This is a genomic window from Paraburkholderia sp. XV (genome assembly GCF_020177535.1).
Classification (GTDB): domain Bacteria; phylum Pseudomonadota; class Gammaproteobacteria; order Burkholderiales; family Burkholderiaceae; genus Paraburkholderia; species Paraburkholderia caribensis.
Map to the genome: position 1 here is coordinate 1 of NZ_JAGUUD010000073.1, position 45,490 is coordinate 45,490.

Genomic DNA, 45,490 nt, shown 5'->3' on the forward strand with positions numbered 1-45,490 from the left:
AACCGGAGGGCGACCTCGCCGACGCCGATGTCGCGCGGGTGCTGGAGATGCTGCGCACTGTGTGATCCACCGTGCAGCAGTTGGAATCCAGCGAAGGTAGCGCCTCTCACTTCACTCGCGTTCGGGCGGGCCTCAAAAGCTCGGCCCGACGCGAGATTTCTCTGCGGCGGTTCGCCGACCAGCTGCCGGAACATCGCAATTCACGCGTTCGCGCTGCAATAGCGCGGTTCGCGCATCAATGCCCGATGCGACTGGCCGATATTTCCCGAATGTCCTAAAGCGTTCCCCGATATTGCCGTTAAAGCTGTTCAGTCAACTCTTCGCCGGCGCGTGCTGGCATCGATCAGCATGCGCAACATTACGGTACGGGCCAGCCTGCTTGCATTGCTTGTGGTATTTGCGTCGATGATTCTGCTGGGCGGCGTGGTCGGCATCGGCGCGCTGAAGATCACCAACGGCAACGCGCAGAATCTGCGCGACATGGCGCGTCAAACCATTCTCGTCAACGATGCGTACAAGGACACCACGCGCACGCGTTCGGCGATGGTGCGCGCCTACTCCGCGCTGAAGGAGCGCAACGACACGGCCACGCGCGACTCGGCACTGCAAAGCGCGCAACGCTCGCTCGACCTGTCGGTGCGCGAGACGCAGGCTTTCGAGAAGTCGGATGCGTTCGACGGCATGGACGCTGCGCTCAAACAGCAACTGCTCGATTCGGCAACGCAACTCGCCGCGACACTCAACCGCGCCGCCGACGCATTGCGCAACGGCGACACGGCGACCTACGCGGCGCTCAACGATCGCGACATCACCGCGTCGGGCGCTGCCTATTCGGCGAACGTCGAGAAATTCCAGAAGCTCGCGAACCAGCTTTCCGAAGATGCGCTCGCGAGCGGCAACGAGCGCTATCAATGGATCGTCGGCACGGTGATGTTCGGCATCGCGATCGCAGTGGCGTTGATCGTGCTTGCCTACATCGCGTTGCAACGCACGGTCACCACGCCGCTCAAGCAGGCGGCCAACGTGCTCGATCGCATCGCCTCCAACGATCTCACGGTGCGCGTGCCGGAGGCGAGCAAGAGCGAGATCGGTCAGCTGTTCGCCGCAATGCACCGCATGCAGTCGGGTCTCACGCGCACGGTTTCCGGCGTGCGCGAAAGCTGCGAGGCTATTCATACGGCGGCGCGCGAGATCGCAGCGGGCAATCTCGATCTGTCGAGCCGCACTGAAGAGCAGTCGGCCTCCCTCGAAGAAACGGCGGCGAGCATGGAGCAACTGACGTCGACTGTGAAGCAGAACGCCGAGCACGCGCGCGAAGCCAACAGGCTTGCCACGAGTGCAGCCGATCTCGCGCAGCAGGGCGGCGACGTGGTCGAGCGCGCGGTGCACACGATGGCCGAGATCAGTTCCAGTTCGAGCAAGATTGCGGACATCATCGGCATGATCGACAGCATTGCGTTTCAGACGAATATCCTCGCGCTGAATGCGGCCGTCGAGTCGGCGCGCGCGGGCGAGCAGGGGCGCGGGTTCGCCGTCGTCGCTGGCGAAGTGCGCACGCTCGCGCAGCGCAGCGCGGGCGCCGCACGCGAGATCAAGGCGCTGATCGGCACGTCCATCGACCACGTGCAGAACGGCAACGGACTCGTCGCGCAGGCGGGCGCGACGATGACCGAGATCGTGCGGTCGGTTCGCAACGTCGCGGGCATCATGGGCGAAATCACGACGGCGACGGCCGAGCAGAGCGACGGCATCGAGCAGGTCGGCCACGCAGTGAGCCAGATGGACCAGGTCACGCAGCAGAATGCGGCGCTCGTCGAACAGGCGGCCGCCGCGGCGAGCGCGCTCGAAAGCCAGGCGCAGACCATGCGCGAAGCCGTTTCGGCATTCCGGCTTGCCAAGGCGTTTTGATCGCCCGCGGGTCCGCACTTTTCAGGTTCCGTAACAGAGGCTTTTACGGCGCGCCGTCTTTTCCGCTTGCGCACGCTTTCCGGACTGCACGTGAGTTCAACAACACGTGACAGTCCAGGGAGTTCTCATGCAGTATCTGTTTGCAACGCGCGTCAAGCCGCAACGTTGCTTATGTCAGCGATCTGGGCGGCACGATTCGCCGCGTTTCGCTCGACGGTTCGGACACATGCGTCGCCGCCATGCACTGCCGAACGTTCTTCCAGTGTCGGATTCAAGCAGCCACCGATGCTCGAAAGAAACGCCTTGGAACGTGCCGCAATAGCAAACGTCCAGCTATGAAGGGGCTGCATCGGAAGGGCCCGCGTGTGTAGCGGCACGCGATCCGGGTCAAGCGATAAGCGTTGCGGGGCAACAATCGAGCGCACTCGTTCTGCCGTGGAAAAGGCTGCTGTTTGCAACCGTTTTACGGTTGGGGCAGCACTACTGCCTATTCCTGCGAGCAGGCACGCAGCATCGGCGGCGAGTTGTTCATCGCCGACACAAGTGTTGTGCCGTCGCGGGTATTTACGTCATGTACCCGCGTTCAGATAATCCGCTCACCTGCTGCGAATCACGAATCACGAATCACGAATCACGAATGTCGATTCGCAGCGAAACGGTGACGATATGAGCTTTGCCGAATGGCTTGAGGTATGGGCTTTCGAACGGGCAGCGATAAGCGGTATGCCCGGGATATCAATCGCAGCGGCGCTCATCGCTCCACCTACTCGTGCACATTGCCAACAGGAGCTTCCATGCAAAACGATATCCTTCCTCAAGTCCCGTCGCGTCGCCGCTTTATCGGCGTGGCGGCTGCCGCGGTCGCCGCAGGTTCGTTGAGCCGATTCGCCTTTGCGCAGACGAATCAGGCAGTCGTTGACATCACGCCGTCGGCTGGCGGCGACAAGACGGCCATCCGCAAGCTTCGTGTGCACGTGCCGGAATCGCAACTGACAGATCTGCGCCGACGCATCAAGGCGACCAGATGGCCCGAGCGCGAGACCGTCACGGATGCGTCACAAGGCGTGCAACTCGCGACGATGCAAAAGCTCGCCACCTACTGGTCGACTAACTACGACTGGCGCAAGGTCGAAGCGAGACTGAATGCGCTGCCGCAATACGTGACTGAAATCGACGGACTCGACATTCACTTCATCCACGTACGATCGAAACAGAAAGACGCGTTGCCGATGATCATCACGCATGGATGGCCGGGCTCGATCATCGAGCAAATGAAAGTCATCGATCCTCTGACCAATCCGACGGCGCACGGTGGTAACGCATCGGATGCATTCGATGTCGTGATCCCGTCGCTTCCCGGCTACGGCTTCTCAGGCAAGCCGACAGCAACGGGTTGGGACCCGGCGCGGATCGCACGCGCATGGGTGACCTTGATGCAGCGTCTCGGCTACACGCGATACGTCGCGCAAGGCGGGGATTGGGGCAATGCCGTCACCGAGCAGATGGCGCTTCTGACGCCGCCGGGACTCATCGGCATTCATACCAACATGCCCGCCACGGTCCCCGACGACATTGCGAATGCACTCAAGTATGGCAACCCGCCGCCCGCCGGCCTGTCGCCCGATGAACAGCACGCGTTCGATCAGCTCGATTACTTCTACAAGCACGGTCTGGGGTACGCGCAAGAGATGGCGAACCGGCCGCAAACGCTGTATGGCATCGAAGATTCGCCTATCGGTCTTGCCGCGTGGATGCTCGATCACGACGCGGCGAGTCAGGCGATGATTGCCCGCGTGTTCGACGGACAAACTGAAGGGTTGTCGCGCGACGACGTGCTCGACAACGTCACGCTGTATTGGGTGACCAATACGGGCATCTCGTCGGCGCGGCTCTATTGGGAGAACAAGCTCAATTTCTTTGCGCCGAAGCACGTGAGCATTCCCGTCGCGGTCAGCGTGTTCCCGGATGAAATCTACTCGGCGCCAAAGAGCTGGACCGAGAAGGCGTATCCCAAGCTGATTCACTACAACCGTTTGCCCAAAGGCGGCCACTTTGCAGCCTGGGAGCAACCGCAAGCATTCACGGACGAGGTGCGCCTGAGTTTCCGCTCGCTGCGCTGAGATGGGATGAGATGAGGGCACGGACGACGCGGCGCGCACGTCGTCCGTGTCGCGTCGGTTGATTAGCGGTCGACGCGTTGCTAATGCCGTCACGCGTCGGCGTTGGCATCGAACGAACGTCCGTGTTGTAACCGCTATCTGCAGTGCGGCATAAAGCCGCATTAAGTCGTTCGTTGGTTTGCCGTAAACAAGTTGTAACCAACAACGAGGCACGACTGCAATGAAACTGCGCGACCTGAATGTCTCGACACGCCTGCTTGCCGGATTCGGCCTGTTGACGGCCTTGCTGCTCGCTGTGGCGATGATCGGTTTCTATGGCCTGTGGGCGCTGAACGGCAAACTGGACGAGATTGCCCGCGTCAACGGTACGCAGGCACGTCTCGCCAACGAGCTTCGCACGTCGATTCAGGACCGCGCAATCGCGATGCGCAACGTCGTGCTCTATACGACCGCTGCGGACAGGCGAGCCGAAGCCGAGCGGATTGCGAAGCAGAGCGCGCTTTACGCGGACGCGTATCAGAAGCTCGACCGCATGTTTGCGGAAGAAGCCGGAACCGACGCGCGCGAGCGTTCGCTGATGGCCGCGCTCAAGCAGGAAGAGTCCGCTGCTGTGCCGCCGATGAGCAAGGTGGTCGAGCTCAGTCTCGCGAACGACACGATCGCCGCGACCCAGTTGCTGCTCGCACGTGCCCGGCCGACGCAACGCACATGGCTTGCGCACGCGGCGGAGCTCGCGGATTTCGAAGACCAGTCGAATCTCGTCGCGCAGCAGGACGCAATCGCGACCTACTCGCGGATTCGCGTGCTGATCGCGGCGATCGTGGCGGCATCGATTGCGCTCGCGCTGCTCACGGCGACGCTGATTACCCGCAGCATCCTGCGGCAACTGGGCGGCGAGCCGCGCAGCGCGCAGGATATCGCCGCGCAGATCGCGCAGGGCAATCTCGCCGTCAAGGTCGATCTCGCGAACGCCGATGCCGACAGCCTGATGGGATCGCTGGACACGATGCGCGCGCGGCTCACGTCGATCGTCGCCGACATCAAACAATCGGCCGAGTCGATCTCGGTCGCGGCGGGCGAAATCGCGCAGGGCAACACCGATCTGTCGCAGCGCACGGAAGAGCAGGCGGCTTCGCTGGAAGAAACGGCCGCGAGCATGGAAGAGCTTACGTCGACAGTCCGGCAGAACACCGAAAACGCTCGCCAGGGCAGCACGCTGGCGAGCAACGCATCGCAGACCGCGACGACGGGCGGCGATGTGGTACGCAAGGTCGTCGCGACGATGGACGACATCTCATCGAGTTCTTCGCGCGTGTCCGAGATCATTTCGGTGATTGAAGGCATTGCGTTCCAGACCAACATTCTCGCGCTCAACGCGGCCGTCGAAGCGGCGCGCGCCGGAGAAGAGGGCCGCGGCTTCGCTGTGGTCGCGGGCGAGGTTCGCACGCTCGCGCAACGCAGCGCTGCCGCCGCGAAAGAGATCAAGGCGTTGATCGAAACATCCGCTGCCCATGTGTCGACGGGCTCGACGCTCGTGCACGACGCGGGCGAGACGATGAACGACGTGGTCCGCTCGGTGAAGCGCGTGACCGACATCATGAGCGAAATCGCGGCGGCGTCGACAGAACAGTCGACGGGCATCGAACAGGTCAATACGGCCGTCGCGCAGATGGATCAGGTGACGCAGCAGAATGCCGCGCTCGTCGAACAGGCGACAGCAGCCGCGCAGGCGATGGCCGATCAGGCCGCAAGCCTCAAGGCTGCGGTGGCGATGTTCAGGCTCGATGGCGGGCAGCAGGGGATTCATGCGGCGGCTGCGCTCGCGACGCCGATTCGCACTCGCGCGGTGGCCGCGAAGAAGGGCGTCGCACAACGCGAGCCGGCCGTTCAAACGCGGGCGGAAGTTGAGTGGGAGACGTTTTGAATCGACGTGTCGTAAACTCCTGGGACGTATTCAAGGAGCGACTGCCATGACCCCGCAACAACGTTACCTCGCTGAAGCAATCGAACTCGCCTACGGCAATATCGAGAGCGGCGGCCGGCCGTTTGGCGCAGTGATCGTCAAGGATGGAAAGGTCGTCGCAACAGGCGTGAACGACATACTGCGCACGAACGATCCGACCTCGCACGCGGAATTGAACGCGATCCGCGCGGCGAGCCAGAAACTCGGCTCGCCGGATCTCGCGGGATGCACGGTGTATGCGAGCGGTCATCCGTGTCCGATGTGTCTTGCCGCGATGCGGATGGCGGGCATCGGTGAAGTGTTTTATGCGTACTCCAACGAAGACGCCGCGCCTTATGGGCTATCGACAGCGGCTGTGTACGCCGACCTCGCGAAGCCGTTTGCCGAGCAAACCATCAAGATCCGTTATGAACCGGTTCGGCTGGAATCGCATGGTGATCTATACGCTGACTGGAAGCAGCGGCAGGGCGCGTAGGCACAACCCTGTCTTGCCTTCTTGAAACGTGCCTGTAGCGCTCTCCGCTACAGGCATCGAAAAATTGCGACTCTGCCGCCAAATAATTGCGTTTGTCGTACTCGTGTTTCGCCGATAACCTGCCCTTGTCCCCAACGACAGCGTTATTCGAGGAAAGCGAGTCATGAAATTGCTGAGGAACACGTGGTACGCCGCGGCGTGGAGCCGCGATGTCGGCGTCGATTTTTCCACCCGCGAGTTGCTAGGCGAGCCGATGCTGCTCTACCGCAAGCACGATGGCGCACCCGTCGCGATGATCGACCGCTGCCCGCATCGCTTTGCACCACTGTCGATGGGCAAGCGTGTCGGCGACGGCGTCGAATGCGGGTATCACGGACTGCAGTTCGACTGTAGCGGCGACTGCTCGAAGAATCCGCACGGCGACGGCCGCATTCCTCCCGGCGCGCGCGTGCGCAGCTTTCCGGCAGAAGACCGGTATGGGCTCGTGTGGATATGGGCGGGCGAACCATCGCGCGCCGACGCGAGCCTGATCCCCGATTTTTCGCATCTGGTGTCGCCGCGACTGAAAACCGTCGGTGAGGAGATGACCCAAACAGCGCATTACGAACTGGTCGTCGATAATCTGATGGACCTTTCGCATGTGAACTACCTGCACGCGCCGTATCAGCAGGTCGACGATTTTCTTCAGGCGAAACACGATGTCGTGCAGGACGGCAGTGCGCTGGAAAGCCGGCGCATGGTGGCCGCGACGCGCGCGCCGCAATCGTTCCGCCCGTTTCTCGACGATCCCGACGCGCCCGTGGATTACTGGCTGAACATACGCTGGCATGCGCCGGGCTGCTGTCTGCTGGAGACGGGCGTGGTGCCCGCTGGCAGGCCGCGCGAGCAAGGCCTCGTGCGGATCGGCACGCACATCGTCACACCCATCGGTGCAGCGGCGACGCAGTATCTGTATGCGAGTTCGCGCAACTATCGTCTCGACGATCCTGACGCGGACGACGAAACGGCACGCTGGCAGCAAATGGGCTTTCACGAACAGGACAAGCCGATGATCGAAGGCGTGCAGACGCGCATGGGCGAGCGCGAGCTGTTGTCGATGCGTCCCGTCCTGCTCGCCACCGACGCGGCCGCGATCCGCGCGCGGCGTCTGCTCGCGGCGATGATCGACGCCGAGGCGCGAACCGATCAGCCTGTGCCCCTGGCGATAGCGTAAGCGACGCAAGAAACCAGAAAAGAAGGCGGGACGCACCGCGCCCGCTTCAAGGAGACAGACATGCAATCGACCGCAACGCCGCGCGCGGCTGCCGCGCTGATCGACAGCCGGCCGCTCTCGGCCTATCAGCGACTGATTCTCGTGCTATGCGGATCAGTCATCTTCCTCGATGGTCTCGACACCCAGTCCATCAGCGTCGCCACCAAAGCCATGGCCCATGCGCTCGACGTGCCGCTCGCGAGTTTCGGCGTGGTGTTCTCGGTGCTGCAACTGGGCGGCCTGATCGGCACCTTCGTGTTCGGCTATCTCGCCGACCGTGTCGGCCGCCGGCCGCTCGTGATCGCTGCCGCGTTGCTGATCGGCGCGCTCACGCTTGGAACGGCGTCCGTGGAGAACTACACGCAACTGCTGATCGTGCGCTTTCTCGGCGGCATCGGCCTCGGCGGCATCTTTCCCTGTGTTCTCGCGCTCGGTGCCGAATATGTGCATAGCCGCTCCAGAGGGCTCGCGGTCGCGGTGCTGTTCGCCAACTACTCGCTCGGCGCAGCGGTCGGCGCGGTCGTCAACGGCTATGTGCTCGCGCACTTCGGGTGGCGTGCGGTATATGTGGTGGGCGGCGCGCTGTCGATCGCAGCGGCGCTCGCCATCGTCGCGTGGCTGCCGGAGTCGCCGCATTTCCTGATCTCGCGCGGCAAGACGCAGAAGTTGCGCGCCGTGTTCTCGCGGCTCTTTCCTGGCGAGACCATCGACGTCGACCAGCTACGGTTGAACGCGGCGGCGGGCGCTGCGCAAGTGACGCGCAAGGGCGTGCCCGTGCGAGAGATATTCAGCGAAGGCCGCGCGGGCATCACGTTGTTGCTGCTCGGCATCCTGATGCTGAGTTACGCGACCATCAAGGTCATGACCGTATGGCTCACGCCGCTGCTGCAGACGGCGGGCATCTCGGTGGTGCAAACATCGTATGTGCTCGCGAGCCTCGACATCGGTTCGATGCTCGGACTCGGGTTGGCCGGATACCTGGTGAGCCGCTTCGGGCCGACACGTTCGCTGTTGCCTGCGCTGCTCGTGCTCGCCGTGACGACGGTTGTCGTTGCATTCGAGGTCACGCGCTTCGCGGCGCTGCTGCCAGGCGGCTTCGTGATCGGCTTCACGGGCGGTATCGGACAATCCGCGCCGCTCGCGCTGTTCGCGCTCATCTTTCCGACGCGTGTGCGCTCCACGGCGCTTGGACTCGGCGGTGCGGCGGGACAGATCGGCAAGATCGGCTCGCCGATGCTGGTGGGTGCCGTCCTCGCGAACGGCTGGAAGCCGGACACGATTCTCTTTGCGGTCGCGCTGCTGCCTGCCATCGGCGTGTTGCTGATGCTGCTCGTGAGACTGTCGCGCCGCTATGCGGTGGCAAGCGTGAGCCAGAGTGCCTGACGACATCAATCCGAATCCCCCATGAAAACAGGTATCAGAAGGATCGAAGAGGTCGCGCAAGGCATCCGCATGTTCGAACTCGCACCGCTCGACGGCACGCGGCTTCCGGAATACACACCGGGCGCGCACATTGACGTGCATCTGCCGACAGGCCTCGTTCGCCAGTACTCGCTATGCGGAGGTCCACAGCAACGCGACGCCTACGTGATAGCGGTGCAACACAACGCTGCATCGCGCGGCGGTTCGCGCGCGATGCACGCATTGCAGGTGGGCGACACGCTGAGTATCGACGGGCCGCGCAATCATTTTCCGCTCGCGAACGACGCGCGGTATTCGGTGCTGCTCGCGGGCGGCATTGGCATTACGCCGCTGCTGAGCATGGCCGAGCGGCTCGCGCAGACGCAGGCCTCGTTCGAGCTGCACTATTGCGTACGCAATCGCGAGCGGGCGGCCTTTCTCGACCGGCTCGACGCGCCGCATCTGAATGGCCGTTGCACGCTCTACACCGACGACGCACCCGCCGATGCGCGAATCGACGTTGCGCGTATCGTGCGCGATCCGTTGCCTGGTTCGCATCTGTACGTGTGCGGTCCTTCCGGCTTCATGGACCACGCATTCGATACAGCGAAGCAGGCCGGCTGGACGGACCGGCATTTGCATCGCGAGTATTTCAGCGCGCCCGCGATCGACACGCGTGACAACGCGCCCACGGCGCGCGCGTTCAGCGTACGGCTGGCACGCAGCGGCAAGTTGGTAAGCGTAAGCGAACGGGAAACGGTGGTGCAGGCGCTCGCCGCGCACGGCGTGTGCATCGAGACATCGTGCGAGCAGGGTGTCTGCGGCACGTGTCTGACGCGCGTGCTGGCGGGCGATCCCGAACATCGCGACCTGTATCTGACCGACGACGAGCGCGCCCGCAATGATCAGTTCCTGCCGTGTTGCTCGCGCTCGCATACAGACGAGCTGGTTCTCGATCTTTGATCGCGGCAATCCCGGATTGCGACGCGCCGCGCGGCTGGGTACGATGGGTTACGTCCCTCGACGGAGCCTTTCCCCTTGAGCACACAAGCGCTGCCATCGATCAATCATCTGCGCAGCTTCCAGGTGATCGGCCACCATCTGAACCTCGTGCATGCGGCCCGCGAACTGCATCTGAGCCCATCGGCGCTCAGCTATCAGCTTGGCGTGCTCGAAGAGCGGCTCGGCACGCGGCTTTTCACGCGCACCGGGCGCGGGCTCGCGTTTACGGAAGCGGGGCGCCTGCTGCACGGCGAAGTCGATCAATGTCTGCAACGGTTATGGTCGGCGTGGCAGCGCGTAGCAGCGAACGAACGCCCGGCGCCGCTCGTCGTCAACTCGCTGCCGACCTTCGCGATGCACTGGCTCCTGCCCCGGCTCACAGCCGTGCAGGAACAGTTCGCCAATGTGGAGATTCGCGTGTCGATTGCGCAGGTGGACCTGGAGCGCGAGGCGCTCGACTGCGCGATCGCCTATGGCGACGGTCACTGGCCAGGCGTGCATTGCGACTTCCTGCGCGAGGAGTCGCTGATCGTCGTGTGTTCGCCTGACACGCTGTCGGCGAACGGACCGCTGTCGAGCGTCGCCGATCTTGCGCGCTTCACGCTGCTCTCGGCGAAAACGCGGCCCGACGATTGGACCGTCTGGGCCGATGCTGCGCAACAGCCATTGCCGCCAGGCGGACGCCAGTTGTTACTCGCATCGCGCAACATGGTGATCCAGGCCGCCTGCGAAAACCTCGGCGTCGCCGTGGTGGACCCGGCGATGGTGCGGACCGAACTGTCGTCGGGCCGCCTCGTGCAGGCGCTGCCGCAGACCGCGAAGGGCCAGGGGGCGTATTACCTCGTTTATCCGGCGGGCGAGGAGTCGCTGGCGCGCGTGGCGGCATTTCGCGCATGGCTGCTCGCCGAAATGGCGCGCGACACGGCTGCGGGTTTATCCGTCTGAGCCGGCGCGTGGTCGACGCTAAAGGCGCTACAGGCGCTACAGGCGCTACATTCGCAAGGCCGCGATGTACTTCGCCCGTGGCCGCAGCAGAAAAGCCTGCGCGCGCTGCTCCAGCACATGCGCCACCCAGCCCGCCGTACGGCTGATGATCCATAAGGCCGTGGCCGTGCCATCTGGCAGGCCGAGCGCCCGTGCAAGGACGACGAGGGCAATCGCCACGCCGGGATGCATCGACAGTTTGTCTCTGGCGAGCGCGAGGAATTCGAGTGTCGGGATCGTCTCCGGCGTTGCGTGCTGCAGCGCGCGCACCTGTTCGAGGATCAGATTGGCGCGCACGTCGCCTTCCGGATACAGCGGGTGGTTGAAGCCGAACAGACTCGCGCCGACCTCGCGAACCATCTGCAGGCGCGGCGCCGTGTCCGGATTGGCGACGTCGCGTAACAGCAGGGTTTCGACTTTCTCCGTCGCCGTGCCCGTCGAAAAACCGACGTGCGAACCGATCGCCGCCGCGACGCAGTTGTAGAGGTCCGCATTCGTCGACGCCGCGACACGCGCGGCAAAGGTGGCGGGCGCCAGTTCGTTGTCGGCGAGCACGGTGAGCGCGCCGTTGACGGCAAACACGGCATCGGGTGTGCACGTGCCGCCCGCTGCGCGCAGCAGATAGGCCGCGAGACTCTCGCCGCGCTCGCGCATCACGAACGCGCGCGTTTTACTCAGGAATCCGAGACATCCCGCCATCGTCTGCATGATGAGGCGTGCGGCCTGCACCGCGCTGCCGTCGGAAATCTCCGCCGCGCCGCGCCCCTGCATGCCGAGCGCCAGCGGCACCATGCCGAGCAGGTTGGCGATATCGCTGCCGTCCAGGTTGCCCGCGTACGCATCGAATAGCGGCAGCACGGCTTGCGGCGTGTCGAGCGCCCCCCAGGCGGTGACGCCGTCCTGCCAGATGCCTGTCATCAGCAGCTGCGAAACCGATTCGAACGAAGAGCCAGTCTTCGCCATCTCGACGGCGGACCGGTTGCGGTACAGCGGACCTTGCGGCGTGATGTGCGTGATCGCGGAAGCGAGCACGGGCTCGCCCCAGCGCATCGTCGATTCAGCCGATGCCGCCTTCGGCATGCGTCCACGCTTGCGGCTGCCCACCCGTTCGACGTCGGCGCGTACGTACAGGCTGCGCCGGCCGTCGTCGTGCGGCGCGGTGCCGATCAGGCCGCGGCTTACGTACGAGTAGAGCGTGGCCGGCTTGATGTTGAGCCGGGCCAATACCTCCTCGCGCGTCATCAGATCTCGGGTCGTCATGAAATCAATGTAATCAATATAAATCAACCAAATTCAGCGTAATGCTCGGGCATTCTGCAGTCTAGCAGAAAGGCTGTAGTTAATGACTTTCAGGTGTTTTGCATCGCAGCAGTGAGCGTTTCCAACGTTTATATTGATTTGAAAGATCAATCTTGATCGACAGAGCGTCGGCGAGTAATTTTCAGTCCTCGATTCCATTTTTGCACCGCGCCGCGAACCGTTTCGGGCGGGTGCCTTGAGGAGACTTTCCGATGCATGACCTGAGACGCGAATTCGGGCCGGCGCAAGCAAGCTTCGTCGATCAGACGGGCCAGCGTCCCCGCGATAATCATTACTGGGCGCCCGTGATCGTGAGCCGCGAACAGATCGACGCGGAAGTGGAGCGCCTTGCCGCGCTGCCGAAGCCCGCGGACGGCCGCCGCCAGTCGTTGATCGTCCATCCGTCGGCGCGCGCCGGCTCGCCGGGACTTGCGCCCGGCATTCAGGTGTCGCTGCAGGTTCTGTTGCCGGGCGAATCGACGGAGCCGATGCGCCACAACGCCACCGAGGTGAACTTCTGCATCCGGGGCGGCGGCTCGACGCGCGTCGCGGGCCGCACCATCGCGTTCCGTCAGTACGACGTGTGGAATCACCCCGCCTTCGTCGCCTTCGCACATACGAACGACACCGACGACATCCAGGTGCGGCTGGTCTACTCGAACACGCCGCTGCTGCAGCACATGGAAGTGTATGTGCCCGAGTTCGGCGTCGAACTCGAAGTGCCGACGCAGACGCTCACCGCGCATGCGAGCGACGACCCGAAGCGCCGCAGTCCGTTCGGCACGTTTCCCATCGGCGAAGACGGCGGGCTGCTGATGCCGTACGAAACGCTGATCAACCCGCAGGTGGTCGAATCGCGCCCGCTGCATTTTTCGTGGCAACAGGTGAAGGCGGAACTCGACAAGCTCGAGGCGCTGGGCAGCGACTACGTCGGCCGCCGCCTGTACATGATGTACAACCCGGTGACGGGCCGCACCAATGGCATCACGCCGAACTTCTTCGCGACGATGACAATTCGTCCGCCGAAGATCGTCGACCGTCCGCATCGCCACGTATCGGCAGCCATCAACTACTACTTTTCGGGCTCGGGCTACAGCATGGTGGCGGGCAACCGCTACGAGTGGAAGGCCGGCGACCTGATGCTGTCGGCGCCCGGCTGGGCCGTGCACAACCACGCGTCCTACGACGACTACGTGTACGAGCTGACCATCCAGGATCAGCCGCTCAACATCTACATGCAGTCGCTGCTGTGGCAGGAGAGCATGAAGGAGGCGCCTGCGCTGCTCGGCACGCAGACGGGGTTTTCGACCAATCGCACGAACGCTGCCAAGGCTGCGTAATCCGCTTCATCGACAAGGAATCCGAATCATGCGCGACATCTCCTGGCTGAAAGGCTCGATCACGCCGATCGTTACGCCCTTCCGCAACCAGACCGTCGATTACGAAACGTATGCGCGGCTCGTCGACTGGCAGATCGTCAACGGCGGCCACGGCGTGCTCGTGAACGGCACGACGGCCGAGCCGAGCCTGCTCACCGTGGCCGAACGCAACCGCCTCGTTGACGTGGCCGTCGAGGCAGCGGCGGGCCGCGTTCCCGTGCTGGCCGCGACGGGCTCGCAATCGCACGCGGAGACGGTCGAACTGACGCAGCACGCCGACAAGGCGGGCGCCGATGCGATGCTGGTCGTCACGCCTTACTACATCCGTCCGCCGCAGCGCGGGTTGGTCGAGTACTACGCGGATATCGCCGCGCGCACGGAACGGCCGCTGCTGATCTATCACATCCCGGGGCGTGCGGCAGTCAGCATGGACCTTGCCACCGTCAAGGCGATCCGCGAGCGCGCGCCGAACCTCGTGGGCATGAAGCACGCGGTCAACGACATGGCATTCGTCACGCACATGCTCGATGCGTTCGGGCCCGAGTGGCGCGTGTTCGTCGGTCTCGAAGAGTTGAGCTATCCGATGCTCGCCGTCGGCGCCTGCGGGCTGATGAATGCGGTCGGCAATCTGGCGCCGCGCAAGGTCGCCGATCTGGTCGAGGCCGTCGAACGCGGCGACTACGCGGCGGCGCGGGCCTTGCATTTCGCGTTGTTCGAGTTGAATCAGTCGGTGTTCTACGACACGAATCCGATCCCCATCAAATACATGATGAAGCGCATGGGCCTGATTCCCGCGAACGAGCATCGCTTGCCGATGATGCCTGCTACGCGCGAACTGGAAGCGCGGCTCGATGGCGTGCTCGATCGCGCTGGCCTGCTCTGAGCGCCCGCGACGATCCGAACGACAACGAACACGGAGACCCCGATGAGCGACAGGATTCCACGGCTCGAAATGGCCGACATGCGGAGCGATCTGGCCGCCTATCTGACACCGCGCGTCGAGCGCTTGCGTTATCTCGGCGAGCTGTTCAAGTGCGCGGGCCATGCGCCCGACGTGCTTCTGCAATTCATGCATTTCACCGACGCGCTAAAGCAGGCATTGCCCGACCGGCTCACGGAACTCGGCGCGCTGACGGTGGCGAGTTACATGGAGAACCGTTACGAGCGCCACCAGCATGAACGTCTGAGCGTGAAGCTGGGTTTTGCGCGCACCTGGATCGCGCAGGTCAACCGGCTCGATCCTTCTGCCGCAACGGAACTGAGCGATGTCGAAAAAGCGGCGCAAGCCTATGCGCTGAAGGCATTGCATTCGCGCGGCCTCGAAGCGCAGGCAGAGTTCGACGCATTTGCGCGCCTCGTGACGCCTGCGCAAGCCATGGCCTTTGTGATGCTGATCGGCCGCTACGTCACGCATGCGATCGCCGTCAACACGCTGCGGCTCGAACCACCCGTGGCGTCGATTTTCGAGGATGAGCAATGAACGCGGCCAACACACCCGTGTGGATTTCCGAGCAGCAGATCGTCTCGCTGATGAATCTCTCGGGTGCCATCGAAGCGCTCGAAGCAGGCCTCGCGCAACAGGCGAGCGGCGCGGCGCGCAACATGGGCAAGACACATGTCGCGTGGGGGCACAGCAATCTGCACGCGATCGGCGCGGCGTTTCAGGAGGCGGGCATCGTCGGGACCAAGACGTGGGCGCATACGGAAGGCGGCGCATGTCCGCTGCTGATTCTCTTCGATAGCGAGAACGGCCAGTTGAAGGCGATTCTCGAAGCATTCGCGCTCGGCCAGATGCGCACGGGCGGCATTTCCGGCGTGGCGACGAAGTGGCTCGCGCGGCCCGATGCGGACGTGCTCGCGCTGATCGGCACGGGCAAGCAGGCGCTCGCGCAACTCGCTGCCGTCGCTGCCGTGCGCCGCCTGAAACTGGTGCGCGTGTACAGCCCGACGCCCGACAAGCGGCGTGCCTTCGTCGAGCGGGCGCGCGAGAAGTTCGATATCGAGATCGTCGAGGCGCCGTCGGTGGAGGCTGCCGTCGCCGATGCGCCGATCGTCACGACTGTGACGCGCGCCACGGAAGCGTTTCTGCCTGCATCGGCGCTTGCGCATGGAACGCACGTGAACGCGGTAGGCGCAATCACGGAAGAGCGTATCGAACTCGCCGACGATGTGTTCGCCCGCTGTACGCGTGCCGTGGTCGACGATCTCGGCGCGGCGAAACGCCTGTCGACCGAGTTCGTGCGTGCGTACGGCGCGCGCGATGCCTGGAGCGAGGTGACGCCGCTATGCGACGTGATCGCCGAGGGACGCGCGCGCACGGCATCCGATGACATCACGGTCTTTAAGGCGATGGGCATGGGCGTATCGGATCTCGCGCTCGGCTTGCGGCTGTATGCGCTCGCGAGCGAGGCAGGGCTCGGCACGCCGTTGCCGCAGCCGCGCCGCGAGCCGCCGCGCCTGAACTGACACGCAACGCGTCGAAGCCGTATCGCCCGTGGCGTCACGGGCGGGTTTGTCCGCGCGGCATCGCGCCTGCCGCCATGCCGCGCGGACAAGCCGGATCAACACCAACACACGAATACAAAAATCTCGGAGACACTCTAGTGAAGAGACGCCACACTCTCGCCGCGTTCGGCCTGACATGCGCCGCCACCTCTTGCGCGTATGCGCAGGGCTCGGTGACGCTCTATGGCATCACCGATGTCGGCGTGGAAGTCGCCAATCACGTGCCCGGCCCCAATGGCACGTCCGGCACGGCAGTACGCATGGAGTCCGGCAGCCTTGCCGGTTCGCGCTGGGGCTTGCGCGGCACGGAGGACCTCGGCGGCGGCCTGAAGGCCATATTCGTGCTGGAGAACGGCTACTCGATCAACAACGGAACGCTCGGGCAGGGCGGCCGTCTGTTCGGCCGCAAGGCGTATGTCGGGCTGAGCACGCCGTATGGCGACGTGACGCTCGGCCGGCAATACAACCTGCTGTATGACCTGATGTACGTGTACGACGCACTTCAGTTCAATCCGAGTTATTCGGCCCAAGGCTACGATGCAACGCTCGTGGGTCGCGCTGACAATGCGGTCCGGTATACGGCGCGGTTCTCGGGCGTGACGTTTGCGGCACTGTATAGCACCGGGTTCGACTCGACGATCCCCAACGGCGCGCAGGTGCCCGGTCATTCGAAGGTCGGGCGCGAATACAGTTTCGCGCTGCAGTACGCAAACGGCTCCGCCAACGTCGGCGTTGCCTATGATCAGATGCAAGGCACGTCGATCGCCACGCAGGATGTCACGCAGATGCGCGTAGTGGGCGGTGCGACTTATACGTTCGGACCGGTGCGGGCGTATGTCGGCACGCGCTGGCTCAACATCCGTAACAGCGCGACGCTGGAAGGCTCGCTGTTGTACTGGCTGGGCGCCTCGTGGCAAGCCAGCTCGCCGCTGATCTTTTCGCTCGGCGGGTATCAGGAGCGCATTCATGGCACGGGACAAAAGGCCACCAGCGGCGTGCTGCTGGCGGACTACTTTCTATCCAAGCGCACGGATCTCTACGCCGAAGTATCGTACGTCACCAACTCGAACGGGCTGAACGTCGGGGTGCGCGCCACGGGCGACGTGACGGCGGGCGGAAACCAGACGGGTGCCATGGTCGGCATCAAACATACCTTCTGACAGTGGAGAACATCATGGCCCAACACAAAGTGTCGATGCCTGCGGGGCGCATCGACGTTCGCCAGGAACTGGAGGATGCGCCGCTTGGCGGCTTTCACATCCGGCTCGGCGTCCTGATCGCGATGATCCTGCTGTTCGACGGTTACGACCTGTACAACTCGGCGTATATCGTCCACTACGTGGCAGGTCCGTGGGGACTGTCGCCGACGCGCATCGGCATTATGCTGTCGAGCGGGCTGGCAGGGTTCGCCGCGGGCTCGGCCGTCAGCGGGCTGCTGGGCGACCGCTTCGGGCGCCGCAGCATTCTGCTGCTAGGCTGCTGGGGCTCCGGCGTGATGAGTCTGGCGATCGCGCTGTTCGCGCACAGCCTCGCGTCTTACATCGCGTTGCGCGTGACGATGGGACTGGCGCTCGGGCTGCTGATGCCGCTCGCGATCACCTACATCAACGAGATCGCGCCGAAGCGTTCGTCTAATGTTTTCACGAGCCTGTTCTTCTCGCTTGGCTGGGTGAGCGGCTCGTCGTCGGCAGGATTGATCGCGGCGTGGCTCACGCCGCATTACGGCTGGCAGAGTCTTTATTACGTAGGCGGCGTCGCGCTCGTGTTCGCGCTTGCGATTCAACTGTGGTTGCCCGAATCGCCGCGCTTTCTCGCCAGCCGCGGACGTTGGGAAGAGGTCAAGCCGTTGCTGCACCGCTTGCGTCCGGACCGCGCTGCAGCCTACGACGCGGGCCAGTTCGCCACGGGCGGCGCGATCTCGCACAGAAGTCCGCTCGGCCTGCTGCTGTCGCGCGATTACCGGCTGCGCACGCTGAGTTTCTGGGCCGCCGGCGCGTTGAGCCTGTTTTCGGCCTACGGCCTGTCGGGCTGGCTGCCAACCATCATGCTCAAGCGCGGCGAGAACCTGTCGTCGAGCTTCGCGTATGGCTCGTTGTTCGCGGGCATGGCCGTGGCGGGCGGCCTGATTTCGGGGTTTATCGCTGACCGCGTCGGCGATCGCCGACGCGTGATTTCGGCGTCGTACCTGCTCGGCGCAGCGATGGTCGCCTTGCTCGCCTGGGCGACCGACCGCACCACGACGCTGATTGCCGTCGCTGGCGCGGGTGCTTTCGTCGTCGGCTCGCAGATCGTGCTCAACAACCTGGTTGCAGCCACTTACCCGACTGAAATGCGCGGCACGGGCGTCGGCGTGTTCCTGGGGCTGTCGCGTATCGGCGCGATGTTCGGACCGGCCGTGGCGGGTGTTTTGCAGCAGTGGTCGGGCGGACCGGGCATCATGTTCGCAGCGATCGGCGCGGCGGTACTGACGACAGCGATGCTGGTGCTGACCGTTGGTCCATCGCAGCCGCATGTGGTCGTAACTAACGCACACTGAATTTCCGTTTCAAAGAGAACCATTATGTCGAGATTAACGCTCAGCCTCGCTGTCAGCGACTATGACCATGTGCGCGACCTGGTAAGCGGCCGCGTGCAGCCCGAAGGCATCGAACTGGTGCCGTCGGTGCTCAACGTCGAAGAGATCTTTTATCGCACGACGCATTTCCAGGAGTGGGACATTTCGGAAATGTCGTTTGGCAAGTATTCGTCGCTGCGCTCGCAGGGCGATGACCGGCTGGTCGGATTGCCCGTGTTTCCATCGCGCTCGTTCCGCCAGTCTTCGCTCTATGTGCGCCGCGATGGCCGCGTCCAGCGTCCCGAGGATTTGCGCGGCAAACGCATCGGCATTCCGGAGTGGGCGCAAACGGCCGCGATCTACTCGCGTGGCTGGATTGCGCATTCGCTCGGCATTCCGCTTTCCGAAATCGAGTGGGTGCAGGGCGGCGTGAATCAGGCGGGCCGCAAGGAGAAGGTGAACGTGCGCGTGCCCGAGGGCGTGTCGTATCGGTCGGAGCCCGGGCGCTCGCTGACGTCGCTGCTGCTCGACGGCGAGATCGACGCCGTGCTGAGCGCGCGTCCGCCCGAGCCGGGCCAGGAACGCGCGGATGAGATCGTGCGGCTCTTCTCGCGCTTTGCCGACACGGAACGCGAATACTACGAGGCCACGCGCATCTTTCCGATCATGCACCTGATCGTGTTGCGCCGTGAGACGTTTGAAAAGCATCGGTGGATCGCGGGCAATCTATTGAAGGCGTTTGAAGAGGCCAAGCGCAATAGCCTTTACCGGCTGAGCGATATCACGTGCTCGCACTTCCCGCTGCCATGGATGCCGACGCGTGTTGCCGAAGCGCAGGCGTTGTTCGGCGCGGACATCTGGCCGTACGGACTAGAGCCGAATCGCACGACGCTTGAGGCTTTCCTGAAGTTCGGCTATGAACAGGGCGTGTGCCATCGGCTGCTCAAGCCGGAAGAACTGTTTCCGGCCGAAACCCTCAGTGCGGTGCGCGTGTGAGCCGGAACCGCCGATGATCACGCTTCAGAAAACAGGCAGTTTCTTCGTCGGCGGACGGCGCGTGAACGTCAGGGGCGAAGCGCCGTATCGCGTCACGCTGTCGTCGACGTCGACGCGTGACTACGATCCGAACGGCACGTACTGGATCGAAGCGGCCTACGTGCAGTACTTTCTGCAAGCCTCGCCGCGATATGCGGTGCCGCTCGTGCTGATGCATGGCGGCGGGCTGACGGGCGCGATGTGGGAAGACACGCCGGACGGCAGGTCCGGCTGGCTGCAGCGGCTGCTCGAAGCGGGCGTGTCGGTGTATGTGGTGGACAACGTCGAACGCGGACGTGCCGGCTTCTGCGCGCTCGACGGTGTCTGGCCCGACCGTCCGTTATCGCGCAGCGACGAAGAGTCCGCAAAGATCTATCGCTTTGGTTACGCGGGCCACCGCTTTCCGCTCGACGCGATGCAAGGCCTGTCGGCGCAAACCGTGCCGCGCTGGCCGGGCACGCGTGCGCTGCAAAGGCAGGCGTTGATCGATGTGGTGCGGCGTATCGGGCCGTGTGCCTTGCTTGGTTTCAGCCAGGGCGGCGGTCTGGTTTTCGATGCAGCCGAAGCGGCGCGCGATCTCGTGCGCGCCTGCGTCGCACTCGAACCGCACGGCGCCCCTGCTTCGTTCGATGCCGGTTTGCCGGGCACGCCCGCACTCGTCGTGTTTGGCGACTTCATCGAAGAGGACCAAGCGTGGCGTGCGCATGCGGCTCGCGCGAGTGCGTCGATCGAGGCGTGGAATGCGGCGGGCGGAGAGGGCGTGCGTGTCGATCTGCCTGCCCTCGGCATGCGCGGCAACACGCACATGATGATGATGGATGAGAACAGCGACGACGTTTTGCGTGTCGTGCTCGACTGGCTGGATCGCTGCGAAACAGCACGCAGCGGCCTATGAGAAGAACGCGAACGGCAAAATCGCCGCGATATACACCACGATTCCGAACGTCGCGAAGCCCAGACTGATTGCCAGCAAAGCGCACACGCTGGCGGCGAGTGCCAGTCCGAAGCACCAGCGGTGCTGAACCTGAAGGCTCGCGAGCGTGCTTTCGTTGCGGGCTGGTTTCGCGCCAGTCTGCGTTACATCGTGGGATTCCCGAAATCTCAACCGCAGCATGCGGCACCTCGTTGCCTTAATCGGGCCTTCACGCCGCGAACCGAACGAGGTGCGCGCCTGGCAATGCGATCTGATGCGTCCATGCGGCCAGCGTGCGCGCGACAACGGGCGCCTTGCTGAGAATCGCGCTGTCGTACACCTTGCCCGCGAAACGCACCGCGTCGACGATGCGAAAGCCCTGCCCGCGATAGAAGGCAACGAGATGCGCAGCCGGATACGGCGTATCGAGCGCCAACTCCGCATAACCGCGCGTCGCGGCCCAATGCTCGGCAAACGCTAGCATGGATTTTCCGATGCCGCGGTTCTGCCACGAAGGATCGATGGCCAGCTGGCGAATCGACGCCACGTCTTGCCGGTGATAATGCTCGCAGAGCGAGTCGCTGTCGCTTGCATAAAGCGTCATGGTACCGATGATCTTTCCACCGCTGACCATCACGAAGCATTCGCCGCTTCGAGCACGTTTCATCGTGACGGCCACATCCTGATCCACACACGTGCAGTTCAACCCCATCATGCCGAGCCGCGCAAATGCGCGATGCAGCATTGTCGTGAGTTGCCCGTACGAGTCGCGCAATGGATCGAAGCGGCGCAGCACCACGCTGCCAGTGCTTCTCTCGCTATAAGCGAGGGGTGAATGATTTTCGATTGTCGCGCGTCGTTTCGACATGGTGTCTCTCTCCGGGCTTGCTGACTTGTGTGAAGTCTAGAATCGGCCATGAGGGGCCACAAGAAAAAATGTCGTAAAAATCGCGAGGTTCTCTTTTGCATCCGGCAGCGAGCCTGCACTCCAAGTGAAAAAGATGTACCGTCGCATATGACAACGTTATGGTCATTTACGCCATGCGCATTACCGTGCTCGCACTCGATGGACTGTTCGATACAGGGCTTGCCGTTACGCTCGACGCGCTCGGCTCCGCGAACAAGCTCGCTTCACGCATGACGGGCGGAACGCCGAAATTCAACGTGACCGTGGTAGGCGTGCGCAAGCGCGTGCGCTCGGGGCAAGGCTTCACGATTCCCGTGCAGCCGATCACACCAGACCTGAAACCGGACTGGGTCATCGTTCCCGCGCTCGGCAAGACCACGCCGGAAGAACTGCTTCCCGCGCTGGAACGGGCGGACGTTAAACAGGCCACTGCGCAATTGCTGGCGTGGCGTGCCGAGGGCGCCTTGATTGCCGCTTCGTGCATCGGCACGTTTTTGCTCGCCGAAGCGGGGCTGCTCGATCATCGGGAAGCGACGTCGACCTGGTCGCTCGCGCCGCTCTTCAGGCAACGCTATCCGAAGGTTTCGCTCGACGAATCGCGCATGCTCGTCGCGACCGATATCGGCGTGACGGCGGGCGCGGCAATGGGACACCTCGATCTCACGCTCTGGTTAATCCGTAAGGCGAGTCCAGAGCTGGCGACCCTCGTGTCGCGTTATCTGCTCGCCGATATCCGCTCATTGCAGGCGCCATACATCATTCCCAATCATCTGGCGATGGCGGACCCGTTGATGCAGCGTTTCGAACGATGGGCGCGGGATCATCTGAAAGAGGGCTTCTCGCTGCAAGACGCAGCGGGCGCACTGGCGACGAGCGCGCGCACGCTGCAGCGCCGCTGCCAGGAAGTGCTGGGGAAATCGCCGCTCGCGTACTTTCAGGACTTGCGCGTCGAACGCGCGCAATCGCTGCTTCATGGCAGCGGCCTCGATATCGAGGCGATCGCCGCTGAAGTGGGTTATGTCGACGGTGCGACGTTGAGAACGCTGCTGCGCCAGCGCTTGGGAAGGGGCGTGCGTGAATTGCGCGCGGACTTGCGGTAATAGCGACGTGTGCGGCGTTGTATAAAAATGCAAGAGGAAGGTCTTGAAGCTTCCTCTTGCATCGCACGCTACCTAGTCATAGAGCACCGCCGCGATCTTCGGATCATTTATGTTCGTCTTGTCGTACCAGTAAAAGCCAGTATCGACTTTCTTCGGCAGCTTCTCGCCCTTGAGCGCTTTCACGGCTGAATCGATCACGCATTTTCCGATGCCCACCGGGTTTTGTGTAATCGCACCCGCCATCAGGCCGGACATGATGTCTTCTTTCTGTTCCTTGCCTGAGTCGTACCCGATCAGCACCAGCTTCTTGCCCGATTCCTTCACGCCGATGGCCGCGCCTTCCGCTGAGCCTTCGTTGGCGCCGAAAATGCCCTTGATGTTCGGATTGGCCTGAATCATCGCCTTGGCTATCTCCGCCGACTTCAGGTGATCGCCGCCGCCGTATTGCACCGACACGATCTTGATGTTCGGATGCTTCGACTTCATTTCGTTCAGGAAGCCGTCGCGCCGGTCGATGCCCGTGCGGCTCGTCTGGTCGTGCACAATGACGCCGACTTCGCCCGAGTTGCCGATCATCCCGGCCATCTTGTCCGCGGCGAGCGCAGCGGCGGCGAGGTTATCCGTCGCGCAGGTCGTCAGCGGAATATCGCTGTCGACGCCCGAGTCGAATGCGATGACGGGAATCTTGCCGGACTGCGCGCGCTTGAGCAGCGGAATGGCAGCCTTGCTGTCGAGCGCGGCAATGCCGAGTGCCTGTGGTTTCTTCGCGAGCGCTGCCGACAACATGTCGATCTGTTTATCGACCATGGCCTCCGTTTCCGGGCCTTCGAACGTGATGCGCACGTTGTGTTCCTTCGCGGATTGCTCGGCGCCCGATTTCACGGCCTGCCAGAACTGATGCTGAAAGCCCTTGGAAATGAGCGGAATGTAGGGCTCGTCCGCATACGCCAGACTGCTTGCACCAACGAGTGCGCCGACACCGATCGCGATACCGAGTACTTTTCTTTTCAACATGGGGTTTCTCCTCCTAAGGTGGGCTATCGACCTCCAGCCGTTGAGAGAGCCTTTCGGTACTCTCCTTTCTTTGATTTCTATTGTCGTGTGCAGGCTCAGCGCTTTCGGCGTCGCAAGATGTCGGCATACACGGCGAGAATGATGATGAGACCTGTCACCACGATCTGCCATTCCTGCGCAACCGACATGATGCGCAAGCCGTTGGTCAGCACGCTCATGATGAATGCGCCGATGATGGTGCCGAGTATCGTGCCCGATCCGCCGCTCAACGACGTGCCGCCAATCACCACAGCCGCAATCGCTTCCAGTTCGTAGCCCTGGCCGAGGGCCGGTTGTGCCGAATTCAGACGCGACGCGATCAGCAATCCGGCGATGCCGCAAATCGCGCCGCCCAGGCCGTAGATTGCTATCTTCCATCTGTCGACGTTCACGCCCGACAGACGCACGGCTTCTTCATTGCTGCCGAGTGCGAACGTATAGCGGCCAAGTGCGGTGCGGTTGAGCGTGACCGAACTCACGATGGCGAGCACGAACAGAATGAGGACGGCATTCGGCACGGGCACGCTGGGCAGGAAATACGCGATCAGAGAATCCTGCGAGATCATGTAGAAGTTCTCCGTGTCGGTGAAATAGATCGGCTTATCGACCGACACGACGAGCGAAAGTCCTTTCAGCAGCAACATCATGCCCAGCGTGGCAATGAACGGCGGTATTTTCATTTTTGCCGTCAACGTGCCCGAAATCGTGCCGCACACTGCGCCCGTCGCGATGGCGGCGAGCACGCCCATCCACATCGGCAAATGCCAGTAGGTGAGAAACACGCCGCAAATGACAGCCGTGAATGTCATCAGCGTGCCGACGGACAGATCGATGCCGCCCGTGATAATGACGAAAGTACTCGCAATGGCCAGCACACCATTGACGGCCGTCGCCTGCAGAATGCCGAGGATGTTGTCCATCTGCATGAACGCGGGCGACGCGAAACTGAAAAAGATCAGCAGCAGTATCAGGCTTGTGAACGCGAGCAGCTTTTGCAAGGCGGTTGGCGAGAAGAGCCGGGCTCTGAAGCCCGATAGTCTTCTTTCGTTGGATAGTGCCGCGGTATCCGGTTGCGATGTCATCGATCTCGACCTCTAGAGGCTCAAGCGGTTTTCAAGGATTCGCGCTGCGTCGCGAGATGCATGATGCTTTCCTGCGTGGCCTCGCTGGCAGAAAGCTCGCCGGTGATACGGCCTTCGCACATCACGACGATGCGGTCGCTCATGCGCAGAATTTCCGGCAATTCAGACGAGATCATCACGATCGCCTTGCCTTGCGCCGCGAGCGAGCGCAACAGCTTGTAGATCTCGCTCTTTGCGCCGACATCGATGCCGCGCGTCGGTTCGTCGAAGAACAATACGTCGCAGTCGCGCTCCAGCCATTTCGCAATGACGATCTTCTGCTGGTTGCCGCCCGACAGCAGCCTGACAGGCTGTGTCGGGGAAGGCGTGCGGATCGCGAGCAGATTGATGAAATGCGAAGCGCGCTTGCGGATCTGCGCGCGGCGGAGAAACACACGCAGCGACAGGAACTTGCCGAGATCCGACATCACGATGTTCGATTCGACATCCATGCCCGTCGCGAGGCCGAAGCGTTTGCGGTCTTCCGAGAGATAGCCGATGCTGTGCGCGACGGCATTGCAGGGTCGCTTGATGAGCGCCTTCACGCCTTTTACGAAGATTTCGCCTGACTCGATCGGGTCGGCGCCGAATACCGCACGCGCGACTTCCGTGCGGCCGGCGCCCATCAGGCCTGCAAAGCCCAATATCTCGCCTTTGCGCAGCGTGAAGCTCACGTCCTTGACGAGTGGGCCGGCGTTCAGGTGCTTCACTTCGAGCGCGATGTCGCCCGTGCATTCCGTGCCTTGATACGGCGTGACGTCGGCGAGCGTGCGGCCCACCATCATGCCGATGATCGCGGGCACGGTCGTGTCCGCCGTCGCGACGGTGGCCACGTATTCGCCGTCGCGCATCACGGTGACCCGGTCGGAAATCTGCTTGAGCTCATCCATCTTGTGCGAGATGTAGATGATGCCGACACCGCGTTCCTTCAGCTGACGGATGATGCGGAAAAGCTCGGCAATCTCGGCGTCGTTGAGCGCCGAGGTCGGCTCGTCCATGATGAGCACGCGCGAGTCGAACGACAGCGCCTTCGCGATCTCGACCATTTGCTGGCTCGCGACCGTGAGCGAATCGACGACGGTACGCGGATCGAGATTCACATGCATGCGCGAGAGGATGTCGCGAGCTTGCGCGTTGAGTTTGTCTTCATCGAGAAACAGGCCGAGGCGTCCGCGCGGCTCGCGGCCGATGAACATGTTCTGCGCGACGGTCAGATGGTTCATCAGCTGAAGTTCCTGATGAATGATGCCAATGCCTGCCGCCTGCGCCTCGCGCGGGCTGGTGAAATCGACGGGCTTGCCGTCGTAGAGCATTTCTCCGGAATCGCGCGTGTACACGCCCGCAAGGATTTTCATCAGCGTGGACTTGCCTGCGCCGTTCTCGCCCATCAACGCATGCACTTCGCCTGCCATGAGTTCGAACTGCACTTCGTGCAGCGCCCTCACGCCCGGAAAGCTCTTGTTGAGCTTGCTGACGGAAATGATTGGAGTCATGGCGCGGCAGTCATGCAAAGAGAAGCCAGAGACATTGCCTTGTCCTCAAGGTGCGAAAAGATCGGGCCTTTCTTTCGCGGACCGGTGCAATTCGGCGACCACTTCGTCGAGATGATCGTGCATTGCTTTTGCAGCCGTATCGGCGTTTCCCACCCGGATAGCCGCGAATATGCGCTCGTGCTCGTCGAGCGTATGCACGAGCCGCTCCGGACTTGCCAACAGTTGTCTTGCGCGATCCAGTGCGTTGCGCGACACAGCGACGATTTCCTTCACACGCGGCAGATTCACCGCGTCGAGCATGATTTCGTGAAAAGCCAGATCGAGTACATGAAACGACAAACGCTCTCCGTTGCCGGCAACGTCGCGCTGCTGATCGAGATTGACGGCGAGCGCGTCGATGGTCGCACTGTCACGCATCAGCGCGACGGCGCGCACGGTTTCTACTTCCAGCGCGCTGCGTATGAACAGGTGCTGGCGTATGTCGTGAAGCGCGATGGGTTTGACGCGCGTGCCGCGCTGCGGCAGAACTTCGACGAGGCCCGCATGCTCGAGCCGCGCCAATGCAGCGGAAACCGGAAAGCGCGATACGCCCATGCGCTCGCACACAGCCAGCTTGTCGATCATCATTCCGGGTTCCAGCACCAATGTCACGATCGCTTCTCTCAGCGCCTGTTCCACCGCGTCGGTCAGGCTGCCGCGCTCGCCGCCTTTGACCTTTTGCAGTGCGACATACGGATTACTGGCGGCATTCGCTACATCTGACGAAGAGCTCACGGCACGCTTGATTTCCAGAAGACATGCTAGCATGCTAGGAAGTGGATTGAGCGTTGTCAACGCGTGCAAACGCCTGGTAGGACTTATCAGGGTGTACCCGGATCTCCCGTTTTTGACGAACGCACCAGGCGGTTCCTCTTCGCTAGCAGGTCAATGCCCGTAGCCATCCCTGGAGGGTGCTCAGATGACCACGATCACGAGGCTGTCCGTTCGCGACATTCGTTTTCCCACTTCCCGTTCTCTCGACGGCTCCGACGCAATGAATGCCGCGCCGGACTATTCCGCCACTTACGTCACGCTCGAAACCGATTCGCCGCAAAAGCTCACAGGGCACGGATTGACCTTTACGATCGGGCGCGGCAATGAAATCTGCGTGACAGCGGTGAATGCCTTGACGCCGCTTATCGTAGGCAAGAAGCTCGAAGATATCGTGGCGAATATGGGTGCATTCTGGCGCGCCTTTACTTCAGATAGTCAATTGCGCTGGATCGGTCCCGATAAGGGCGCGATTCATCTGGCCACGGCCGCTATCGTCAATGCCGTGTGGGACCTGTGGGCAAAGTCGGTTGGCAAGCCCGTCTGGAAGCTGCTCGTCGATATGAGCCCGGAAGAACTCGTGCGCTGTCTCGACTTTCGTTACGTCACGGATGCGATCACGCCGTACGAAGCGCTGGCGCTGCTGAATCGCCACGCCGGGACGAAAGGCGAACGCGAAAAGGAAATGCTCGCCCGAGGCTATCCGGCGTATACGACATCGGCGGGCTGGCTTGGTTACGACGACGACAAGATCCGCCGGCTCGCGCGCGAAGGTGTTGCGCAAGGGTGGACCCATTTCAAGCAGAAGGTAGGCGGGAATCTCGAAGAGGATGTGCGGCGCGCCCGCATTCTGCGTGAAGAGATCGGCGAGAACCTGAAGTTGATGATGGATGCGAATCAGGTGTGGGACGTCGATGAAGCCGTCGCGAACATGCGACGCCTCGCGGAATTCGATCCGTGGTGGATCGAAGAGCCGACAAGTCCCGACGATGTGCTCGGTCACGCTGCCATTCGTCAGCGGCTGGGATCGATCGGTGTGGCGACGGGTGAACACTGCCAGAACCGCGTGATGTTCAAGCAGTTGCTGCAGGCTCAGGCAATCGATTTCTGCCAGGTCGATAGCTGCCGTTTGGGCGGACTGAACGAAGTACTCGTCGTGCTACTGATGGCGGCAAAGTTCGGCGTGCCCGTATGTCCGCATGCGGGTGGCGTCGGATTGTGCGAGTACGTGCAGCACATTTCGCTATTCGACTATATCTGCGTGTCGGCGTCGCTGGAAAACCGCGTGCTCGAATATGTCGATCATCTGCACGAGCATTTCGTCGATCCCGTCGTCATTCGCAATGGCCACTATATGCCTCCGCAAAAGCCGGGATACAGCATCGAAATGAAGGCGCCGTCTCTCGACACCTATGTTTACCCTGATGGCGAGGCATGGCAGCCTTGAGCCCGCCGCGCAACTCCAACTGGATTTCCTATGACAACAGCGGACGTAAAGGCTTTCGTATTCGATGTTTTCGGCACGCTCGTCGATTGGCGGGGTGGCGTTGCGCGTGAAGCGGCTGCATTTCTGCAAAGGCATGGACGAAGCGGACAGGAAGCCGACGCATTCGCGGATGCGTGGCGCGCGCAATATCAACCCGCGATGCAACGGGTCCGCAGCGGCGAGCGTCCGTTCACGAAGCTCGATATATTGCACCGTGAGAATCTCGAAGCGGTGTTGCACGAGTTCGGTATCGAAGCCAAACAGATCCCTGCCGCGGAACTCGACGAATTCAATCTCGCGTGGCATCGGCTCGATCCATGGCCGGATACTGTCGAAGGACTTGCACGGCTCAAGTCGCAATACATCATCGCGCCACTGTCTAACGGCAATGTCAGGCTGATGATCGATATGGCGAAGCACGGCGGCCTGCCGTGGGACGCGATTCTCGGCGCGGAAGTCGCGCAAGCCTACAAGCCATCGCCCGAAGCGTATTTGCGCACGGCCGGGATTCTGGCGTTGGCGCCGGGAGAGGTGTGCATGGTCGCCGCGCACAATAGCGATCTGGCAGCGGCGCAGAAGTGCGGATTCAGAACGGCATTCATTCCACGTCCCCATGAACACGGCGCCTCGCAAACAACGAATCTAAAGCCGGAACACAATTGGGATTGGGTCGCTACCGACCTGGTGGATCTCGCGAAGCAACTTGGCGTATAAGTGAAAAGCGGCCCGATGGCGCGTCAAGCCATCGGGCCGCTATAAGAACCAGCGTTTACTTCAGCCGCGTCTTGATCTCATTGGCGAGTTGCTTCGTCGCGGCCTGTGTCGGTGCATCGGCAGCGAGTGCGTTGAGCAGACCGAAATCGTGGATCGTGCCGTTGTAGCGCGTCGTCGTGACTTCGTTGCCGGCTGCATCGAGCTTGCGCCCGTATGCCTCGCCTTCGTCGCGCAGCACGTCGAATTGCGCGACCTGGATCAACGCGGGCGGCAGACCCTTCAACTCTTCTTCAGACGCACGCAGCGGCGATGCGTAAATCTGCGCGCGCTGGGCAGGGTCCTTCGTGTACGCGTCCCAGAACCACTGCATCATTGCGCGGGTCAGGAAGTGCTTGTCGCGGTACGCGAGATACGAGCCGTCGTTGAAGTTGGCATCCGTGACGGGCCACATCAACCCCTGGAAGCGGATTTGCGGACCGTGCTTGTCCTTCGCCATCAGGCTGACGACGGCGGCCATATTGCCGCCCACGCTGTTGCCCACCACCGCGAGGCGGCTGCCGTCCACGCCGATGTCGCTGCCGTGTTCCGCGACCCACTTCGTCGCGGCGTACGCCTGATTGATCGCGACGGGATAACGAGCCTCGGGTGACGGCGTGTAATTCACGAATACGGCAACCGCGCCGGACTGCACGACGAGATCGCGCACGAGCCGTTCGTGGGTCGGGAAGTCACCGAGGATCCAGCCGCCGCCGTGGAAGAACATGAACACCGGCAGTGTGCCCGTCGCGCCTTGCGGACGGACGATCGTGATCGGCACGCTGATACCGTCCTCTTCGATGGTGCGGTTCGACACGTCGATGCCGGACAGGTCGACCTTAACGCCGTTTTGCGCATCGACCAGCACCTGACGCGCCTTCGCGGGCGGCAGCGTGTTCAGGGCGGGGCCCGTGCCGCTGTTGAGCTGTTTCAGGAATGTCGTCGTGACCCGGTCGGGCGTCGGTTGTGCGGCGGGCGTGGCAGCGGCGGCAATGACGGCGTTGGCGGCGAGGACGGCGGCGAGGACGAGTGGCTTCAGGGCTTTCATTTTTTACGCTCCAATGTTCTGTCTAACAGGCGAAGTCGATCAAACCAGCGTCAACGTGACGTCGATGTTGCCGCGCGTTGCGTTCGAGTACGGGCACACGATGTGAGCCTTGTCGATCAGTGCCTGAGCGGCGTCGCGCGGCATGCCGGGCAGCGAAATTTTCAGTTCGACTTCGATGCCGAAGCCGTTGGGAATCGCGCCGATGCCGACGCTGCCGTCAATCGATACATCTGCCGGAATCGCCGTCTTGTCGCGCGCCGCGACGAATTTCATCGCACCGAGGAAACAGGCGCTGTACCCGGCCGCGAACAGTTGTTCAGGATTCGCGCCTTCGCCGCCCGCGCCACCGAGTTCACGCGGCGTGACCAGCTTGAAATCGAGCTTGCCTTCGGGGACGACGGCGCGGCCGTCGCGGCCTCCCGTGGCGTGAGCGTGAGCGCGGTACAGAACTTTTTCGATCGACATGATGTAACTCCTGACTGGCAATAGTTGAGTGAACTGCATTTGTGCTATCTACTACTAGATAGACAACCGGGCAAATCTCTGTACTTCAACGACATCTCTTTACATCCGTTATTTATCTACTAGAAGATAGATAACCGGTTCCAACAAAAGGCGGTCAACAGCAACCGCCTCGAATACCACTACTTCGAAACCTTCCACGACGCCTCGACATCTTCCAGCCGTGCCTTCGTCCTGAACAGCCGGCTTGCCAGCACGCTGCCCTGATAAGCGGCGTACAGCGCCCGCGCGGCGTTTTCGGGCTTGCCGTTGACGTGCAAGGTGCGCTCCCTGGCGCCTTGCGCCAGCACCTTCGCGAGCCAGCTTTCGTTGGCCTTGAAGAATGCCTGCACGGCAGTGCGAACATCATCGGGCAACGCCTCGATATCCGCGGCGAGCATGCCGCACAGGCAGATCTGATCGCCTTCGCCAAGGGTTCTGCCGAACAGCTTCGTGTACTTGCCGAGCTTCTGATCCGCAGGAAGAGAGGACTCGATAGAGCCGAGCGCACTGAGTATCTCGTTGCTGTACTGGCTGACGGCTTCGAGCACCAGATCGTCTTTCGACGGGAAGTAATAATGGATGCTCGAAGTCTTCACCCCTACCAGCTCCGACAGGTCGCGATAACTAAACCCGTTGTAGCCGCGCAGCATCATCAGCGTGATGGCGTGCTCCAGAATCTGATCGCGAACTGTAGTGGTCGGTTCCATGGATCGAACTTTATCTACTACTAGATAGACAGTCAAGCACTTTTTTTGAGGGCTTCGAATTCATATGCCGCAACGGCGAAAAATCACGACCGCGTTTGCATGAAGTCGATGAACGCGCGCAGCTTGCGCGGCACGTGCACGCGGCTCGAATAGTAGAGATGAAAGCCCGGAAAGCTGGGCCACCACGGCTCGAGCAGCGGAATCAGGCGGCCGGTGCGGATATCGTCGGCGATGACGGCCTCCAGCGTGCAACCGATGCCCGCGCCGCTGCGAATCGCGGAGAGCAGCAAATCGCCGTCGTTGGTCACAAACGGTCCGGGCGTATCGACGCTGAACTCGCGCTCGTCCGCCTGATACACCCAGCGGAAAATGCCGTTTTGCAGGCGCACATTGAGGCAGCGATGCGCGGCGAGATCGCGTGGCTCCCGCGGCAAGGCTCTTCCGCTCAAATAGTGTGGCGCGGCCACGGTTGCGAGGCGCTGCGTGCCGCCGAGCGGCACGGCCACCACATCCTGCGACAGATTCTCCGAGAGCCGGATGCCGGCGTCGAAGCCGCCGCTCACGATATCGATCAGCGCATTGTCGCAATGCAGTTCCACCGTGATGTCCGGATAGGCTTCGAGAAACGGCGTGAGATGCGGCATCACGAGAATCTCGGCGGCCACGCGCGACACGTTCAGGCGCAACAGGCCAGCCGGTTTGTCGCGCATGTCGTGCACTTCGTTGACTGCGCCGCGCAGTGCCGCAAGCGCGGGCTGCGCGCTTTGCAGAAAGCGCTGGCCTAGCTCGGTCAGGCCGACTTTGCGCGTCGAGCGTTCGAGCAGGCGCACGCCGAGGCGCGCTTCGAGCGTGCGCAGCGTTTGCGAGAGGGCCGACGTCGAGACACCCAGTTCGTGCGCCGCCTTCGTGAAGCTGCGGTGATGCGCAACCCGTGCGAACGCCGCTATGCCCGGCAGCAGCTCGGGAAGATTCGCGGAAATGTGAAGCGCCTCTTCATGGTTCATCCTGTTTTGCCGCTTTATCGGGGGATGATCGGAGCCTAGCATACAGTTTGACTTCACAATCAAGGAGCAAGTATGAGTCGGCTGGCAGGCAAGGTGGCGATCGTCACGGGTTCGTCGAAGGGCATCGGAGCGGGCATTGCGGAGCGGCTCGCGGCAGACGGCGCGAAGATCGTGGTGAACTACACGCGGGACGCTTCGCACGCGGATGCCGTTGTCGCGCGCATCGTTGCGTCCGGCGGCCAGGCGCTGGCGGTTCGCGCAGATGTCGCGAAAGAGGGCGAGCCGAAGGCGCTCGTCGTCGCGACGCTCGAAGCGTTCGGCAGGCTAGATATTCTCGTGAACAACGCCGGCATCTACGACATCGATTCGCTCGATACGTTGACGGCCGAAAGCATCGACCGGCATTTCAGCGTGAACGTGCGCGGCCTGCTGCTGATGACGCAAGCGGCGGCGCGCGTGCTGCCTCAGGGTGGCGTGATCGTGAACGTGAGCTCCGGCGTCGCGAAGAGTCCGAATCCGATGGCGCATGTGTATTGCGCGACCAAGGGCGCCGTCGACGTGCTGACGCGTTCGCTCGGCATGGAACTCGGCGCGCGGCAGATTCGGGTGGTCGGCGTCGCACCGGGGTTCACGGAGACGGAGGGCAACAGTCACTTGCCTCGCGACCTCATTCAGCCGTTCATTGCGAAGACGCCGCTTGGCCGCGCCGGTCTGCCGAAGGATATTGCGGCTGCCGTGTCGTTCGCGGTTTCGGATGACGCCGCGTGGGTGACAGGGTCCACCATCGATGTCGCGGGCGGTCTGGTTTTCTAGTTCGATTCCAGTTTGGCCGGCGGTTTCGTCGCGAACCGCCGCCTCGATCTAACGCTCGAGCATCACGGATACACGATGGGCGCTTCGAGCAGGCAACCGAACTCTTGCGCAAACTCGACAGACACACGTGCATGGACCGCGCCCTGCTTGTCGAAGAAACGCTGTGTCCCGTCGAGCGTGAAGACGCCTTCGTGCCAGATGTTCGGATGGATATACAGTCCCTGCCGGCCATCGAAGCGAAAGCACACGAACTTCCCGGGCGTCACGTCGTCACCCGGCAAGGCCAGCGGAACATAGAACGGCCTACCATCGAGAGGGAAGAACAGCTGTCCGCCGTCCGGGTGGTAGTTCGCGTGCCAGAGCAGCATGCGTTCGGGCGCTGCGGCGTTGTCTTCGCGCGCTTCGTCAGGCTCCGTCGCGTATGCGAGGACATAGTGGCCGCCCACCGCCTCGTTGCGGCCGTAAAGGATGTCCCCGCGCCATTCGCTGACGAAGACGCCCTCTGTCGTGCCCGCTTCGTCTCCCGTGCCGGGGTCGATCGGTCTCGATCCCGTCGCGGGCCATTGCACGATTTCAACCCGGCATTCGTCAGGGTCGTCTACCAGCCTGCCGTAGCCGTCGAGTGTGACCGGTGTCGCGTCGACGACGGGCATCACCACGCGCCGAAGACCCTTGGGCAGGGCAGGGTTGAGATAGTCGATCGGAGTGGCCATCGTCGAAGCCTTTCAGAAGTCTGAGTATGGGGGCCGTGCGCAAAGATGATACTCGAACGCCGTTTCGGCTGATTCCTGGCGCGCGATTTCTTTGCACGCAAATAGTCGCCGCAGCCCCAACACACACACCTGGCTCAAACGAGCGACAAGCCGAAAAGCAATCGGGCGGCGCAAATGGCGCTCAACCTTCGAGCACGCTTGCCAGTGTGCGCCGCGTCGTCGCGAACGATGCGAGCACTGCAAGCCCCAATGCCGACAGCAGCACGCCAAGATGCATCGCGCCCGTTGCACCCGCGTGATCGACGGCCACGCCGCCCGCGAGCGAACCTGCGGCGATCGCCGTCTGCACGGCGCTGACGAACAGCGCCGATGCGGCTTCCGGCTGCTTTGGCGAAGTCATCTGCATCCACATGCTCAGGCACAGCGGAATCGCGCCGTAGGCGATGCCCCACGCGAGTACACCCGCGACCACCGCACCGTGGATGTGAGCGAACGCGGGAAGCGCCACCAGCGACGCCATCACGAGTGCAGTCATCGCGAATAGCGAGAGCCGGGGATGCGATGTAACGAACGCCGACGCGACGAAGTTCGACATGAAGCCGACGATGCCGAAGCCAAGCAACAGCGCCGTCACCCAGGTCGCGCCGAGCGACGCGTTGTCTTCGAGAAAGGGCGCGATATACGTGTACGCGCAGAAGTGAGCGCCGAACAGCAAGGCGACCAGCACGAGGCTGCGCAACACGGTCCCACGCGCCAGCATGCGGCCGAAGTCGGCGATGCGGGCTGCCGCGCGCGGCGGCAGATCGGGCAGCAGCGTCGCCTGCATCAGCAGCGCTGCGAGCGCGAGCGCAGCCGTCGCGAAGAACGAGACGCGCCACGACGCCAGTTCCGCAATGAACGTCCCGAGCGGCACGCCAATGACAGTGGCGAGGGTGATACCCATGAAGATGGTCGCACTGGCCTTGGCGATTTCTTCTTCCGCGACGATCTGTCCGGAGACGCCGAGTGCGACGGTCCAGAACCCGCCAAGGCTGATACCGAGCAATGCACGTCCGACGAGCATTGTCGTGAAAGTGCTTGCGAGCGCTGCAATGAGGTTCGACGCGACCAGCGCGACCGACAGCAACAGCAGAATCGAACGCCGGTTCAGGCGGCCCGCGGCAAGCAGCAGCATCGGCGCGGAGATGGCGGCGATGAGTCCGGGCGTGGTCGTCATGAGGCCTGCCGTGCCGGGCGTGACGCCGAGGTCTGCGGCGATTTTGGGCAGCACGCCGACGGGCAGGTATTCCGTCGTCACGAAAGCGAACGAGCCGAGCGCGATCGAGAACACGGCGAGCCAGCGTCGCTGGCTTGCGATGGATGAAGACGATATGGGCGCGTCGGCGAGCGACGCGGATTGATCGGTATTCATGTGAAAAGCTCCAGCAAACGCGCAACCGCCGCCACGCGCGAAGTGGATCGCGCGTGACGGCTGCGAAGTGCAATGAGAAAAAAACGAGGAGACGAAGAGGCAGCGTCAATTGAGTCAATTGACTTGAAGCAATTGACGCCGGAAGCGACCGTGCGTGAACGCAGGATCGCTTCCGGCCGCGCTATGAATCAGCTGAATCGGCTGAATTGGCTGTTACGGCCCACGCATCTCACGCTGCGACGGCGGCCTCGTCGTGGAACGGATAATCGGTGTAGCCCACATCCGTGCCGCCGAAGAACGTCGCGCGATCGTACGGGTTCAGCGGCAGACCTTTGCGCAGCCGCTCCGGCAGATCCGGGTTCGCGATGAAATGACGTCCGAATGCGACGAGATCGGCATCGCCCGATTGCAGGATGGCTTCGGCGCTTTCGCCATCGAAGCCGCCCGCCGCGATGATCGGCCCATGAAAATGCGTGCGCAGCGACTTCGCGGCGACAGGTTGCTGGTCGCGCGCTTCGTCCTCGACATTGCCCGCGATGCGCGGCTCGATCAGATGCAGATAGGCGATGCCGAGCTTGTCGAGTTCATCGGCCACATACGTGAACAACGCTTCGGGGTTGCTGTCCGACATGTCGCCCCACGAGCCGCTCGGCCCGAGGCGCACGGCAACCTTGTTCGCGCCCCACACGGAAATCACGGCACGCGTCGCATCGAGCAGCAGGCGCGCGCGGTTGGCGATCGAGCCGCCATACTCGTCCGTGCGTTTGTTGCTGCCGTCCTGAAGGAACTGATCGAACAGATAGCCGTTCGCGCCGTGCAATTCGACGCCGTCGAAGCCTGCCTTCACACCGCGCCCGGCAGCCGCGCGAAAGCTCTCGACGATGCCCGCGATTTCCGCGGTTTCCAGCGGGCGGTTCGGCGTGTTGGGCACCCAGCCCGCTTCCGTGTACGCGACGCCGCCGTGCGGCACTTCGGACGGTCCCACGGGACGGCCGCCATCGGGCTGCAACTGTGCATTCGATTGACGGCCCGCATGATAAAGCTGTAGAAAGATCTTGCCGCCTTTCGCATGCACTGCGTCGGTGACGGCTTTCCAACCCGCGATCTGGCTGTCGTCGTACAGGCCAGGCGCGCCGAGATAGCCATTGCCGTTCGGCGCGGCGATCGTGGCTTCGCCGATCAGCAGCGCTCCCCGCGACGTCCGCTGTGCATAGTATTCGGCCATCAGCGGACCAGGGCGCGCGCCGCTCTCGGCACGCATGCGGGTGAGAGGAGCGAGGACCACGCGGTGCGCGATGTCGTACGAACCGACCGCGACTTTCGAAAACAGTTTGGACATTTCAATCTCCACAATCCAGTGATTCAGGGAATCTGCTGCGCAATGCCGGTGACCGGCGACGCTTGACGCTAATGTAGATGCGGCGATACGCCAGAAAAACAGCCCACGGGTTCGCTTACTCTGGACACCCGTGTCCGCAATCGCGCGAGCCTTGCTGCACGGGCTTCGCGCGACTAAAAAGCGATTGTTGGCGGCAAAAGAACAGTGATGTCGGCGGCGCCGCATTTATTCCGCACCTGGCGATTCCGATAATTCGAACCACTTGAAGGGGCGTGTCGTTTCGAGGCGCCTGTAATGGATGGATTGAACGAAAGGAACGAATCATGTCGAAAGTCATTACCTTTGCGCAGCACGGCGGTCCCGAGGTTTTCGAGTACACGGAAATCGGCACGCCCGAACCCGGCGTTAACGAAGTGCGTATTCGTGTGAAGGCCATCGGTCTGAATCGCGCGGAGTCGATGTGGCGGCGCGGCGAGTACGTCGAGCCGGCGAAGCTTCCCGCGCGCGTCGGTTACGAAGCGTCCGGGGTGGTGGATGCCGTGGGCGCGAACGTCACGCATGTGGCCGTGGGCGATAACGTCAGTACGGTGCCTTCGTTTTCGATGAACGATTACGGCGTGTACGGCGAACTCGTGCTGGCGCCCGCGCATGCTGTCGTGAAGAGCCCCGCGTGGCTTTCGCACGAAGACGCGGTGGCGATCTGGAACGTGTTCGTCACGCCCTATGCGGCATTCACGGAAAACGGACGCGTCAAAGCGGGCGATGTCGTGTTGATCCCGGCGGCGTCGAGCGGCGTGGGTATCGGTGCGATTCAGGTGGCGAAGCGTCTGGGCGCGACAGCCGTCGCGCTCACCCGAACGCGTGAGAAACGCGATGCACTTGTCGCGCTAGGCGCCGACCACGTGATCGTCACCGACGAAGAAGATCTGGTCGAAGCGGTGCAACGCATCACCGAGGGACGCGGCGCGGACCTCGTATTCGATCCCGTCGGCGGCAAGACCTTTGCGCGTCTGATCGACGCGACGCGGCCCGGCGGCACGATCCTGCTCTACGGCGCATTGAGTCCCGACGACACCGTATTGCCCGTGCTGCCGCTACTCTATAAGCGCATCACCGTGCATGGTTACAACCTCTTCTCGACGACCACGGACGCGCAACGTCAGGCCGACGCTGCGGCGTTCATCTTCGACGGGTTGCAGTCGGGCGCGCTCAAGACGGCAATCGCGCGTCGCTTTGCATTCGACCAGATGGCCCAGGCGCATGCGGTGCTGGAACGCAACGAGCACTTTGGGCGCATCGTGGTGTCGGTGTGATACGCGAGTCATCGCCGTCTGTCATTGACTGGAGAATTCAGAATCATGGAAGCGTCACTTAACGTGCCATTGCGCGTCGGCGTGATCGGCGTCGGCAACTGGGCGAAGCACGGTCATTTGCGTGTGCTCGATCTGTTGCCGCAATACACGCTGCAAGCCATTTACAGCCAACGGCACGAAGCCGCTGAAGCCGCGGCGCGTGAATACCGGATCGGACGCGTGGCTGAATCGATCGACGCACTCGTCGACAGTCACGACATCGATCTGGTGGTCGTGCTGAACACGGCTGCGCAACATGCGCAGACCGTCAGGCGGGTGATCGCGGCGAGCAAGCATGTGTACTGCGAATGGCCGTTGACGACCACGCTTGCCGAATCGGAAGAACTGTTGCGACTGGCGGGAGAACGTGGCGTGCGTCATGTCGTCGGCTTGCAAAGGCGTCTCGCGCCGCATAGCCGTTATGTACGCGATCTGATCCAGCAAGGTTACGTCGGCGAATTGCGTTCCGTGCGCATGCATGTGAGCATGAACTACTTCCAGGCGACGCGGTCACGTGCGCTCGAATGGACTGTGCCGCTGGAGAACTTTTCATCGGTGGTTTCGATTTATGGCGGCCACTTTCTCGACATGCTGTTTTCGACAACCGGCTGGCCTGTATCTATCGCCGCGCTCACGCCGAACCAGTTTCCGTCGGTGACGATTCGGGAAACAGGCGTTTCGATACCGACATCGACACCCGACCAACTCGTGCTTGCCGGCATGTTGGAAGGCAGCGCAGTAGTGTCCGTTCATATCGAAGGCGGCAAGCGCAACGGCTCCGGCGTGCAGATCGACATCACCGGCACGCAAGGCGATTTGCGGATCACGAACGCGTCGGCTTTCGGCGATGTGGGCGACGACTATGCAATCTTCGGCGCGCACGGCGACAAGCAGCCGCTCGAACGGCTCGACGTGCCGGCCCATTATCTGCGCCTGCCGGAATCGGACCTGCCTTCCGCCGTATTGGAACTGGCCGAACTCTATTGGGCTTACGCGCACGACGTGTCGAATGGAACACGAACCGCGCCGACTTTCGCCGATGCAGTCCGTATGCATCATCTTATCGAGAGCGCGCAGAGATCTTTTGTCTCGCGTGAGTTCGCGCAACTGAATGCCACACTGTAATTAACGAATGAAACGGTCGGGCGATGTCGGGCACGAGGCAACATGGTGCGACACGCGTCCGATCAGCCAAGGCGATACACGTTGCTCACCGTGCCCCGGAACAACGCTTCGCGCTCGCCCTGGCTCGCCTGCGCCGTCAATCGCTTGAATGCGTTCCAGCCGTTGCTGTATGGGTACGAGCCCTTGTCGACCGGGAAGTTGCTTTCGAACATGCATCGATTCGCGCCGAACAGTTCGATGCAGGTGTGCATCCACGGTTTCCACGCTTCGGCGAGTTGCGTCGACGACGGCGGCCGCTCACCCTTCTCGAAGTCAAAGCCGTTGATCCGCATCCCCAGTCCGCCTACCTTGACATACACGTTGGGCAGTTGCGCCAGCTTGCGCATGGACTGGGACCAGCTTTCGAACACTTCTTTCCGCTTGTCGTCATAGCTGGCAATCCGCACGACGCCGCCGCAATGATTGATGATGACGGGCAGGTCGGGATTGGCCTTCGCAAGGTCGAACAACTCGGGAAGTTGCGGGAAAAAAAGCCATGCGTCATACGACAGACCGAGCGGCCCCAACTGCGCCACACCCGCGCGGTAGTCGCGGTCGAGCAGCAATCCGCGCGGCGCCGCCGAGACGGGATTCACCAAAGTCTGGTCAGCGTCCCACGTCACGAGATGCCGGACGCCTCTGAACCGGCCCTGTCCCGCCTGGAGATGCGCTTCGAGGACGTCGCGCACCGCCGCACCGCGACGAAGATCCGCATAGCCGACAATGCCTTTTGCGACCTGTGGCTTGCCGCCCTGCGTCGGCGCGGTTGCGGCTGTCACATATTCCACCTCGCCGACCGGCCGCAATGCGTCGGGGCCTGACTGCCGGTAACGGGTGAGCGCCTGCATGTACACGGAAGCCGTGATGTTGTGCCCGGACTGTGCGTCGCGAAGGTACTCGTCAAGCAGGTAGGTCCAGCCCGGGCGATCATAGAAGTGATGATGCGCATCGATGATCGGCATGTCCGGCTCTAGTGCCGTTTCCGTTCCTGAGGCGAGCCATTCGGAACGAACGGGCAGATAGTTGCTGGTCGGATTCATGGGGCGCGTCTGTTCGTTGGCGATTGCGTGCGTGGCAAGGACGGGGAGGGCGATCGATGCAGCGGCGGCGCGAAGCAACTGGCGGCGCATCGGCGAATCAATCGTTGCTGTCATCGCGCCTCCCGATTGAAGGCATACAGGGAGAGCGTCAGCATCGTCGTCAAGCCGAGCACGACGGCGAGACCGAACATCCCAGCCGTGTAGGTTCCAAAGCTGTCCTTCAGATAGCCCACCAGATATGGACCTGCGAAGCCGCCAAGTGCGCCGATCGAGTTGATCAGCGCGAGTCCGCCTGCGGCTGCCTGGCCGGACAGGAACCGGGCCGGCAGCGTGTAGAAAATCGTGCGGCCGGCGATCGTGCCGATCAGTGCCAGCGTGATACCCGTCATCGCGGGCAACAGTTGGTGAAAGTATGTCGATATACCGAGCGCGACGGCACCGATCAGCAGACCCGCGGCAAGGTTTGCGATATGCCCGCCGCGCCGGTCCACCCGTTTCGCCCACCAGAGCAGTGCGATGGTGGCAAAGAAGTACGGCACGGCAGAAACCCAGCCGGTTTGCGTCACGCTCATGCCGTGCGCTTTGAGCATCTGGGGCAGCCAGATGCCGATGCCGTAGGAGCCCATCGTGAAGCCAAACGAGATCATCGCGAGGAGATAGACACGCACGTCCTTGAGCGCCGCACGGAAATCCTTCTTTTTCTGCGTGGATGAACCTTCGCGATCGAACGCGCTTTGCAGCGCGAGCCGTTCTTCTGGCGAAAGCCATGTGGCATCGGCGGGCTTGTCCGCGAGCATTTTCAGCACCAGGTATCCCAGCACGCATGCCGGCAGACCTTCGATGATGAACATCCATTTCCAGCCCGCCAGACCGAGCAAGCCATCCATGTGAAGCAGCCACGACGATAACGGGCCACCGACCAGTGAAGACAGCGGCGTCGAGACGGTGAACCATGCAAGCACACGCGTGCGGTAGCTGGCGGGGAACCAGACGGCAAGAAAGAATATGACGCCCGGAAAGAAGCCGGCTTCGCCGATTCCGAGCAGCAGACGGATCACGTAGAAACTGGTCGGTCCGGCAGCGAGCGCCGTGGCTGCCGCCAACAGCCCCCACGTGATCATGATGCGTGCCAGCCAGCGCCGCGCGCCGAAGCGGTATAGCGCCAGATTGCTGGGCACCTCGCAGATGCAATAGCCGGCAAACATGATCCCGGCTCCCCAGCCGAACTGCGTTGCAGTCAGCCCAAGGTCGCGGTTCATCGTCAGCGCCGCAAAGCCGACGCTCGTGCGATCCAGATAGTTGAAAAAGTAAGCGAGTGCGAGCAGCGGAATAAAGCGCCACGCCGCTTTTCTGACCGCCTGCTGTTCGAGGCTGGCGGGGGTGTCAGCCGTCATGCTCGAGGAAAGGGATGTCATTGTCGTCTCCAGACAATTCACTGGCCGGGCCTGGCCGCAAGGCGGCCGGCGCGGTGCTGTGTTTCTGTGCGATGGGTCCAGCGTCAGGCGCTGGCAAGCTCATTGGGCGAAGGACTCGACGCATCGCCCGACGGGCGGTGCTGGCATCTAACGACACCGGCCTCGACCAGTTGTCTGAGTTCGTCGTCGGTATAGCCGAGCTGCGACAGCAGCGTCTGCGTGTCCTGTCCGAGCGCGGGCGGCGCCGCGCGAAGCCGCAACCGCTCGCCCGCTAACGTCAGTGGGAGCAATGCAGTGCGCGTGGAGACCGGTTCACCCGCGCCGCTTGCATCGGGCGGCAACGTCACGTCGGCGAGCCCGCCCGTCGCGAGCAGATGCGGATCGTCGAACAGGTCTTGCGGCCTGGTAATCGGTGCATAGGGCAAGCCGATGCGCTCGAAGATGGCGCTGATCTCCGCCGCGCTGAACGCCTCCATGTGCTGGCGCAAGCGCGGCAGCAACCAGTCGCGGGCGCGGACACGCTGGTTGTTGGTGGCAATCCGTTCGTCCGATTTCAGTTCTGCAAGACCAAAGGCATCGCAGAACAACGCCCATTGCGTGTCCGACACGACCGCCAGAAAAATCTGCTCGCCGTTCCGGACGGAAAAGACGTCGTACACAGCCCAGGCGGATATACGGCTCGGCATCGGCGACGCAGCCTGACCCGTCACCGCGTACTGCATCATGTGCTGCGCGACGAGGAACACGTTGTTTTCGAACAGCGCACTCTGGACTTCCTGTCCCCTGCCTGTGCGCTCACGCTGCGCGAGTGCCGCCATCGCACCGATAGCGCCGAACATGCCGCCCATGATGTCGTTGACGCTGGTGCCGGCACGCAGCGGCCGCCCCTCGGGTCCCGTCATGTACGCAAGGCCACCCATCATCTGTACGACTTCGTCGAGCGCGGTCCGATGGTCGTATGGACCGGGAAGAAAGCCCTTGTGCGAGACATAGATCAAACGGGGATTGAGCTTCGACAGCGCTGCGTATCCGAGCCCGAACTTGTCCATCGTGCCGCTCTTGAAGTTCTCGCTGAAAATGTCGGCGCTCGCTAGCAGTTTGTGGACGATTTCAATCCCGCGAGGATCTTTTACGTCCACGGCAATGCTTTTCTTGTTCCGGTTGAAGGTGCTGAAAAAGCCTGCACCTGATCCACGCAGCGAACGTGTGCTGTCGCCTGTGATCGGCTCGACCTTGATCACTTCCGCGCCAAGGTCCGCCAGCACCATGCCGCAGGTCGGTCCCATCACCATGTGCGTCATTTCGATCACACGCACGCCGCTGTAGGGCAGGGATTGATTCGATTGGATGGCACTCATTGCGCGACTCCCAGCAAACATCCTTCCGGTTGCGGCGCGCTCGGCGTGCGTCCATCTGCGTAGCTGAATCCTTTCGGCAATCCCGCGTCCTGCAGGTGCCCGTACAACGCTTCGCCCGGCAGTGCTTCCGCGAGAATGGCGCGGGCAGCGACGAGCGCGTCAATGTCGATGCCCGTGTCATAGCCCATCGCTTCGAGCAGGAAGGCAAGGTCTTCCGTGACGATGTTGCCGGTCGCGCCCGGCGCGTAGGGACAGCCGCCCAGACCCGCCTGGCTCGCGTCAATGGTTGTCACGCCTGCATCGAGCGCAGCGACGACGTTCGCCAGTCCCTGGCCGCGAGTGTTGTGGAAGTGGGCGCCGCCTGCCCGGGTGCCAAGTTCGCTCTGCAAGCGCCGGAACAAACGGCGGACTTGCGCGGGATTTGCATAGCCGCTGGTATCGGACAGGCCCACTTCGTCCACACCGCACGCGGCCATCGAGAGACACATCCGCATTGTCTGGTCGTCGCTCACCGCGCCCGCGATCGTGCAACCGAATGCGACAGATACGCCCGCTTCGATCTGCACACCGGGGAACTGCGCGTCGCGCAAGGCGACGATCTCACGCACCTCGTCGATCATCTGTGCGGTCGTCTTGCGAATGTTGGCCATCGAATGCTCGTCGGTCACCGAAACAGGCAACGTGACCTTGTGCACGCCGGCTTCGAAGGCGCGTTGCGATCCATGAAGATTAGGCGCAAGCACGGCGACGTGTAGGCCGGGGACCGTCAGCGCATGAGCGACGACTTCGTGAATGTCGGCCATCTGCGGAAGCAGTTTTGGCGGCACAAAAGAGCCAACCTCGATCTCCTTCAGCCCCGCGGCGGCCAGCGCGGAAATCCAGCGAAGCTTCGCAGCCGTCGGCATCACGCGCCTGATGCTCTGGAGCCCGTCGCGCGGGCCCACTTCACTAATGAGGACCGAGGGAGCGGGGGAAGTGTTCATGGCTAAGTCCTTTCGGTGGTTCTATTCAGCGGAATGATGTTCTATTGAACAGAACTATAGAAGCAGAAACAGGACAATTTAAGGTGGGTAAACCCGAGATCTGGCCGATTTATGAAACTTGCGTTCTACGTGACAGAACGCTACAGTCGATGCAACGTAGAGACCTGAGAAGGAAACAGCCGTGCCCAGCGAAATGCAGGAAACGTCACCGCCGGAGACCGCCGCCTCAAGCGATGGGTCGAGCGGAGTGGCGGTACTCGATCGCGCGTTCGCGATACTCAACGCCTTTGGGCCGACCGATGACCGGTTGTCGCTCGCGGAGCTATCGCGTCGCACGGATCTGTACAAGAGCACGGTACTGCGTCTGCTGGGTGCGCTGGAGCATGGCGGATTCATCCGCCGACTGAGCGACGGGCAGTATGCGATTGGGCCGCAGCCATTGCGCCTGGCGGCGCTGTACCAGCGCTCGTTTCAGGTGGGACCGGTTATCGAGCCGATTCTTCAGCAACTGAGTCGGGACCTCGGGGAGACTGCATCGTTGTATGTGCGGCAGGGTGACCGGAGACTGGTGCTGTTCCGCGTCGAACCTGCGCGCGCGGTGCGCGTGTCGATTCGCGTCGGCGAGGAGTTTCCGATCGACAAGGGTGCGTCGGGGAAAGTTCTGCTGGCGTTCACGGACACGCACGATTCACGTTGGGACGAGGTGCGCGAGCGGTTGTGGGCTGTCTCGCACGGGGAGCGCGATCCTGAGACGGCGTCGGTGTCGGTCCCGGTGTTTGGGGCATCGGGGGAGTTGGTGGGGGCGCTGGCGTTGTCGGGGCCTAAAGCGCGCTTTGATATGGCGTCGACCATCACGGGTGCGCTGATTGCCTTGCTCGAATGCGCAAAGCGCGCGACGGCGGCGCTAGGAGGTGAGGGCGGCCGGTATGATGCGACGATCGAGAAAACGGCTCGGGAGGGGTTTTTGTAGGGGGGGAATTCGTGGCGCGGCCGGTTTGGATTTTGCTTTTGCTTTTGCTTTTGTTTTTGTTTTTGCTTTCGCTTTAGCTTTTGCTTTGCGCTGGCATCCGCGATTTGTTATCTAGCTTCACGCGTCGCCCCTGTGCGGGGCGGCACCTACTTTTCTTTG

42 protein-coding genes are annotated in these 45,490 nt (G+C 62.5%); 23 read left to right on the forward strand and 19 right to left on the reverse strand.

Annotation, left to right across the window (positions count from 1 at the left end; translation table 11 throughout):
* A partial coding sequence (locus KFO72_RS27755; protein ID WP_225033465.1) for a hypothetical protein occupies positions 1 to 194 on the reverse strand: 194 nt, incomplete at its 3' end.
* A gap of 154 nt (positions 195 to 348) precedes the next feature.
* On the opposite strand from KFO72_RS27755, the gene KFO72_RS27760 reads away from it, so the two are divergent.
* From KFO72_RS27760 to KFO72_RS27795, 8 genes are all read left to right on the forward strand, one after another.
* Positions 349 to 1,908, forward strand: a complete 1,560-nt coding sequence (locus KFO72_RS27760; protein WP_060610555.1) for a methyl-accepting chemotaxis protein — start codon at positions 349 to 351, stop codon at positions 1,906 to 1,908.
* A 794-nt stretch (positions 1,909 to 2,702) separates the two neighbouring features.
* On the forward strand, positions 2,703 to 4,028 hold the full coding sequence (locus tag KFO72_RS27765; protein ID WP_054931085.1) for an epoxide hydrolase family protein: 1,326 nt from the start codon (positions 2,703 to 2,705) through the stop codon (positions 4,026 to 4,028).
* A 220-nt stretch (positions 4,029 to 4,248) separates the two neighbouring features.
* Entirely contained in the window at positions 4,249 to 5,952 is a 1,704-nt protein-coding gene (locus tag KFO72_RS27770) for a methyl-accepting chemotaxis protein (protein ID WP_225033466.1), read from the forward strand.
* A 46-nt stretch (positions 5,953 to 5,998) separates the two neighbouring features.
* Positions 5,999 to 6,466, forward strand: a complete 468-nt coding sequence (locus tag KFO72_RS27775; RefSeq protein WP_225033467.1) for a nucleoside deaminase — start codon at positions 5,999 to 6,001, stop codon at positions 6,464 to 6,466.
* Between the two features lie 163 nt (positions 6,467 to 6,629).
* Positions 6,630 to 7,679, forward strand: coding sequence for an aromatic ring-hydroxylating dioxygenase subunit alpha (locus KFO72_RS27780; RefSeq protein WP_225033468.1), 1,050 nt, complete (start codon positions 6,630 to 6,632; stop codon positions 7,677 to 7,679).
* A 60-nt stretch (positions 7,680 to 7,739) separates the two neighbouring features.
* Positions 7,740 to 9,101 carry an MFS transporter gene (locus KFO72_RS27785; protein WP_054931081.1) on the forward strand — a complete coding sequence of 454 codons (1,362 nt, stop codon included), beginning with the start codon at positions 7,740 to 7,742 and terminating at the stop codon, positions 9,099 to 9,101.
* Positions 9,102 to 9,122: 21 nt separating this feature from the next.
* On the forward strand, positions 9,123 to 10,082 hold the full coding sequence (locus tag KFO72_RS27790) for a PDR/VanB family oxidoreductase (protein WP_225033469.1): 960 nt from the start codon (positions 9,123 to 9,125) through the stop codon (positions 10,080 to 10,082).
* Between the two features lie 75 nt (positions 10,083 to 10,157).
* Positions 10,158 to 11,066, forward strand: a complete 909-nt coding sequence (locus KFO72_RS27795; protein ID WP_054931079.1) for a LysR substrate-binding domain-containing protein — start codon at positions 10,158 to 10,160, stop codon at positions 11,064 to 11,066.
* Between the two features lie 45 nt (positions 11,067 to 11,111).
* Here KFO72_RS27795 and KFO72_RS27800 read toward each other — a convergent pair whose 3' ends face one another.
* The gene (locus KFO72_RS27800) at positions 11,112 to 12,347 is read right to left on the reverse strand and encodes a citrate/2-methylcitrate synthase (RefSeq protein WP_225033484.1); all 1,236 of its coding nucleotides are present in this window, start codon (positions 12,345 to 12,347) and stop codon (positions 11,112 to 11,114) included.
* Positions 12,348 to 12,616: 269 nt separating this feature from the next.
* On the opposite strand from KFO72_RS27800, the gene KFO72_RS27805 reads away from it, so the two are divergent.
* The 8 genes from KFO72_RS27805 (at position 12,617) to KFO72_RS27840 (ending at position 20,772) form a co-directional block, all read left to right on the forward strand.
* Positions 12,617 to 13,744 carry a cupin domain-containing protein gene (locus KFO72_RS27805; RefSeq protein ID WP_060608984.1) on the forward strand — a complete coding sequence of 376 codons (1,128 nt, stop codon included), beginning with the start codon at positions 12,617 to 12,619 and terminating at the stop codon, positions 13,742 to 13,744.
* A 28-nt stretch (positions 13,745 to 13,772) separates the two neighbouring features.
* Complete coding sequence (dapA, locus tag KFO72_RS27810; RefSeq protein ID WP_035992970.1) at positions 13,773 to 14,666, forward strand: 4-hydroxy-tetrahydrodipicolinate synthase; 894 nt, start codon at positions 13,773 to 13,775, stop codon at positions 14,664 to 14,666.
* 42 nt (positions 14,667 to 14,708) lie between these two features.
* Entirely contained in the window at positions 14,709 to 15,263 is a 555-nt protein-coding gene (locus KFO72_RS27815; protein WP_054931075.1) for a hypothetical protein, read from the forward strand.
* Positions 15,260 to 16,249: an ornithine cyclodeaminase family protein gene (locus KFO72_RS27820; protein WP_225033470.1), complete on the forward strand. Its 990-nt coding sequence runs from the start codon at positions 15,260 to 15,262 to the stop codon at positions 16,247 to 16,249. The genes KFO72_RS27815 and KFO72_RS27820 overlap by 4 nt, the downstream gene beginning before the upstream one ends.
* 137 nt (positions 16,250 to 16,386) lie before the next feature.
* Positions 16,387 to 17,448 carry a porin gene (locus KFO72_RS27825; protein ID WP_176053588.1) on the forward strand — a complete coding sequence of 354 codons (1,062 nt, stop codon included), beginning with the start codon at positions 16,387 to 16,389 and terminating at the stop codon, positions 17,446 to 17,448.
* A gap of 14 nt (positions 17,449 to 17,462) precedes the next feature.
* Positions 17,463 to 18,824, forward strand: coding sequence for an MFS transporter (locus KFO72_RS27830; protein ID WP_054931087.1), 1,362 nt, complete (start codon positions 17,463 to 17,465; stop codon positions 18,822 to 18,824).
* Between the two features lie 24 nt (positions 18,825 to 18,848).
* Positions 18,849 to 19,838: a 4,5-dihydroxyphthalate decarboxylase gene (locus tag KFO72_RS27835; RefSeq protein WP_225033471.1), complete on the forward strand. Its 990-nt coding sequence runs from the start codon at positions 18,849 to 18,851 to the stop codon at positions 19,836 to 19,838.
* Positions 19,839 to 19,851: 13 nt separating this feature from the next.
* Positions 19,852 to 20,772: an alpha/beta fold hydrolase gene (locus tag KFO72_RS27840; protein ID WP_225033472.1), complete on the forward strand. Its 921-nt coding sequence runs from the start codon at positions 19,852 to 19,854 to the stop codon at positions 20,770 to 20,772.
* On the opposite strand, the gene KFO72_RS27845 is transcribed toward KFO72_RS27840, so the two are convergent.
* Positions 20,767 to 20,991, reverse strand: a complete 225-nt coding sequence (locus KFO72_RS27845) for a hypothetical protein (RefSeq protein ID WP_062918604.1) — start codon at positions 20,989 to 20,991, stop codon at positions 20,767 to 20,769. The two genes, KFO72_RS27840 and KFO72_RS27845, sit on opposite strands and share 6 nt — an antisense overlap.
* A gap of 28 nt (positions 20,992 to 21,019) precedes the next feature.
* Positions 21,020 to 21,658 carry a GNAT family N-acetyltransferase gene (locus KFO72_RS27850; protein WP_225033473.1) on the reverse strand — a complete coding sequence of 213 codons (639 nt, stop codon included), beginning with the start codon at positions 21,656 to 21,658 and terminating at the stop codon, positions 21,020 to 21,022.
* A gap of 173 nt (positions 21,659 to 21,831) precedes the next feature.
* Here KFO72_RS27850 and KFO72_RS27855 point away from each other — a divergent pair, with 173 nt between their 5' ends.
* The gene (locus tag KFO72_RS27855) at positions 21,832 to 22,797 is read left to right on the forward strand and encodes a GlxA family transcriptional regulator (RefSeq protein WP_225033485.1); all 966 of its coding nucleotides are present in this window, start codon (positions 21,832 to 21,834) and stop codon (positions 22,795 to 22,797) included.
* 72 nt (positions 22,798 to 22,869) lie between these two features.
* Here the strand turns inward: KFO72_RS27855 and KFO72_RS27860 are convergent, their stop codons facing one another.
* The 4 genes from KFO72_RS27860 to KFO72_RS27875 form a co-directional block, all read right to left on the reverse strand.
* Entirely contained in the window at positions 22,870 to 23,811 is a 942-nt protein-coding gene (locus KFO72_RS27860) for an ABC transporter substrate-binding protein (RefSeq protein WP_062918601.1), read from the reverse strand.
* A 95-nt stretch (positions 23,812 to 23,906) separates the two neighbouring features.
* Positions 23,907 to 24,932: an ABC transporter permease gene (locus tag KFO72_RS27865; protein ID WP_054931066.1), complete on the reverse strand. Its 1,026-nt coding sequence runs from the start codon at positions 24,930 to 24,932 to the stop codon at positions 23,907 to 23,909.
* A gap of 20 nt (positions 24,933 to 24,952) precedes the next feature.
* Positions 24,953 to 26,464, reverse strand: a complete 1,512-nt coding sequence (locus tag KFO72_RS27870; protein ID WP_225033474.1) for a sugar ABC transporter ATP-binding protein — start codon at positions 26,462 to 26,464, stop codon at positions 24,953 to 24,955.
* 45 nt (positions 26,465 to 26,509) lie between these two features.
* The gene (locus KFO72_RS27875; protein ID WP_054931064.1) at positions 26,510 to 27,271 is read right to left on the reverse strand and encodes a GntR family transcriptional regulator; all 762 of its coding nucleotides are present in this window, start codon (positions 27,269 to 27,271) and stop codon (positions 26,510 to 26,512) included.
* Positions 27,272 to 27,422: 151 nt separating this feature from the next.
* On the opposite strand from KFO72_RS27875, the gene KFO72_RS27880 reads away from it, so the two are divergent.
* Together KFO72_RS27880 and KFO72_RS27885 are read left to right on the forward strand one after the other, a co-directional pair.
* Entirely contained in the window at positions 27,423 to 28,721 is a 1,299-nt protein-coding gene (locus KFO72_RS27880; RefSeq protein WP_062918600.1) for an L-fuconate dehydratase, read from the forward strand.
* 30 nt (positions 28,722 to 28,751) lie between these two features.
* Entirely contained in the window at positions 28,752 to 29,474 is a 723-nt protein-coding gene (locus tag KFO72_RS27885; protein WP_225033475.1) for a haloacid dehalogenase type II, read from the forward strand.
* A gap of 55 nt (positions 29,475 to 29,529) precedes the next feature.
* Here the strand turns inward: KFO72_RS27885 and KFO72_RS27890 are convergent, their stop codons facing one another.
* The 4 genes from KFO72_RS27890 to KFO72_RS27905 form a co-directional block, all read right to left on the reverse strand.
* On the reverse strand, positions 29,530 to 30,558 hold the full coding sequence (locus KFO72_RS27890) for an alpha/beta hydrolase (protein WP_225033476.1): 1,029 nt from the start codon (positions 30,556 to 30,558) through the stop codon (positions 29,530 to 29,532).
* Between the two features lie 39 nt (positions 30,559 to 30,597).
* Positions 30,598 to 31,023: an organic hydroperoxide resistance protein gene (locus KFO72_RS27895; protein ID WP_035993017.1), complete on the reverse strand. Its 426-nt coding sequence runs from the start codon at positions 31,021 to 31,023 to the stop codon at positions 30,598 to 30,600.
* Positions 31,024 to 31,202: 179 nt separating this feature from the next.
* Positions 31,203 to 31,769 (reverse strand): TetR/AcrR family transcriptional regulator, encoded by a 567-nt coding sequence (locus KFO72_RS27900; RefSeq protein ID WP_054931060.1) that lies wholly within the window; start codon positions 31,767 to 31,769, stop codon positions 31,203 to 31,205.
* Positions 31,770 to 31,852: 83 nt separating this feature from the next.
* A complete protein-coding gene (locus tag KFO72_RS27905) occupies positions 31,853 to 32,773 on the reverse strand; it encodes a LysR family transcriptional regulator (protein WP_060608950.1) in 921 nt (306 codons plus the stop codon).
* A gap of 72 nt (positions 32,774 to 32,845) precedes the next feature.
* Here KFO72_RS27905 and KFO72_RS27910 point away from each other — a divergent pair, with 72 nt between their 5' ends.
* Complete coding sequence (locus KFO72_RS27910) at positions 32,846 to 33,586, forward strand: SDR family NAD(P)-dependent oxidoreductase (RefSeq protein ID WP_225033477.1); 741 nt, start codon at positions 32,846 to 32,848, stop codon at positions 33,584 to 33,586.
* Between the two features lie 62 nt (positions 33,587 to 33,648).
* Here KFO72_RS27910 and KFO72_RS27915 read toward each other — a convergent pair whose 3' ends face one another.
* The 3 genes from KFO72_RS27915 to KFO72_RS27925 form a co-directional block, all read right to left on the reverse strand.
* The gene (locus tag KFO72_RS27915) at positions 33,649 to 34,299 is read right to left on the reverse strand and encodes an ureidoglycolate lyase (RefSeq protein WP_225033478.1); all 651 of its coding nucleotides are present in this window, start codon (positions 34,297 to 34,299) and stop codon (positions 33,649 to 33,651) included.
* Positions 34,300 to 34,480: 181 nt separating this feature from the next.
* A complete protein-coding gene (locus KFO72_RS27920) occupies positions 34,481 to 35,710 on the reverse strand; it encodes an MFS transporter (protein ID WP_225033479.1) in 1,230 nt (409 codons plus the stop codon).
* 229 nt (positions 35,711 to 35,939) lie between these two features.
* Positions 35,940 to 37,049 (reverse strand): alkene reductase, encoded by a 1,110-nt coding sequence (locus KFO72_RS27925; RefSeq protein WP_225033480.1) that lies wholly within the window; start codon positions 37,047 to 37,049, stop codon positions 35,940 to 35,942.
* A 323-nt stretch (positions 37,050 to 37,372) separates the two neighbouring features.
* Here KFO72_RS27925 and KFO72_RS27930 point away from each other — a divergent pair, with 323 nt between their 5' ends.
* The gene (locus KFO72_RS27930) at positions 37,373 to 38,362 is read left to right on the forward strand and encodes a zinc-dependent alcohol dehydrogenase family protein (protein WP_060608940.1); all 990 of its coding nucleotides are present in this window, start codon (positions 37,373 to 37,375) and stop codon (positions 38,360 to 38,362) included.
* 45 nt (positions 38,363 to 38,407) lie between these two features.
* The gene (locus KFO72_RS27935; RefSeq protein ID WP_225033481.1) at positions 38,408 to 39,526 is read left to right on the forward strand and encodes a Gfo/Idh/MocA family protein; all 1,119 of its coding nucleotides are present in this window, start codon (positions 38,408 to 38,410) and stop codon (positions 39,524 to 39,526) included.
* A 62-nt stretch (positions 39,527 to 39,588) separates the two neighbouring features.
* On the opposite strand, the gene KFO72_RS27940 is transcribed toward KFO72_RS27935, so the two are convergent.
* The 4 genes from KFO72_RS27940 to KFO72_RS27955 all read right to left on the reverse strand — a co-directional run bounded on the left by KFO72_RS27940 (position 39,589) and on the right by KFO72_RS27955 (position 44,361).
* Complete coding sequence (locus KFO72_RS27940) at positions 39,589 to 40,719, reverse strand: amidohydrolase family protein (RefSeq protein ID WP_107203839.1); 1,131 nt, start codon at positions 40,717 to 40,719, stop codon at positions 39,589 to 39,591.
* Positions 40,716 to 42,020: an MFS transporter gene (locus KFO72_RS27945; RefSeq protein ID WP_054931052.1), complete on the reverse strand. Its 1,305-nt coding sequence runs from the start codon at positions 42,018 to 42,020 to the stop codon at positions 40,716 to 40,718. The genes KFO72_RS27940 and KFO72_RS27945 overlap by 4 nt, the downstream gene beginning before the upstream one ends.
* An 83-nt stretch (positions 42,021 to 42,103) precedes the next feature.
* Complete coding sequence (locus KFO72_RS27950) at positions 42,104 to 43,378, reverse strand: CaiB/BaiF CoA transferase family protein (protein WP_225033482.1); 1,275 nt, start codon at positions 43,376 to 43,378, stop codon at positions 42,104 to 42,106.
* Positions 43,375 to 44,361 (reverse strand): hydroxymethylglutaryl-CoA lyase, encoded by a 987-nt coding sequence (locus KFO72_RS27955; protein WP_225033483.1) that lies wholly within the window; start codon positions 44,359 to 44,361, stop codon positions 43,375 to 43,377. The genes KFO72_RS27950 and KFO72_RS27955 overlap by 4 nt, the downstream gene beginning before the upstream one ends.
* Before the next feature lie 193 nt (positions 44,362 to 44,554).
* Here KFO72_RS27955 and KFO72_RS27960 point away from each other — a divergent pair, with 193 nt between their 5' ends.
* Positions 44,555 to 45,331 carry an IclR family transcriptional regulator gene (locus KFO72_RS27960; RefSeq protein ID WP_225033486.1) on the forward strand — a complete coding sequence of 259 codons (777 nt, stop codon included), beginning with the start codon at positions 44,555 to 44,557 and terminating at the stop codon, positions 45,329 to 45,331.
* The last annotated feature ends 159 nt before the right edge of the window (positions 45,332 to 45,490 follow it).

Excerpts from the sequence above, each read along its gene's own strand:
- KFO72_RS27760 (WP_060610555.1), top strand. The coding sequence starts at position 349 with ATGCGCAACATTACGGTACGGGCCAGCCTGCTTGCATTGCTTGTGGTA.
- KFO72_RS27765 (WP_054931085.1), top strand. The coding sequence starts at position 2,703 with ATGCAAAACGATATCCTTCCTCAAGTCCCGTCGCGTCGCCGCTTTATC.
- KFO72_RS27770 (WP_225033466.1), top strand. The coding sequence starts at position 4,249 with ATGAAACTGCGCGACCTGAATGTCTCGACACGCCTGCTTGCCGGATTC.
- KFO72_RS27775 (WP_225033467.1), top strand. The coding sequence starts at position 5,999 with ATGACCCCGCAACAACGTTACCTCGCTGAAGCAATCGAACTCGCCTAC.
- KFO72_RS27780 (WP_225033468.1), top strand. The coding sequence starts at position 6,630 with ATGAAATTGCTGAGGAACACGTGGTACGCCGCGGCGTGGAGCCGCGAT.
- KFO72_RS27785 (WP_054931081.1), top strand. The coding sequence starts at position 7,740 with ATGCAATCGACCGCAACGCCGCGCGCGGCTGCCGCGCTGATCGACAGC.
- KFO72_RS27790 (WP_225033469.1), top strand. The coding sequence starts at position 9,123 with ATGAAAACAGGTATCAGAAGGATCGAAGAGGTCGCGCAAGGCATCCGC.
- KFO72_RS27800 (WP_225033484.1), bottom strand. The coding sequence starts at position 12,347 with ATGACGCGCGAGGAGGTATTGGCCCGGCTCAACATCAAGCCGGCCACG.
- KFO72_RS27805 (WP_060608984.1), top strand. The coding sequence starts at position 12,617 with ATGCATGACCTGAGACGCGAATTCGGGCCGGCGCAAGCAAGCTTCGTC.
- dapA (WP_035992970.1), top strand. The coding sequence starts at position 13,773 with ATGCGCGACATCTCCTGGCTGAAAGGCTCGATCACGCCGATCGTTACG.
- KFO72_RS27815 (WP_054931075.1), top strand. The coding sequence starts at position 14,709 with ATGAGCGACAGGATTCCACGGCTCGAAATGGCCGACATGCGGAGCGAT.
- KFO72_RS27820 (WP_225033470.1), top strand. The coding sequence starts at position 15,260 with ATGAACGCGGCCAACACACCCGTGTGGATTTCCGAGCAGCAGATCGTC.
- KFO72_RS27830 (WP_054931087.1), top strand. The coding sequence starts at position 17,463 with ATGGCCCAACACAAAGTGTCGATGCCTGCGGGGCGCATCGACGTTCGC.
- KFO72_RS27835 (WP_225033471.1), top strand. The coding sequence starts at position 18,849 with ATGTCGAGATTAACGCTCAGCCTCGCTGTCAGCGACTATGACCATGTG.
- KFO72_RS27840 (WP_225033472.1), top strand. The coding sequence starts at position 19,852 with ATGATCACGCTTCAGAAAACAGGCAGTTTCTTCGTCGGCGGACGGCGC.
- KFO72_RS27845 (WP_062918604.1), bottom strand. The coding sequence starts at position 20,991 with ATGCTGCGGTTGAGATTTCGGGAATCCCACGATGTAACGCAGACTGGC.
- KFO72_RS27850 (WP_225033473.1), bottom strand. The coding sequence starts at position 21,658 with ATGTCGAAACGACGCGCGACAATCGAAAATCATTCACCCCTCGCTTAT.
- KFO72_RS27855 (WP_225033485.1), top strand. The coding sequence starts at position 21,832 with ATGCGCATTACCGTGCTCGCACTCGATGGACTGTTCGATACAGGGCTT.
- KFO72_RS27860 (WP_062918601.1), bottom strand. The coding sequence starts at position 23,811 with ATGTTGAAAAGAAAAGTACTCGGTATCGCGATCGGTGTCGGCGCACTC.
- KFO72_RS27865 (WP_054931066.1), bottom strand. The coding sequence starts at position 24,932 with ATGACATCGCAACCGGATACCGCGGCACTATCCAACGAAAGAAGACTA.
- KFO72_RS27870 (WP_225033474.1), bottom strand. The coding sequence starts at position 26,464 with ATGACTCCAATCATTTCCGTCAGCAAGCTCAACAAGAGCTTTCCGGGC.
- KFO72_RS27875 (WP_054931064.1), bottom strand. The coding sequence starts at position 27,271 with ATGCTAGCATGTCTTCTGGAAATCAAGCGTGCCGTGAGCTCTTCGTCA.
- KFO72_RS27880 (WP_062918600.1), top strand. The coding sequence starts at position 27,423 with ATGACCACGATCACGAGGCTGTCCGTTCGCGACATTCGTTTTCCCACT.
- KFO72_RS27885 (WP_225033475.1), top strand. The coding sequence starts at position 28,752 with ATGACAACAGCGGACGTAAAGGCTTTCGTATTCGATGTTTTCGGCACG.
- KFO72_RS27890 (WP_225033476.1), bottom strand. The coding sequence starts at position 30,558 with ATGAAAGCCCTGAAGCCACTCGTCCTCGCCGCCGTCCTCGCCGCCAAC.
- KFO72_RS27895 (WP_035993017.1), bottom strand. The coding sequence starts at position 31,023 with ATGTCGATCGAAAAAGTTCTGTACCGCGCTCACGCTCACGCCACGGGA.
- KFO72_RS27900 (WP_054931060.1), bottom strand. The coding sequence starts at position 31,769 with ATGGAACCGACCACTACAGTTCGCGATCAGATTCTGGAGCACGCCATC.
- KFO72_RS27905 (WP_060608950.1), bottom strand. The coding sequence starts at position 32,773 with ATGAACCATGAAGAGGCGCTTCACATTTCCGCGAATCTTCCCGAGCTG.
- KFO72_RS27910 (WP_225033477.1), top strand. The coding sequence starts at position 32,846 with ATGAGTCGGCTGGCAGGCAAGGTGGCGATCGTCACGGGTTCGTCGAAG.
- KFO72_RS27915 (WP_225033478.1), bottom strand. The coding sequence starts at position 34,299 with ATGGCCACTCCGATCGACTATCTCAACCCTGCCCTGCCCAAGGGTCTT.
- KFO72_RS27920 (WP_225033479.1), bottom strand. The coding sequence starts at position 35,710 with ATGAATACCGATCAATCCGCGTCGCTCGCCGACGCGCCCATATCGTCT.
- KFO72_RS27925 (WP_225033480.1), bottom strand. The coding sequence starts at position 37,049 with ATGTCCAAACTGTTTTCGAAAGTCGCGGTCGGTTCGTACGACATCGCG.
- KFO72_RS27930 (WP_060608940.1), top strand. The coding sequence starts at position 37,373 with ATGTCGAAAGTCATTACCTTTGCGCAGCACGGCGGTCCCGAGGTTTTC.
- KFO72_RS27935 (WP_225033481.1), top strand. The coding sequence starts at position 38,408 with ATGGAAGCGTCACTTAACGTGCCATTGCGCGTCGGCGTGATCGGCGTC.
- KFO72_RS27940 (WP_107203839.1), bottom strand. The coding sequence starts at position 40,719 with ATGACAGCAACGATTGATTCGCCGATGCGCCGCCAGTTGCTTCGCGCC.
- KFO72_RS27945 (WP_054931052.1), bottom strand. The coding sequence starts at position 42,020 with ATGACATCCCTTTCCTCGAGCATGACGGCTGACACCCCCGCCAGCCTC.
- KFO72_RS27950 (WP_225033482.1), bottom strand. The coding sequence starts at position 43,378 with ATGAGTGCCATCCAATCGAATCAATCCCTGCCCTACAGCGGCGTGCGT.
- KFO72_RS27955 (WP_225033483.1), bottom strand. The coding sequence starts at position 44,361 with ATGAACACTTCCCCCGCTCCCTCGGTCCTCATTAGTGAAGTGGGCCCG.
- KFO72_RS27960 (WP_225033486.1), top strand. The coding sequence starts at position 44,555 with ATGCAGGAAACGTCACCGCCGGAGACCGCCGCCTCAAGCGATGGGTCG.